49 protein-coding genes, 1 tRNA gene and 1 pseudogene (2 of these 51 only partly in view) are annotated in these 57,671 nt (G+C 70.8%); 35 read left to right on the plus strand and 16 right to left on the minus strand.

Features of this window, described 5'->3' with window-relative positions:
* The 8 genes and pseudogenes from ACSHV8_RS43035 to ACSHV8_RS43070 all read left to right on the plus strand — a co-directional run.
* Positions 1-89, plus strand: the 3' end of a protein-coding gene (locus ACSHV8_RS43035) for an L-aspartate oxidase (RefSeq protein WP_436525741.1). 1,558 nt of this gene lie to the left of the window's left edge; the window shows 89 of its 1,647 coding nt (coding positions 1,559-1,647); its start codon lies beyond the left edge, outside the window; it ends in the stop codon at positions 87-89.
* A complete protein-coding gene (nadC, locus tag ACSHV8_RS43040; RefSeq protein WP_436525743.1) occupies positions 86-943 on the plus strand; it encodes a carboxylating nicotinate-nucleotide diphosphorylase in 858 nt (285 codons plus the stop codon). Before ACSHV8_RS43035 ends, nadC begins: the two co-directional genes overlap by 4 nt.
* A 54-nt stretch (positions 944-997) precedes the next feature.
* Complete coding sequence (locus tag ACSHV8_RS43045; RefSeq protein WP_436525745.1) at positions 998-1,756, plus strand: type III pantothenate kinase; 759 nt, start codon at positions 998-1,000, stop codon at positions 1,754-1,756.
* Between the two features lie 61 nt (positions 1,757-1,817).
* Positions 1,818-3,326 (plus strand): lysine--tRNA ligase, encoded by a 1,509-nt coding sequence (lysS, locus tag ACSHV8_RS43050; RefSeq protein ID WP_436525747.1) that lies wholly within the window; start codon positions 1,818-1,820, stop codon positions 3,324-3,326.
* Between the two features lie 104 nt (positions 3,327-3,430).
* The gene (locus ACSHV8_RS43055) at positions 3,431-3,787 is read left to right on the plus strand and encodes a histone-like nucleoid-structuring protein Lsr2 (RefSeq protein WP_436525749.1); all 357 of its coding nucleotides are present in this window, start codon (positions 3,431-3,433) and stop codon (positions 3,785-3,787) included.
* A gap of 313 nt (positions 3,788-4,100) precedes the next feature.
* Positions 4,101-6,623, plus strand: a complete 2,523-nt coding sequence (locus ACSHV8_RS43060) for an ATP-dependent Clp protease ATP-binding subunit (protein ID WP_436525751.1) — start codon at positions 4,101-4,103, stop codon at positions 6,621-6,623.
* 136 nt (positions 6,624-6,759) lie between these two features.
* On the plus strand, positions 6,760-7,287 hold the full coding sequence (locus ACSHV8_RS43065) for a hypothetical protein (protein ID WP_436525753.1): 528 nt from the start codon (positions 6,760-6,762) through the stop codon (positions 7,285-7,287).
* A 52-nt stretch (positions 7,288-7,339) separates the two neighbouring features.
* A pseudogene (locus ACSHV8_RS43070) lies at positions 7,340-7,922 on the plus strand (DUF4291 domain-containing protein).
* Positions 7,923-8,023: 101 nt separating this feature from the next.
* On the opposite strand, the gene ACSHV8_RS43075 reads toward ACSHV8_RS43070, so the two are convergent.
* Positions 8,024-8,920 (minus strand): A/G-specific adenine glycosylase, encoded by an 897-nt coding sequence (locus tag ACSHV8_RS43075; protein ID WP_436525755.1) that lies wholly within the window; start codon positions 8,918-8,920, stop codon positions 8,024-8,026.
* A gap of 212 nt (positions 8,921-9,132) precedes the next feature.
* On the opposite strand from ACSHV8_RS43075, the gene ACSHV8_RS43080 reads away from it, so the two are divergent.
* Both ACSHV8_RS43080 and ACSHV8_RS43085 read left to right on the plus strand, forming a co-directional pair.
* Positions 9,133-9,903, plus strand: a complete 771-nt coding sequence (locus ACSHV8_RS43080) for an adhesin (protein ID WP_436525757.1) — start codon at positions 9,133-9,135, stop codon at positions 9,901-9,903.
* A 2-nt stretch (positions 9,904-9,905) separates the two neighbouring features.
* A complete protein-coding gene (locus tag ACSHV8_RS43085; protein WP_436525759.1) occupies positions 9,906-10,415 on the plus strand; it encodes a 2'-5' RNA ligase family protein in 510 nt (169 codons plus the stop codon).
* A gap of 204 nt (positions 10,416-10,619) precedes the next feature.
* Here ACSHV8_RS43085 and disA read toward each other — a convergent pair whose 3' ends face one another.
* The 4 genes from disA to ACSHV8_RS43105 form a co-directional block, all read right to left on the minus strand.
* Complete coding sequence (gene disA / locus ACSHV8_RS43090; RefSeq protein ID WP_436537203.1) at positions 10,620-11,720, minus strand: DNA integrity scanning diadenylate cyclase DisA; 1,101 nt, start codon at positions 11,718-11,720, stop codon at positions 10,620-10,622.
* 164 nt (positions 11,721-11,884) lie between these two features.
* On the minus strand, positions 11,885-13,306 hold the full coding sequence (radA, locus tag ACSHV8_RS43095) for a DNA repair protein RadA (RefSeq protein WP_436525761.1): 1,422 nt from the start codon (positions 13,304-13,306) through the stop codon (positions 11,885-11,887).
* Positions 13,307-13,337: 31 nt separating this feature from the next.
* Positions 13,338-14,027, minus strand: a complete 690-nt coding sequence (locus ACSHV8_RS43100; RefSeq protein WP_436525763.1) for a hypothetical protein — start codon at positions 14,025-14,027, stop codon at positions 13,338-13,340.
* A gap of 94 nt (positions 14,028-14,121) precedes the next feature.
* Positions 14,122-14,949 carry a UbiA family prenyltransferase gene (locus ACSHV8_RS43105; protein WP_436525765.1) on the minus strand — a complete coding sequence of 276 codons (828 nt, stop codon included), beginning with the start codon at positions 14,947-14,949 and terminating at the stop codon, positions 14,122-14,124.
* Positions 14,950-15,085: 136 nt separating this feature from the next.
* On the opposite strand from ACSHV8_RS43105, the gene ACSHV8_RS43110 reads away from it, so the two are divergent.
* The 3 genes from ACSHV8_RS43110 (at position 15,086) to ACSHV8_RS43120 (ending at position 17,789) form a co-directional block, all read left to right on the plus strand.
* Positions 15,086-15,850 (plus strand): methyltransferase domain-containing protein, encoded by a 765-nt coding sequence (locus ACSHV8_RS43110; RefSeq protein ID WP_436525767.1) that lies wholly within the window; start codon positions 15,086-15,088, stop codon positions 15,848-15,850.
* A 20-nt stretch (positions 15,851-15,870) separates the two neighbouring features.
* Complete coding sequence (locus tag ACSHV8_RS43115) at positions 15,871-16,929, plus strand: type III polyketide synthase (protein WP_436525769.1); 1,059 nt, start codon at positions 15,871-15,873, stop codon at positions 16,927-16,929.
* Positions 16,930-17,336: 407 nt separating this feature from the next.
* Positions 17,337-17,789: a DUF6023 family protein gene (locus tag ACSHV8_RS43120; RefSeq protein ID WP_436525771.1), complete on the plus strand. Its 453-nt coding sequence runs from the start codon at positions 17,337-17,339 to the stop codon at positions 17,787-17,789.
* Positions 17,790-17,991: 202 nt separating this feature from the next.
* Here the strand turns inward: ACSHV8_RS43120 and ACSHV8_RS43125 are convergent, their stop codons facing one another.
* Complete coding sequence (locus tag ACSHV8_RS43125) at positions 17,992-18,762, minus strand: hypothetical protein (protein WP_436525773.1); 771 nt, start codon at positions 18,760-18,762, stop codon at positions 17,992-17,994.
* A gap of 334 nt (positions 18,763-19,096) precedes the next feature.
* Between ACSHV8_RS43125 and ACSHV8_RS43130 the strand changes: the two genes are divergently transcribed.
* The 8 genes from ACSHV8_RS43130 (at position 19,097) to ACSHV8_RS43165 (ending at position 26,025) form a co-directional block, all read left to right on the plus strand.
* A complete protein-coding gene (locus ACSHV8_RS43130; protein WP_014447856.1) occupies positions 19,097-19,582 on the plus strand; it encodes a CarD family transcriptional regulator in 486 nt (161 codons plus the stop codon).
* Positions 19,583-19,627: 45 nt separating this feature from the next.
* The gene (ispD, locus tag ACSHV8_RS43135) at positions 19,628-20,341 is read left to right on the plus strand and encodes a 2-C-methyl-D-erythritol 4-phosphate cytidylyltransferase (RefSeq protein WP_436537205.1); all 714 of its coding nucleotides are present in this window, start codon (positions 19,628-19,630) and stop codon (positions 20,339-20,341) included.
* 381 nt (positions 20,342-20,722) lie between these two features.
* Complete coding sequence (ispF, locus tag ACSHV8_RS43140) at positions 20,723-21,202, plus strand: 2-C-methyl-D-erythritol 2,4-cyclodiphosphate synthase (protein WP_436525776.1); 480 nt, start codon at positions 20,723-20,725, stop codon at positions 21,200-21,202.
* 372 nt (positions 21,203-21,574) lie between these two features.
* Complete coding sequence (locus ACSHV8_RS43145; RefSeq protein ID WP_436525778.1) at positions 21,575-21,961, plus strand: PPOX class F420-dependent oxidoreductase; 387 nt, start codon at positions 21,575-21,577, stop codon at positions 21,959-21,961.
* A gap of 18 nt (positions 21,962-21,979) precedes the next feature.
* Positions 21,980-23,101, plus strand: a complete 1,122-nt coding sequence (locus tag ACSHV8_RS43150; RefSeq protein ID WP_436525780.1) for a tetratricopeptide repeat protein — start codon at positions 21,980-21,982, stop codon at positions 23,099-23,101.
* Between the two features lie 188 nt (positions 23,102-23,289).
* Positions 23,290-23,943, plus strand: coding sequence for a hypothetical protein (locus ACSHV8_RS43155; protein ID WP_436525782.1), 654 nt, complete (start codon positions 23,290-23,292; stop codon positions 23,941-23,943).
* 45 nt (positions 23,944-23,988) lie between these two features.
* Complete coding sequence (locus ACSHV8_RS43160; protein ID WP_436525784.1) at positions 23,989-24,840, plus strand: hypothetical protein; 852 nt, start codon at positions 23,989-23,991, stop codon at positions 24,838-24,840.
* A 66-nt stretch (positions 24,841-24,906) separates the two neighbouring features.
* On the plus strand, positions 24,907-26,025 hold the full coding sequence (locus ACSHV8_RS43165) for an outer membrane protein assembly factor BamB family protein (RefSeq protein ID WP_436525786.1): 1,119 nt from the start codon (positions 24,907-24,909) through the stop codon (positions 26,023-26,025).
* 6 nt (positions 26,026-26,031) lie between these two features.
* On the opposite strand, the gene ACSHV8_RS43170 is transcribed toward ACSHV8_RS43165, so the two are convergent.
* Positions 26,032-27,303 carry an ROK family protein gene (locus ACSHV8_RS43170; RefSeq protein WP_436525788.1) on the minus strand — a complete coding sequence of 424 codons (1,272 nt, stop codon included), beginning with the start codon at positions 27,301-27,303 and terminating at the stop codon, positions 26,032-26,034.
* Positions 27,304-27,349: 46 nt separating this feature from the next.
* On the opposite strand from ACSHV8_RS43170, the gene ACSHV8_RS43175 reads away from it, so the two are divergent.
* Positions 27,350-28,567, plus strand: coding sequence for an MFS transporter (locus ACSHV8_RS43175; RefSeq protein ID WP_436525790.1), 1,218 nt, complete (start codon positions 27,350-27,352; stop codon positions 28,565-28,567).
* A gap of 117 nt (positions 28,568-28,684) precedes the next feature.
* Here ACSHV8_RS43175 and hisC read toward each other — a convergent pair whose 3' ends face one another.
* The 3 genes from hisC to hppD are packed head-to-tail and all read right to left on the minus strand — an operon-like array spanning position 28,685 to position 32,027.
* Positions 28,685-29,761, minus strand: a complete 1,077-nt coding sequence (gene hisC / locus ACSHV8_RS43180; protein WP_436525792.1) for a histidinol-phosphate transaminase — start codon at positions 29,759-29,761, stop codon at positions 28,685-28,687.
* The gene (locus ACSHV8_RS43185; protein ID WP_436525793.1) at positions 29,758-30,852 is read right to left on the minus strand and encodes an RDD family protein; all 1,095 of its coding nucleotides are present in this window, start codon (positions 30,850-30,852) and stop codon (positions 29,758-29,760) included. The genes hisC and ACSHV8_RS43185 overlap by 4 nt, the downstream gene beginning before the upstream one ends.
* Before the next feature lie 53 nt (positions 30,853-30,905).
* Complete coding sequence (gene hppD, locus ACSHV8_RS43190; protein ID WP_436525795.1) at positions 30,906-32,027, minus strand: 4-hydroxyphenylpyruvate dioxygenase; 1,122 nt, start codon at positions 32,025-32,027, stop codon at positions 30,906-30,908.
* A gap of 89 nt (positions 32,028-32,116) precedes the next feature.
* Between hppD and ACSHV8_RS43195 the strand changes: the two genes are divergently transcribed.
* The 3 genes from ACSHV8_RS43195 (at position 32,117) to ACSHV8_RS43205 (ending at position 35,668) form a co-directional block, all read left to right on the plus strand.
* On the plus strand, positions 32,117-32,602 hold the full coding sequence (locus ACSHV8_RS43195; protein ID WP_436525797.1) for an Lrp/AsnC family transcriptional regulator: 486 nt from the start codon (positions 32,117-32,119) through the stop codon (positions 32,600-32,602).
* Between the two features lie 62 nt (positions 32,603-32,664).
* Positions 32,665-33,939, plus strand: coding sequence for an outer membrane protein assembly factor BamB family protein (locus ACSHV8_RS43200; protein ID WP_436525799.1), 1,275 nt, complete (start codon positions 32,665-32,667; stop codon positions 33,937-33,939).
* Between the two features lie 70 nt (positions 33,940-34,009).
* A complete protein-coding gene (locus ACSHV8_RS43205) occupies positions 34,010-35,668 on the plus strand; it encodes a fumarate hydratase (RefSeq protein ID WP_436525801.1) in 1,659 nt (552 codons plus the stop codon).
* Between the two features lie 303 nt (positions 35,669-35,971).
* On the opposite strand, the gene ACSHV8_RS43210 is transcribed toward ACSHV8_RS43205, so the two are convergent.
* The gene (locus ACSHV8_RS43210) at positions 35,972-36,475 is read right to left on the minus strand and encodes a hypothetical protein (protein ID WP_436525803.1); all 504 of its coding nucleotides are present in this window, start codon (positions 36,473-36,475) and stop codon (positions 35,972-35,974) included.
* A 285-nt stretch (positions 36,476-36,760) separates the two neighbouring features.
* Here ACSHV8_RS43210 and ACSHV8_RS43215 point away from each other — a divergent pair, with 285 nt between their 5' ends.
* The 6 genes from ACSHV8_RS43215 (at position 36,761) to rlmB (ending at position 48,245) form a co-directional block, all read left to right on the plus strand.
* On the plus strand, positions 36,761-39,652 hold the full coding sequence (locus ACSHV8_RS43215; RefSeq protein WP_436525805.1) for a BTAD domain-containing putative transcriptional regulator: 2,892 nt from the start codon (positions 36,761-36,763) through the stop codon (positions 39,650-39,652).
* Positions 39,642-42,497 carry a BTAD domain-containing putative transcriptional regulator gene (locus tag ACSHV8_RS43220; RefSeq protein ID WP_436525807.1) on the plus strand — a complete coding sequence of 952 codons (2,856 nt, stop codon included), beginning with the start codon at positions 39,642-39,644 and terminating at the stop codon, positions 42,495-42,497. Before ACSHV8_RS43215 ends, ACSHV8_RS43220 begins: the two co-directional genes overlap by 11 nt.
* Before the next feature lie 61 nt (positions 42,498-42,558).
* The gene (locus ACSHV8_RS43225) at positions 42,559-43,914 is read left to right on the plus strand and encodes a class II fumarate hydratase (RefSeq protein WP_436537207.1); all 1,356 of its coding nucleotides are present in this window, start codon (positions 42,559-42,561) and stop codon (positions 43,912-43,914) included.
* An 81-nt stretch (positions 43,915-43,995) separates the two neighbouring features.
* Positions 43,996-45,648: a S8 family serine peptidase gene (locus tag ACSHV8_RS43230; protein ID WP_436525809.1), complete on the plus strand. Its 1,653-nt coding sequence runs from the start codon at positions 43,996-43,998 to the stop codon at positions 45,646-45,648.
* Positions 45,649-45,705: 57 nt separating this feature from the next.
* Positions 45,706-47,115, plus strand: coding sequence for a cysteine--tRNA ligase (gene cysS / locus ACSHV8_RS43235; RefSeq protein WP_436525811.1), 1,410 nt, complete (start codon positions 45,706-45,708; stop codon positions 47,113-47,115).
* Complete coding sequence (gene rlmB, locus ACSHV8_RS43240; RefSeq protein WP_436525813.1) at positions 47,115-48,245, plus strand: 23S rRNA (guanosine(2251)-2'-O)-methyltransferase RlmB; 1,131 nt, start codon at positions 47,115-47,117, stop codon at positions 48,243-48,245. Before cysS ends, rlmB begins: the two co-directional genes overlap by 1 nt.
* Before the next feature lie 46 nt (positions 48,246-48,291).
* Here rlmB and ACSHV8_RS43245 read toward each other — a convergent pair whose 3' ends face one another.
* Positions 48,292-49,218 (minus strand): thaumatin family protein, encoded by a 927-nt coding sequence (locus tag ACSHV8_RS43245; protein WP_436525815.1) that lies wholly within the window; start codon positions 49,216-49,218, stop codon positions 48,292-48,294.
* A 259-nt stretch (positions 49,219-49,477) separates the two neighbouring features.
* Here ACSHV8_RS43245 and ACSHV8_RS43250 point away from each other — a divergent pair, with 259 nt between their 5' ends.
* A complete protein-coding gene (locus ACSHV8_RS43250; protein WP_436525817.1) occupies positions 49,478-50,374 on the plus strand; it encodes a hypothetical protein in 897 nt (298 codons plus the stop codon).
* Between the two features lie 174 nt (positions 50,375-50,548).
* On the opposite strand, the gene ACSHV8_RS43255 is transcribed toward ACSHV8_RS43250, so the two are convergent.
* Positions 50,549-50,622 (minus strand) — tRNA-Thr (locus ACSHV8_RS43255).
* A gap of 136 nt (positions 50,623-50,758) precedes the next feature.
* Here ACSHV8_RS43255 and ACSHV8_RS43260 point away from each other — a divergent pair.
* Entirely contained in the window at positions 50,759-51,844 is a 1,086-nt protein-coding gene (locus ACSHV8_RS43260; protein ID WP_436525819.1) for an ABC transporter ATP-binding protein, read from the plus strand.
* Positions 51,845-51,962: 118 nt separating this feature from the next.
* On the opposite strand, the gene ACSHV8_RS43265 is transcribed toward ACSHV8_RS43260, so the two are convergent.
* Complete coding sequence (locus tag ACSHV8_RS43265; RefSeq protein ID WP_436525821.1) at positions 51,963-53,642, minus strand: outer membrane protein assembly factor BamB family protein; 1,680 nt, start codon at positions 53,640-53,642, stop codon at positions 51,963-51,965.
* Positions 53,643-53,766: 124 nt separating this feature from the next.
* On the opposite strand from ACSHV8_RS43265, the gene ACSHV8_RS43270 reads away from it, so the two are divergent.
* Positions 53,767-54,183: a GNAT family N-acetyltransferase gene (locus ACSHV8_RS43270; protein WP_436525823.1), complete on the plus strand. Its 417-nt coding sequence runs from the start codon at positions 53,767-53,769 to the stop codon at positions 54,181-54,183.
* 58 nt (positions 54,184-54,241) lie between these two features.
* Here the strand turns inward: ACSHV8_RS43270 and ACSHV8_RS43275 are convergent, their stop codons facing one another.
* Positions 54,242-55,084: a hypothetical protein gene (locus ACSHV8_RS43275; RefSeq protein WP_436525825.1), complete on the minus strand. Its 843-nt coding sequence runs from the start codon at positions 55,082-55,084 to the stop codon at positions 54,242-54,244.
* A gap of 124 nt (positions 55,085-55,208) precedes the next feature.
* Between ACSHV8_RS43275 and ACSHV8_RS43280 the strand changes: the two genes are divergently transcribed.
* Entirely contained in the window at positions 55,209-56,918 is a 1,710-nt protein-coding gene (locus ACSHV8_RS43280) for an NAD-binding protein (RefSeq protein WP_436525827.1), read from the plus strand.
* Here ACSHV8_RS43280 and ACSHV8_RS43285 read toward each other — a convergent pair.
* On the minus strand, positions 56,915-57,671 hold the 3' portion of the coding sequence (locus ACSHV8_RS43285) for a DUF4032 domain-containing protein (RefSeq protein ID WP_436525829.1). The gene runs 452 nt beyond the window's last position; 757 of the gene's 1,209 nt are visible here — the last part of the coding sequence; its start codon lies beyond the right edge, outside the window; the stop codon is at positions 56,915-56,917. The two genes, ACSHV8_RS43280 and ACSHV8_RS43285, sit on opposite strands and share 4 nt — an antisense overlap.

Below are 57,671 nucleotides of genomic sequence, written 5' to 3' on the forward strand. Positions count from 1 at the left end.
CGACCGCGGCCGACGAGTGGCGCGGCCACCTGCTGGACAGCATTGCCCGTGACGGCGGCATGACCCAGGACTTCCAGGAGATGCGATGATCGACTTCGGGCTGGACTTCGCGGAGGTTCAGCGGATCGTGCTGACCGCGCTCGCCGAGGACCTGGGCGACCCGCCGCGGGACGTGACCAGCGAGGCCACCATCCCGGCGGCCCAGTTCGACACCGCCGAGCTGGTGGCTCGGGCCGACGGCGTGGTCGCCGGCCTCCCGGTGGCGGCCGAGGTCTTCGCGATCACCTCGCAGGGGCACGCCGAGTTTCGCCAGGTCGCGGCCGAGGGCGACCGGGTCGTCCGCGGTGACGTGCTGGCCGTGGTGACCGGGCCGACCCGCTCGCTGCTGACCGCCGAGCGCACCGCGCTGAACCTGATCAGCCGGATGTCCGGTGTCGCCACCCACACCCGTAGGTGGGCCGACCAGCTCGACGGCAGCAAGGCGACCGTCCTGGACACCCGCAAGACCACGCCGGGGCTGCGGTCGCTGGAGAAGTACGCGGTCCGCGTCGGCGGCGGCACGAACAAGCGCATGGGCCTGTACGACGTCGCCATGATCAAGGACAACCACAAGCTGGCCGCCGGCAGCATCACCGCGGCCTACCGGCTGGTTCGGGACACGTTCCCGGACGTGACCGTGCAGGTCGAGGTGACCACGCTGGCCGAGGCCCAGGAGGCGGTGGCGGCCGGCGCGACGTTCCTGCTCTGCGACAACATGACGCCCGCGCTGCTGACCGAGGTGGTCGAGGCGATCGGCGGGCGGGCCGAGCTGGAGGCGACCGGGAACCTGACGCTCGCCACGGCCGCGGCGTACGCGGCGACCGGTGTGGACTACCTGTCGGTGGGTGGGCTGACGCACTCGTCGCCGATCCTGGACATCGCCATGGACCTGCGCCCACGGTGACGGTGCTCGCCCCGTACAAAATAGGGGTCTTGATTTTGATTCTTAGGGGCATCCGTGCTGCTTTGCATTGACATCGGTAACACGAACACCGTGCTGGCCACCTTCGACGGTGACAAGCTGGTGCACAACTGGCGGATCAAGACCGACGCCGCCTCGACCGCCGACGAGCTCGGCCTGATGTTCCGCGGGCTGCTGGCCGGCGACGCGGTGGAGATCACCGGCGTCGCGGCCTGCTCGACCGTGCCCGCGGCGCTGCGCAACCTGCGCACCATGCTGAAGCGCTACTACGGCGACGTGCCCAGCGTGATCGTCGAGCCGGGCGTGAAGACCGGTGTGCAGCTGGCCATCGACAATCCCAAGGAGGTGGGCGCCGACCGGGTGGTGAACACCCTGGCCGCGCACGCCCTCTACGGCGGACCGTCGATCGTGGTCGACTTCGGCACGACCACCAACTTCGACCTGATCAGCGCGAAGGGCGAGTTCCTGGGCGGCGCGTTCGCCCCGGGCATCGAGATCTCCTTCGACGCGCTGGCCGCCCGCGCCGCCCAGCTGCGCAAGGTCGAGCCGACCAAGCCGCGCTCGGTGATCGGGAAGAACACCGTGGAGTGCCTGCAGTCCGGGCTCTACTACGGTTTCGGCGGTCAGGTCGACCGGATCGTCGAGCGGATGGTCGAGGAGATCGGGCCGGTCAAGGCCGTGATCGCCACCGGCGGCCTGGCCTGGCTGGTGAAGGACGAGTGCCGCACGCTCACCGCGCACGAGCCGATGATCACGCTGATCGGGCTGCGGATGGTATATGAGCGGAACGTCTGAGCCGGGCTGAGTAGGCTTTCCAGGTCTTTGCCAAGCCTCCCACTACACAGGAAGACGTGCCGTGACCGAGCAGAACGTGCCAGTGACTGACCCCGCCGAGGATCTTCCCGAGCAGATGAAGGTCCGCCGGGCGAAGCGGGACCAGATGCTGGCCAAGGGCGAAGCGCCCTACCCGGTCACCGTCGCCCGGACCATCACCCTGGCCCAGATCCGCCAGCAGTACGCGGAGCTGCCGACCGACACCGCCTCCGGCGACCAGGTCAGCATCACGGGCCGGGTGATCTTCATCCGGAACGGTGGCAAGCTCTGCTTCGCGACCCTGCGCGAGGGGGACGGCACCGAGCTGCAGGCCATGCTCTCGCTGGACAAGGTCGGTGCCGAGCGGCTGGAGGACTGGAAGCGTCTGGTCGACCTGGGTGACCTGGTCGCGGTCACCGGTGAGGTGATCACCAGCCGGCGCGGGGAGCTCTCCGTTCTCGCCGATTCCTGGTCGATGAACGCGAAGGCGCTGCGCCCGCTTCCGGTCGCGCACAAGCCGCTTTCCGAGGAAACCCGGGTGCGGCAGCGTTATGTGGATCTCATCGTTCGTCCGCAGGCCAGGGACACTGTGCGTACTCGCGCAACCGTGATCCGTAGTCTTCGTGAGTCACTGTTCCGCCGCAATTTCCTCGAGGTGGAAACGCCGATGTTGCAGTTGCTGCACGGCGGCGCCACAGCGCGTCCGTTTGTGACTCACAGCAACGCACTGGATACCGATCTTTATCTGCGGATCGCGCCGGAACTATTTTTGAAGCGGGCCGTGGTCGGTGGCATCGACCGGGTCTTCGAGATCAACAGGAACTTCCGTAATGAGGGCATGGACTCCAGTCACTCCCCGGAGTTCGCCATGCTCGAGGCCTATCAGGCGTATGCCGACTACAACGTGATGCAGGCCCAGGTCCAGGAGTGGATTCAGGAGGCCGCACAGGCCGTCTCCGGCTCGTACGTGGTCACCCACTACGACGGCACCGAGGTCGACTTCGGCGGCGAGTGGAAGCAGATCACCCTGTTCGGCTCGATCTCCGAGGCGCTGGGCGAGGAGGTCACGATCGAGACCGATCTGGCCCAGCTCCAGGCGTACGCGGAGAAGGTCCAGCTCGGTGTCGACCCCAAGTGGAGCGCGGGCAAGCTGGCCGAGGAGCTGTTCGAGCACCTCGTTCAGCACACGCTGCAGGCGCCGACCTTCGTCCGGGACTACCCGGAGGAGACGGCCCCGCTGACCGCGGCCCACCGGGAGACGCCCGGCCTGACCGAGAAGTGGGACCTGTACGTCGGCGGTTTCGAGCTCGGCACCGCGTATTCGGAGTTGGTCGACCCGGTCGTCCAGCGCGAACGTCTGCACGCACAGTCGCTGCTGGCGGCCGGCGGCGACGCCGAGGCGATGCAGCTGGACGAGGATTTCCTGCGTGCGATGGAGTACGGAATGCCGCCCACCGGTGGCATGGGAATGGGAATCGACCGGCTGTTGATGGCGCTCACCGGCCTGGGCATTCGGGAAACGATCCTGTTCCCGTTGGTCCGCCCGGAGTAGCCGTCCGTCAATTATCGCCCCCGCCATTGACGGGCGATGTCCCCCTGGCGTTATTGTTCTCCCATTGCGTGGGAGAGAACCTGTGTTCGGGAGGATAACGGCGCGTGGCCAAGCAGATCATTCACAAGCTGGTCGATGACATCGACGGCGGCGACGCCGACGAGACGGTGAAGTTCGCTCTCGACGGTATTCAGTACGAGATCGACCTCTCCGAGAAGAACGCCGCGGAATTGCGGGAGGTCTTCGCTCAGTTCGTCGGAGCCGGCACCAAGGTGGCCCGGGGCGGTGTGGTCGTCGGTGGCCGCGCGGCTCGTGGCCGTGGCGGTGCGGCGGCCGACCGGGAGCAGAACAAGGCTATTCGGGAGTGGGCCAAGAAGTCCGGTCGCGACATCTCCGACCGCGGGCGCATCCCGCAGGAGATCGTCGACGAGTACCACGCGAAGGGCCCCGGCCGGGCCTGAGCTGACGCAGAGAGGGCGTACCGATCATCGGTACGCCCTCTTCGTGCTTCCAGTACGGTTATCCACAGGGCAGCCATGGTTGTCCACAGGCTGTGGATCAGAGGGATTTCGCTGTCCGCGTACACGTTCGGGTAGGGGAACAGCCGCTGAGCGTGCGAAGTTGGCTAAATCAACGTTGCGGATCGTTTCGAGGGGCTGCGAGGGCCCAGCGGATCCTCCCGGCGGCGATAGAGTTACTGCACGGGTATCACCGATGCCCGTGCGCTGGCCCCGCCAGTTCAATTGGCGCACGGCACGTGAGGAGCACGAGGGCATGTTCGAGCGGTTCACCGACCGAGCGCGACGGGTTGTCGTCCTGGCCCAAGAAGAGGCCCGGATGCTCAACCACAACTACATCGGCACCGAACACATCCTGCTCGGTCTGATCCACGAAGGAGAGGGTGTCGCCGCGAAGGCTCTGGAGAGCCTCGGCATCTCCCTCGAGGGCGTGCGACAGCAGGTCGAGGAGATCATCGGTCAGGGTCAGCAGGCGCCGAGCGGGCACATCCCGTTCACGCCGCGGGCGAAGAAGGTGCTGGAGCTATCCCTGCGGGAGGCGCTGCAACTCGGCCACAACTACATCGGTACCGAGCACATCCTGCTCGGCCTGATCCGTGAGGGCGAGGGCGTCGCCGCCCAGGTCCTGGTCAAGCTGGGCGCCGACCTGAACCGGGTCCGCCAGCAGGTCATCCAGCTGCTCTCCGGTTACCAGGGCAAGGAGCCGGCCGCCGCGGGCACCGCCACCGGCGAGGCCGCGCCGTCCACGTCGCTGGTCCTCGACCAGTTCGGGCGCAACCTGACCCAGGCCGCCCGCGAGGGCAAGCTCGACCCGGTCATCGGCCGGGAAAAGGAAATCGAGCGGGTCATGCAGGTGCTGTCCCGCCGCACCAAGAACAACCCCGTGCTGATCGGCGAGCCCGGCGTCGGTAAGACCGCCGTGGTCGAGGGCCTGTCCCAGTCCATCGTCAAGGGTGAGGTCCCCGAGACGCTGAAGGACAAGCAGCTCTACACGCTCGACCTGGGCGCACTGGTCGCCGGCTCGCGCTACCGCGGTGACTTCGAGGAGCGCCTGAAGAAGGTGCTCAAGGAGATCCGCACGCGCGGCGACATCATCCTGTTCATCGACGAGATCCACACCCTGGTCGGCGCCGGCGCCGCCGAGGGCGCGATCGACGCGGCCTCGATCCTCAAGCCCATGCTGGCGCGAGGCGAGCTGCAGACGATCGGCGCGACCACGCTGGACGAGTACCGCAAGCACCTGGAGAAGGACGCCGCGCTTGAGCGCCGCTTCCAGCCGATCCAGGTCGGCGAGCCGTCCCTGGCGCACACCATCGAGATCCTCAAGGGCCTCCGCGACCGGTACGAGGCGCACCACCGGATCAGCATCACCGACGCCGCCCTGGTGGCCGCCGCGACGCTGGCCGACCGGTACATCTCGGACCGCTTCCTGCCGGACAAGGCGATCGACCTGATCGACGAGGCCGGCGCCCGGATGCGCATCCGCCGGATGACCGCGCCGCCGGACCTCCGTGACTTCGACGAGCGCATCGCCCAGGTGCGTCGCGACAAGGAGTCCGCGATCGACGCGCAGGACTTCGAGCGCGCGGCCCAGTTGCGCGACAAGGAGAAGACCCTGCTCGGCCAGAAGGCGCAGCGGGAGAAGGAGTGGAAGGCCGGCGACCTGGACGTGGTGTCCGAGGTCGACGACGAGCAGATCGCCGAGGTCCTGGGCAACTGGACCGGCATCCCGGTCTACAAGCTGACCGAGGAGGAGACCTCCCGGCTGCTGCGCATGGAGGACGAGCTGCACAAGCGCGTCATCGGCCAGGAGGATGCGGTCAAGGCCGTCTCCAAGGCGATCCGGCGTACGCGGGCCGGTCTGAAGGACCCGAAGCGCCCGTCCGGCTCGTTCATCTTCGCCGGCCCGTCCGGTGTCGGTAAGACCGAGCTGTCCAAGGCCCTGGCCGAGTTCCTCTTCGGCTCCGAGGACGCGCTGATCCAGCTCGACATGTCGGAGTTCCACGACCGGTACACGGTGTCCCGGCTCGTCGGTGCCCCTCCCGGCTACGTCGGTTACGACGAGGGCGGGCAGCTGACCGAGAAGGTGCGGCGCAAGCCGTTCAGCGTGGTGCTGTTCGACGAGATCGAGAAGGCCCACCCGGACGTGTTCAACACGCTCCTGCAGATCCTGGAGGACGGTCGGCTGACCGACGGTCAGGGCCGGATCGTGGACTTCAAGAACACGGTCATCATCCTGACCACCAACCTGGGTACCCGGGACGTGGCCAAGGCGGTGTCGCTGGGCTTCCAGGCCTCGGAGGACACCGAGTCGAACTACGACCGGATGAAGGTCAAGGTCAACGACGAGCTCAAGCAGCACTTCCGGCCCGAGTTCCTGAACCGTATCGACGACACGATCGTCTTCCACCAGCTCCGTGAGCAGGAGATCCTGCAGATCGTGGACATCTTCACGGCCCGCATCGAGGGCCAGCTGAAGAACAAGGACATGGGTCTGGAGCTGACCGACAACGCCAAGAAGTACCTGGCGAAGAAGGGCTTCGACCCGGTCCTGGGTGCCCGGCCGCTGCGCCGCACCATCCAGCGTGAGCTGGAGGACACCCTGTCCGAGCAGATCCTCTTCAACGAGCTGCGCCCCGGCCAGATCGTCGTCGTGGACTGCGAGGGCGACCCGGCCAACGTGGAGAAGTCCAAGCTGGTCTTCCGCGGCGCCGAGAAGGCGGGTGCGGTGCCCGACGCAGTGCCGGCCGACCTCGGCGCGGCCACCGGCGAGGAATGATCCGCTAGTCAGCACTGTGGAACGGCCCGGTCGCGTTCGCGCGGCCGGGCCGTTCCGTGTCATACCCGGGTACTACCTGGGGATTAATACCCCGGGGTGATGTCGGCGACCGGACCCCGTCCATAGATTCCGGTCCATGACGACGATGGCCCGCATCACCCAGTCCGTCCTCTACAGCTCCGGCCTCGCGCTGGTGAGCGCGGCAAGCCTCGGCCTCGCCCTGATCGGGCGGCCCGCCGCCGCGGTCCAGCTCGCCAACGGATGGCAGAGCCGGCTCGGCGAACCGGCCGGACTGCCCGGCCGGTTCGGCCCGGCGACGGGGAACGCCGCGGTCGGGCTGGTCCTCGGGATCCTGGCGCTGATCCCGCTGGGATTCCAGGTCCTCTTCGTGGCCCGGGGCATCCTCTACGGCTGGGTCGACCCGGGGCCGTACGACACCTCCTGGGGCGGGCCCGGCCGGGGCGGCGCCTGGGCGGTCCACTTCCTGGTCGGCGTGCCGATCGCCGCGGCCGGGATCGCCGCATTGGTGGGGATCGCGGCACTGCACCGGCGCTGGACGGCGCGGATGGCCGGCGAGCGCGGGGGCGCTTGGGTGCTGCCGGTGATCCTGACCGGGACGGCGGCCGAGGTGGTCTTCTTCATCGGCTGGCTGCACCAGATCTGAGCGCGCGCTTTAATGCGTGGCCGCCCCGGCCCCGAGCGCTGATCATGTCTGGATGCGCGAGATCCGGGCCGTCTACGACGAGGACACGATCACCGTCTATCAGGCGTACTCGCCGGCCATCGCCGAGCCGGCGGTGCGGGCCGGGCGGTTCGTGCCGCCGTTCAAGCGTGAGCGGATGACGTGGATCAAGCCGTCGTTCCTGTGGATGATGTACCGCTGCGGCTGGGCGACCAAAGAGGGTCAGGAGCACGTGCTGGCCGTCTCGATCACGCGAGCGGGCTTCGAGTGGGCGCTGGCCAACGCCATGCTCAGCCACTACGAGCGCGGGATGCACGCGGACCGGGCCGAGTGGCAGCGCGCGCTCAAGCGGGCCCCGATCCGGGTGCAGTGGGACCCGGAGCGGGACCTGCGGCTGCGAGAGCTGCCCTATCGGTCGCTGCAGGTGGGGATCGGCGGGGCCGCGGTGGGCCGCTACGTCGACGAGTGGATCACCGGGATCACCGACGTGACCGGCCTGGCCCGGGAGATCCGGGCCAGGCTCGACGACGGGGACGACATCGGGGCGGCCGCGCTGCTGCCGGACGAGCGGGGGTTATCCCTTGCCGGCGACGATCGGGGCGCCGCTCGGGGCGTGAACCTCGACGGCGGGTGTGCCTTCGGCTTGCCTCCCCGCCGGGGCGGTGACCGGGACGGGACTCTTCCGGGGACGGCGGGGGCGGGCTGCCGTCGTACCCCATCAAAGGGGTTGAACTTCGCCTTTCGGGGCATCGCCGGCGAGCATGAACTCCTCTGAACCGAAGGCCTCGACCAGGCCGTCGTCGACGAGACCGCTCAGGGCGCGGGCCCGCTGGACCTCATCGCTCCAGACCAGGTCGAGACGCTGGCGGGGGACCGGACCGGTGGCGTGGCGCAGCACCTCCAGGAGCAGGCCGCGCACCTGACGATCGGTCCCGGCGTAGCGCTGCGGCTTGCGGCTGGGCCCCTCGGGCAGCGGCTCGCCGGTCAGGCGCCAGGCGCAGACCAGGTGGAACGGGCAGTCCACGCATTTCGGCGAACGGGCCGTGCAGACGATCGCCCCGAGTTCCATGAAAGCGATGCTGGCGCGAGCGGCCCTGGCCCGGTCCTCGGGCAGCAGCTCCTCCATCGCGACCAGGTCGGCCGCGGTGGTGGCCGGACCGGCGTCGGGCTTGCCCTCGACGACCCGGGACACGACCCGGCGGACGTTGGTGTCCACGACCGGGTGCCGCTGGCCGTACGCGAACGTCGCCACCGCCCGCCCGGTGTACGTCCCCACCCCGGGCAGGGCCAGCAGCTGATCCAGATCGTCGGGCACCCGGCCGCCGTGCCGTTCCACGATGGCGAGCGCGCAGGCGTGCAGCCGCATCGCCCGTCTGGGGTACCCCAGACGCCCCCACATCCGGACCGCCTCGGACTGCGGGTCGGCGGCCAGCGCGGCCGGCGTGGGCCAGCGGGTCATCCACGAGCGCCAGGCCGGTTCGACCCGGACGACGGGTGTCTGCTGCAGCATCACCTCGCTGACCAGGACACCCCAGGGTGTGGTTTCCGGCTGCCGCCACGGCAGGTCCCGGGCATTGGCGTCGTACCAGGCGATTGCTTCGTCGGCGAGAGTCATAGCAGGACTTACTGTAGGCGGGTGCCGGAGACCGCTGACACCGACGCTTTCGGACAGCATGAGATCGATCACTGCGCGGGCGAGGTGGCCCTTGCGCACGGGATTTTTCAGCGCGAGGTCAATCTCTAACGAGCTTTCCGTGAGTTGGTGTCGCGTGTCCGGCGCGTCGCGCGCAATGGCAGTGGGTGTCCGGGTTTACGGTGGGGCCCATCATGCGTGCGACGGTTGGTCCCCTCCCTTCCGCGGTCTACTGGCGGCGGCGTGCGGTCGTGCTCGGCGCTCTGCTGCTGGGCATCATCGCGCTGTTCGTGGCGTGCACCCACGACGACAAGAGCCCGAACACCAAGAACGCCGCGTCGTCGGGATTGCCGACACCGGCGCCGGCCTCCGCGTCGGCCAAGCCGAGCGGCTCCGCGACACCCGCCGACGACGATCTGCTCGCCTCGGCGCCGCCCGGTGGTGGCCAGGCCAACCCCGACCCGGTGCAGTCGGCCGACCCGGACGGTGACAGTGGCCTGCTGCCGCCGGTCAACTCGGGCACCAGCGGGACCAACAACGGGACCAACACCAACACCAACGTCCAGCAGGGCAACTCCTGCTCGGACGCGGAGATCTCGGTGACGCCGGTGCCGGCCAGCACCTCGATCAAGCGCGGCGCGAGCCTGGCGATCACCTTGCAGATCAAGAACATCGGTTCCCGTACGTGTACTCGTGACGTCGGCGCCGACCCGCAGGAGCTCTACCTGGAGCAGGGCGCGCAGAAGTACTGGTCGTCCGACAAGTGCAGCACCGTCAAGGGCAACGACGTGCAGACGTTCAAGCCCGGTGACCAGCGGGTCTACAACATCACCTGGAACGGTCGCCAGTCCACGGCGTGCAGCGGCTCGGCCGCCTCCGGCCCGGCCCCCAGCGCCGGACAGTACGAACTGCGCGGCCGGCTCGACGCGATCCTCAGCAACCCGGTCGTCCTGACCATCTCCTGAGTTTGGTCGCGGCCCTCGAGCTCTACCTGGACGTCGACGCCACCCGGCGCGTCCGGACACTGTGGCGTGCCCTCGAAGAGGAGGGCATCCCCACCCTCGGCTCCCTGCACCAGAAGCACCGCCCGCACATCTCGCTCGCGGCGGCCCGGACGATCGACCCCGACGCCGCCGCGAAAGCACTGGACGGCCTCACCGTCGGGCGCGGGCTGTCACTGCGGATGGACTTCGCCGGCCAATTCGTCGGACGGGTCCTGTGGCTCGGTGTGACCATGACGACCGAGTTGATGGAGCACCACCGGATCGTCCACGAACGGCTGTCAGCGGGCGGCGTGGAGGTCTGGGAGCACTATCGGCCCGGGCTCTGGGTGCCGCACTGCACGGTGTCGATGCGGGTGCCCAACCCGATGATGGCGCCGGCGATCCGGCGGTGCCTGGAAATCCTGCCGCTGACCGCCACGGTCACCGGCGCGGCGATCGCCGACCACGCGAACGACATCGCCCACCCGCTATAAGAAGATCAACTTCAAGATCTTCATTGCCTCGGTCCGCCGTGGTCCAGATCGTCGCTCCCGCGGGGACCCTTCCGACCCTCGCAGGGCCGTGGCCGGCCCAGAACGCGAGGCCCGAAAGGGCGGCCTGGGCGGGTGGGCGCGGTCAACCCAAAACCCCCGCACTCAGGCGCGATGCTCCGGGATCGACGCCTCGGTGGGCCGGAATCAGACGTAGCGTTCCAGGATCGAAGCCTCGGCCAGCCGGGACAGGCCCTCACGCACCCCGCGCGCACGAGCGTCCCCGACCCCCTCGACCGCCTGCAGATCCTCCACCGTCGCCCCCAGCAGCCGCTGCAGGCTGCCGAAGTGATCCACCAGCCGGTCCACGATCTGGCCGGGCAGCCGCGGCACCTTGGCCAGCAGCCGGAACCCGCGCGGCGACACCGCGGCGTCCAGCGCGTCCGAGGCGCCCTGATAGCCGATCGCCTTGGCCACCGCGACCAGGTCGATCATCTCGGTGGCGGTGAGCAGATCCAGCTCGACAAGCGCCTCGTCGAGCGTGCGGGCCTTGCGCCCGGACGGCAGATAGTCCCGGATCACCAGGGTGCGGTCCGAGTCGACACCGGCCATCAGCTCGTCGAGCTGCAGGGCGAGCAGGCGCCCGTCGGTGCCGAGCTCCACCACATATCCCGAGATCTCGTCGGCGATGCGGCGGACCATCTCCAGCCGCTGGACGACCGAGACGGCGTCGCGGACGGTGACCAGGTCCTCGATCTCCAGCGCGGAGAGTGTCCCCGACACCTCGTCCAGCCGGAGCTTGTAGCGCTCCAGGGTGGCCAGTGCCTGGTTGGCCCGGGACAGGATGGCGGCCGAGTCGTCCAAAACGTGGCGCTGCCCGTTCACATACAGCCCGATGATGTGCATGGACTGGCTCACCGAGATCACCGGGAAGCCGGACTGCTTGGCGACACGCTCGGCGGTGCGGTGCCGGGTGCCGGACTCCTCGGACGGGATCGACGGGTCGGGCATCAGGTGCACGGCGGCCCGGACGATGCGGGTGCCGTCACTCGAGAGCACCACGGCGCCGTCCATCTTGCACAGCTCACGCAGCCGGGTCGCGGAGAACTCGACGTCCAGCGGGAAGCCGCCGGTGCAGATCGTCTCCACCACCGAGTCGTAGCCGAGAACGATCAGCGCGCCGGTGCGGCCGCGAAGAATGCGTTCCAGACCGTCGCGCAGGGCGGTGCCCGGAGCCATCAGGGCAAGGTTGGCCCGGATCGGATCGCTGGCGCCCCCGGTGAGGCCGACGCCGGTCAACGGGGGCACCGCGCGGTGGCCCGCACCGTTGACGCCGGGGCGCGGCGTTGAACTGGCGGCGGACTTGGAACCATCGCGGTCGAGCGGCACCGGTACAGTCTACGAACTGCGAAACAGAGCAACGAGGCATGGTTCGATGAATGCTCCGTAGCGTGATGATTCGTCACTCTGGGTCACCCTTTGTTGTGCTCGGCCGAAGCGCGCGCGGCGCTCTGCAGCGCTGATCGCAGGTCGCCGACCTCGATCACCTCCATGCCCTTGGGCGCCACACCCTCGCCGCTGGTCGTGCTGCCCGGCGGGACCAGGGCCACCCGGAAGCCGAGCCGGGCCGCCTCGGCCAACCGCCGGCCGACCGCGCTGACCCGGCGGATCTCCCCGGTCAGGCCGACCTCACCGATCGCCACCAGGGTCGGCGCCATCGCCAGATCCAGCCCGCCGGACGCGACCGCGAGCGCCATGGCCAGGTCGGCCGACGGCTCGATCAGGCGGATCCCGCCGACCGTGGCCGCGAACACCTCACGGTTGTAGAGCTTCAACTGTTTGGTGCGGCGCTCCAGCACCGCCAGCACCATGGCGAGCCGAGCGCTGTCGAGGCCGGACACCGTCCGCCGCGGCGAACCCTGCACCTCGGCCCCGATCAGCGCCTGCACTTCGGTGACCAGCGCCCGCCGGCCCTCCATGGCGACCGTCACACAGGTGCCCGGCACCGGCTCCTGATAGCGGGTCAGGAACAGCCCGGACGGGTCGGGCAGGCTGGTGATGCCGCCCTCGTGCATCTCGAAACAGCCCACCTCGTCGGCCGCACCGAACCGATTCTTCACCCCGCGCACCAGACGCAACGACGAGTGCTTGTCGCCCTCGAAGTGCAGCACGACGTCGACCAGGTGCTCCAGGACCCGGGGGCCGGCGACCTGACCGTCCTTGGTGACGTGACCGACCAGGACGGTGGCGATGCCGCGCTCCTTGGCGATCGAGACCAGCGCCGCGGTGACCGCGCGGACCTGGGTGACGCCACCGGGCACGCCCTCGGTGCCGGGGGCCGAGACGGTCTGCACCGAGTCGAGGACCAGGAGACCGGGCTTGACCGCGTCCAGATGGCCGATGACCGTACCCAAATCGTTCTCGGCGGCCAGGAAAAGACGCTCGTGCAGGGCGCCGAGCCGCTCGGCCCGCAGACGGACCTGGCTCACCGACTCCTCACCGCTGACCACCAGCGACGGCGTGCCGGCATTGCTGGCCCACTGCTGGGCCACGTCGAGCAGCAGGGTGGACTTGCCCACACCGGGCTCGCCGGCCAGCAGCACCACCGCGCCGGGCACCAGGCCACCGCCGAGCACCCGGTCGAGCTCGCCGACCCCGGTCGCCACGGCCCGCGCGGGCGCGGCACTGATCTGCGAGATCGGGCGGGCCGGCTCGGCCGGCATGCGCGAACTGACCACCTTGCCGGAGACCCCGACGGTGACCGTCGACTCGATGACCGAGCCCCACTCACCGCACTCCGGGCACCGGCCCAGCCATTTCGGCGGCTGGTGGCCACACGCGTCACACACGTAGGCCGGCCGGGCCGCCTTGGAACTCGTCCGAGAGGTCGTCACCCGGCCAAGTTAGCCGCCGGGTACGACAACGTCATTCTTCGGTGTTCTCGTGGTCCAGACCGGGGGCCCGGGAAGCCGGGGTCAGCGGGATCGCGACCGGCGCCTGAATGGTCAGGTCGTCGCCACCGGTGCTGAAGTGGAACACCAGGTTCACCCGCTCGCCCGGCTGCAGGGCCTCACTGAGGCCGACGAGCTGAAGCTTCTTCGCGTCGGTCGGCTTGAAGACGGCCGAGCCGAGCGCCTTGATGGTGATCTCCGCCGTGGTGACCGTCGGGGTCGGCGCGGTGGTGGGCTCCGCCGAGGCCGGGGTCGAGGGGCTGCTGGAGCCCGACGGGTCGGCCGAGGCGGGAGTGCTCGGCGAGGTCTCGGTGACCGGCGCCGGCGCCGAGACGAAGCCGACCTTGGTCGCGGAGATGACCTGCGGCTGCTTCACCGGCGTGCTGGAGATCGTGACCGTGACGTCCTTCTCCGACTGGTTGAACAGGCTCAGCTCGAGCGGAGCGTTCTCGCCCTGCTTGTAGCCCTCGATCCCGTCGTAGGCCACCTGGGCGTTACGCACGAACACGCTGCCGTCCGGCGCGTTGGCGTTGACACCGGCGATCGGCGTGTCCAGCATCGCGGTCTCGGCAACCTGACCGGCCGAACAACCGGCCAGCGCGATGACACCGACGGTGGCGACACCCGCGACCAGGGCGGCGCGACGGGTTCCCAGCGAGCGCATCACGATCCTCCAAATAGCGACACCAAGGTGTGAGATCAGCCTAGTGGGCGGCAAACGGCCGCGTGCGCCGACCCATCCATCCGGCCGGAGTGGATCACACCACCGGCCCACTGAAGATCAGCAAGAGGACGTCGATCAGGGCGACGACGATCACCGCCCGGAACAGCGCGACCGGGCGGCCACGGGCGCGGCTCGCTCCGTACATCCCCATCGGAAGGACCACGACGGCGGCCGCGCCGGCCAGCCAGCCGGACCACGACGGCGCTCCCGGAGGTCCGAGGACCAGCGTGACCGTCGCGCCCAGCAGGAGCACGGCCGCGGCCAGCCGGGAGCCCGCGGCGCCGATCCGATGCGGCAGCCCGCGCACCCCGGTCGCCGCGTCGTCGTCGAGATCGGGCAGCACATTCGCGAAATGCGCGCCCGCGCCGAGCAACGCCGCGGCCGTGACCAGCCACAACGGCGGCACCGGATGATCCGGAAGGGCCGTCACGACGAACGCCGGCAGCAGCCCGAACGCCACCAGATAGGGCACCACGGAGAACGCCGTCGACTTCAGCGGCCAGTCGTAGAGCAACCCGAAAGCCGTGGCCACGCCGATGGTCGCGCTCGCCGGCGCGCCCAGCGGAACTGCCACGACAGGCGCGGCCAGGGCCGCGATCAACCCCGAGACCCCCACGGTACGGCGGGAGACCGCGCCACTGGCGATCGGTTTGTCCGGCCGGCCGGTCTGCCGGTCCCGGTCGGCGTCGAGCCAGTCGTTGACCCAGCCGACGGCGAGCTGACTCGCCCCGACCGCGAGGAAGACGCCGAACAGCCGCCACCCGCGATGACCGGCGCCGAACGCGAGCAGGGTCATCACCACGGTGACGGCCGCGCCCGGCTCCGGATGGGACGAACGCAGCAGCGCCACCGCACGGGACATGCCAAGCAGTCTGCGGTGCACGAGGCCACGCTGCCAGATGAGGACGGTGGGACGAGGGTTGTCCACAGGGGCGGGTTTTCCACAGGCTGATCCGCTCCGGTGGTGGCCGGGGCGCAACCGTGCCAGGCTCGATCACATGCTGTCGATCCGGCGTAACGATCCGTGCCAGTACGACGACCTGGCCGGCGAGTGGTGGCGGCCCGGCGGCGGGTTCGAGCTGCTGCACTGGCTGGCCGCCGCCCGCGCCGAGCTGATCCCGCGACCCGCCGGCCCGGGCCGGGTGCTGCTCGACGCCGGGTGCGGTGGCGGCCTGCTCGCGCCCCACGTGATCGGGATGGGCTATCGGCACCTCGGCGTCGACCTGCGCGCCTCCGGGCTGACCCAGGCCGCCGAGCGGGGTGTCGCCCCGGTCGCCGGGGACGTCGCCGCGCTGCCGCTGGCCGGCGAGTCGGTCGACGTGGTGGTCGCCGGCGAGATCCTGGAGCACGTCACCGACCTGAGCGGCACCGTCGCCGAGCTGTGCCGGGTGCTGCGGCCGGGCGGGACGGTGGTGCTGGACACGGTGAACGACACCGCGTTGAGCCGGCTCATCACGGTGACCCTGGGCGAGCGGTTCGGGGTGGCGCCGGTCGGCCTGCACGACCCGGCGCTGTTCGTGCCACCGGCTCGGCTTCGGGCCGAGTTCGCCCGGCACGGCGTCCGGCTGGCCGTCCGCGGGGTCCGGCCCAGCCTGCCCGGGCTGGTGCGGTGGCTGGCGCTGCGACGGGTGCCGGACGGGCGACCGCTCGGTCACGTGGTCCCGACGTTCTCCACCGCCGTCCTCTATCAGGGCGCCGGGCGCAAGACCGAGATCCCGTCCGCGGTGCTCGCCGCCACGCCGGCCGCGGACGCGCGGCGGTAGGGGTGAGCGGGGCGGGGGCAGTGATCAGCGGACTGGGCGTGGCCCTGCCGCCCTCCGCGGTGCAGGACGAACTCTGGGACGGCTTCTTCGCCCAGCACTACGCGGGCGGCCGGCGCGGTCTGGCCCGGCGGATCTTCGCCAACTCCGGGGTGGTGACCCGGCAGGCCGCGGTGAGCCCGCTGAAGGAGGACGTGTCGGGCTGGTCCACCGAGCGCCGCATGCGGCGCTACCAGGAGGAGGCGGTCCCGCTGGGCGGCGCCGCAGTCGCCCGGGCGCTCGCCGACGCCGGGCTGGCCGCGTCCGAGCTGGGGCTCTTCGCGGTCTGCTCCTGCACCGGGTACGCCACGCCCGGGCTCGACATCCTCCTCGCCCGCGATCTGGACATGTCACCGAACGTGCAACGCCTCTTCGTCGGGCACATGGGCTGTTACGCGGCGTTGCCGGGGCTCGGCACGGCAAGTGACTTCGTGGTGGCCCGCGGACGGCCCGCGCTGCTGCTCTGCGCCGAACTGACCAGCCTGCACATGCAGCCGGCGGACACCGGCCCGCCCGACGTCCAGCAGATCGTGTCGCACGCGCTCTTCTCCGACGCGGCAGCCGCCGTGGTGCTCACGCCGGAAACGTCAGGCCGGCCGGGATATGTCGTGCGCGAGGTCGCCGCGGTCACCGACAGCACCACGGCCGGGCACATGACCTGGGAAGTCACCGACCTCGGGTTCCGGATGGGGCTGTCCCCGGAGGTGCCGTCGGTGCTGTCCGTACACGTCCGGGCCCTGGTCGAAGACCTGCTCGGGCGCAACGGGCTGACGATCGGGGAGGTCGACGGGTGGGCCGTGCACCCGGGCGGGCCGAAAATCCTGGACGTGGTGCAGGAACGGCTGGGGCTCGACGATCAGGCGCTGGCGCCGTCGCGGGGGGTGCTTTCGGCGTACGGAAATTGTTCCTCACCGACCGTGCTCCTCGCCCTCGACGCTCTGCGTCGGGAGGCGCGACCGCCGCGGCGGGTGGTGATGCTCGCGTTCGGGCCGGGGCTGACCCTCTACGGCACGCTCCTCGAGTCCTCCCCGGCCGCAGCGTGATCGCTCCCCGCTCCCGGCGTGCCCCTGACCAGTCGCGCCGCGACTCGCCCGGCGTGCGCAGCGGTCCCCGCCATCCCGCGCGTGGCTCGCGTCCGTGCGTGGCTCGCGTCCGTGCGTGGCTCGCGTCCGTGCGTGGCTCGCGTCCGTGCGTGGCTCGCGTCCGTGCGTGGCTCGCGTCCGTGCGTGGCTCGCGTCCGTGCGTGGCTCGCATCGTGCGCGGCGAGGGCTGCCCCGCGTGCGGTGTGATCCCCGCCAGCCAGGGCGCGGCTCGCCTCCCTGCGCGGCTCTCCTCCCTGCGCGGCGTGATCCCGGCCGGGCGTGGCGGGATTCTGTGCGCTCGGGGCGTGATTTCTGTGCGGTCGTAGCGTGATTCTCTACAGTCGCAGCGTGAGCGGAACGGCTGCGGCGTGAGTGATCGAGGACGTGGGGCGATCCTGCATGGTCTGGCCCTGCTGGTTCTGGTGGCGGGCGTGACCTGGTGGTGGCGGGCGGCACCACGGGACGACTCGGACCCGCGCCTGCTGGCGTGGCGACTCACCGCCGAGCAGCTTCTGCCGGAGACCGGTGAGCAGGAGATGACCGACACCGTGGTGGTGCCCGCCTCGGGCGACTACGAGAAGGGCGCCGACCTGGACGGGGGCGCGTTCCAGGTGGCGGTGGTGTGCGCCGGGCCGGACGGGAGCCGCATCCGGGTCAGCTTCGGCGACGACGAGTCGGGTCGTGGGCTGCCGTGCTCGGGCACTCGTACGCCGGAGGTGTTCAGCGTGGGAATCGGCAGCCAGTTACGTCTGCGGGTCGCCGCCGACGAGCACGGCCCGGTCGTCTTCCGCTACACCCTGCAGCGCACCGTCTCCAACTGACCACCCGGCGCCTGAGCCGTCAGCGGTCCTCCCGTTCCTCGCCCCGGGGTGAGGAGCGCCTTCGGCTTCCAGCGCCACCCACGTCGTGGCTTGTCCGGCCGGTCTCGGCTGGGCTTCGCCGTTTGTCGGCCGGTCCCGGCCCGGCTTTGCTGCTTGTCCGGCGGGTTCGACTTGGCCGCGGCTCGGAGCTGGGCTTGGCTGGTCAGAGGCGTTCGAGGTCGGGCTGGAGGGTCTTGACCGAGACGACGTGCGGGATCTTGCGGAGGATGTCGCCGGTGTTGGTCACCAGGATCGCCGCCGCCGTGCCGTCCTGGGTGGTCAGGCCCAGTTGCTCGCGCAGGCTACCGGTCGGATCACGCAGGTAGCGCACATTCTTACCATCCGCCCGCGGGGTCTGCGCCGTGGAGAGCCGGCTGTGCGAGGCGACGGTCGACGGCGTGGTCCGCGACACGGCGAGGACCGCGATGTCCGGTTTCACCGCGGCGATCGTCTCCGTGATCAGCGCGTCGCAGTCGCAACCGTCGGTGAGCAGGATGACGACCGGCAACTGTCCGTTGACCGGCACGGCCCGTCCGTCGTCGCCGATCAGCTCGAGCGCCGGCAGTGTCGTGACCGGCGCCGGGGTGCCGGAGGTGCGCTGCGTCGCCGGCTGCCGGGCGGGTCCGGGCCACGCCGAGGCGAACAGGCTGGCCACTGTGACGAGCACGGCCATCGAAATGATCAGGACCGGCGCACGCAGCATCAACGTGCCCACCTTGCGCAGCCGGCGCATCGCCGGGCGGCGCAGGAAACGCTGCCAGCCGTTCGGCGGCGGGGCCAGGTGCAGCTCCGCCCGCACGGCCTCGACCTCGTCGGACAGCTCGGACAGATCGTCCGGGATGACGATGACGCCCCACTCCTCAGGGAGGTCGGGCAGTTCATCAGAGGAACCGCCGTCAGGCGGCCAGCCGCCGTTGTCGCTCGCGCCTGCCATGATCCACCTCCCCCCTGGCCGACCAGATCTTGCTTCGGTCGGGGAACTTCCGTCCAGCGTCTCGCACGCTACGCCGCATCGCCAGTGCTGGGGCGGCGCGGACCTCAGCGATACGCTTGATCTGGCAAAGCCATCAGGTCCGGAATTTCCGACTCATCGCCAAGAGCGGTGACGTCTCAGTCACTTTGAGTTACTTAGGCAGCTTCCCGCCTTGCTGTCAAGCGGTAGAAAGCCCCGTCACAGGCCCCCTGAGCTGCACTAACAGTGACCGCCTGGGCAAGACAGCGTCGCCTGAGCGTGTTACCCTAGACACAGCGAAAGGGGTTTCGAACCTATGGTTTTCAGTGTCGGCGAGACCGTTGTTTACCCCCACCACGGGGCCGCACTCATCGAGGCAATCGAGACTAGGGTCATCAAGGGCGTTGAAAGGCAGTATCTCGTTCTGCGTGTCGCCCAGGGCGATCTGACTGTTCGGGTGCCCGCTGAGAACGCCGAGGAAGTCGGCGTGCGCGAAGTGGTTGGCGAGGAAGGCCTGGGTAAGGTCTTCGACGTCCTCCGCGCTCCGCACACCGAGGAGCCGACCAACTGGTCGCGGCGCTACAAGGCCAACCTGGAGAAGCTCGCCTCCGGTAACCCGCTCAAGGTTGCCGAGGTTGTTCGTGACCTGTGGCGTCGCGAGCGGGAGCGTGGTCTCTCGGCGGGCGAGAAGCGCATGCTCGCGAAGGCCCGCGACATCCTGGTCGGCGAGGTGGCCCTCGCTGAGAAGAGCACCAAGGACGAGGCTGAGGTTCTGCTCGACAAGGTCCTCACCGAGGCCTGATCCAACCGACGCATCCCTCACAGCACCGTGAACGCCGACCGCGACGTGACCGCGCAGCTCAATGCTCGCGGTGACGTCGCGGTCGTCGTTCCCGCTGCCGGTGCGGGCCTGCGGCTCGGCCCGGGCGCGCCCAAGGCGCTGCGCCTGCTCGAGGGCGAGCCGCTATTGGTGCATGCGGTGCGCCGGCTCGCGGCGGCGCCCTCGGTCCGGATGATCGTCGTCGCCGCGCCCCGCGCCGACGTCGAAGCGGTCGAGGCATTGCTCGCTCCGGTGGCCCCGGTCACCGTCGTGGCCGGCGGCGCCGAGCGGCAGGAATCGGTGGCCGCGGCGCTCGCGGTCGTTCCTGACGAGGTTCCGATCGTGCTGGTGCACGACGCGGCCCGCTGTCTTACCCCACCCTCGGTGACTGAGCGTGTGGCCGCCGCGGTCCGATCCGGCGCCGACGCGGTTATCCCGGTTCTTCCGGTGGTGGACACGATCAAGGAAGTCTCGGCCGACGAGACAGTGCTCGGCACGGTCGACCGTTCGGTGCTGCGGGCGGTCCAGACCCCTCAAGGTTTCCGCGCCACCGTGCTGCGGGCCGCTCACGAGGCCGCGGCGGACTCCCACACCGACGACGCCGGTGCGGTCGAGAAGCTCGGGATCGCGGTTCGGTGCGTTCCGGGCTCGGACCTGGCCCTGAAGATCACGCGACCGATTGATCTCGCGCTGGCCACCCATCTGCTGGCCATGCCCGACCCCGAGGCACCCGCAACCTGACGCTGCTCCTGGTCAGAGGCTGCCTGGGCTCGGCGCGGGGAGATCTGCGGCGCTCGGCGACGGGGTCCGGGTTTTCCACACCGAGGCGTTGTCCACAGGGCTTCCGCGTGATCTTCGGGTTTTCGGCATCATGGCTGGCGACGGAGCTCAGCGGGAGCTCCGGGCTCGGCCGGGTGACAACGGGGCTCAGCAGGAGCTTCGGCTCGGTCGGGTGGCGACGGAGCTCAGCGCTCGGGCCCGGGGTGGCGACGATGCTCACGGGAGCTCGGGCTCGGCCGGGTGGCGGTGGGGCTCGGCGGGAGCTGCGGGCTTGGGTCGGGCGGCGGCGGGAGCTTCGGGCTCGGGCCGGGTGGCGAGGGGGTGGATGGTTAGGGTGATCGGGTGATCATTCCGCGGGTGGGCATCGGCACGGACGTGCACGCATTCGACGCTGATCGGGCCTGCTGGGTGGCCGGGCTGGAGTGGCCCGACGAGCCGGGGCTGGCCGGGCACTCGGACGCGGACGTCGCGGCGCACGCAGCCTGCGACGCGCTCCTCTCGGCGGCCGGGCTCGGTGATCTGGGCAGCAACTTCGGTACGAGCCGCCCGGAGTGGGCCGGCGCGGCCGGCGTCACACTTCTGTCGGAGTCAGCGCGGCTGGTGCGAGCCGCCGGGTACGCGATCGGCAACGTCTCGGTGCAGGTGATCGGAAACCGCCCGAAGATCGGGAAGCGCCGCGCCGAGGCGGAAAAGATTCTCTCCGCGGCGATCGGGGCGCCGGTCACCGTCTCCGGGACGACCACTGACGGGCTCGGGCTCACCGGCCGGGGCGAGGGCTTGGCCGGGGTCGCGGTCGCCATGGTCTACAGCGAGATGTCCTAGCCTCGCGCCTGCACTCACCTCGGTCCTTAGCAGCGTCGGCCCTGCCTTTGCGGCTTGTGCGCCCCGCTCCTCGTGCGCCTGTGTCGTTGCTTCCACGCCTGGCGTCGGAGGCCCACTCCCTCGCCTTGCCTTTCACTATTGGGCGAGGCGGGCCAGCCTGGCGTGCTGGGCGAGGCGGGTCGACCCCGGCGTGGCGGCGTGCTGGCTGGGTGAGCGTGGCGGAGTGGCGCTGAGTGGCGGGCGGCTGAGTGGCGGGCGCCTGAGTGGCGGTGGGGTGTGGCGGGGTGCTGGGTGGGGTGGGAGGGGGCGGGCGGGCTGCGGGTGGGGACTGTCACGGGAGGGGCGTGCCTGATCTCGGGCATGATGACGATCATGACTGTCGTGCTGCCTGCTGCTGCTCGTCGACTGATCGACAATCCCACCTATGCGGTGCTCAGCACGCTCAACGCGGACGGCACGCCGCAGTCGACGGTCATCTGGGTGAAGCGGGACGGGGACGACGTTTTGTTCTCGACGGTTCGGGGGCGGCAGAAGGCGCGGAACATGGAGCGGGACCCGCGGGTGTCGATCTGCGCCTACGACCCGGCGCAGCCGTCTTCGTACTGCACCGTCGAGGGAACGGTTACGCTCAGCGACGATCGGGATGATCTGATCGGCATGCTCAGCTACAAGTATGCGAACGAGCCCTGGGGCGGGGACGACCCCGAGACGGTACGGGTGGTGTGCCGGCTCACCCCGACCCATGTCATCTACAGGTAGACCGCCTACGCTCCGACTGTGCCCGCGCCCATGGAGCCCGACACCACGCCGGAGGAACACCGGCAGCGTGCGCTGCTGCTCGCCGACCTCGGCCGTTATGACGAGGCGGCGGAGGAGATCGCCGCGGGGCTGAGTGGTGCCCCGGACGAGTCCGCGCTGCTGTCGACGCTGGCCCGGATTCACCTGGTGGCCGATCAGCCGACCGAGGCGCTGGCCGCGGCCGAGCGGGCTGCCGCGACCGGGCCGGGGACGCTGCCGGCGCTGGTGGTGCGGGCGATGGCGTTGACCGACAGCCGGCGGTTCGGGGAGGCCGCGCAGGTCGCCGGGGACATTTTGCGGGCGTGGCCCGAGGATGCGTACGCGCAGCGCACCGGTGCCGCCCTGCTGAGCGAGTCGCGGAACGGCCAGGAGGCGCTGAACGCCGCGTGGAACGGTGTGCGGGTCGCGCCGGCCGAGGCCGAGGCGCATCTCGTGCTGGCCGTGGTCGCGGCACGGCTGCGACTTTTCGATCTGGCCCAGCGGGCGTACGCCGAAGCTCTGGATCTTGATTCGGCGATCGGTGACGCCGGGCAGGATGTCGGGATTGTGCGGTTGGAGCGGCGGCGCTGGGCTCGCGCGCTGGAGGAGTTGGCCGAGGAGGCGTCGCTCGGGGCTCCGGTGACCGATCCGGACGGGTTCCCGGTCGAGCAGCCGAAGCCGACGCCCGCGCAGCCGAACTGGTCCGAGCCGCCGGCGGTCAGCCGGCCGCGTAAACCGGTGCTGGACGTCTCGTCGGATTCCGCGGACGCGGTGCACGAGACGGTTCGCTACGGGGCCAACGGGACCCTGGTGGCGGCCGTGGTCACCGCGGCGATGACGCTTGTCAGCTCGGGGATCTCGCGGGTCTGGGCCGGTCTGATCGGTGTTCTCGTCTTTGCCGCGGTGGTGCTCTGGTTCCGCAGCCGCCTCAACGAGCCGGCCGGGGCGGTGCTGGGCCGCCTGCGGTCCGGGGATCGGGTGCTGGCCGCCGCGCTCTACCTGACTTTCGCCGCGCCGCTCTTCCTGGTGGCGTATGCGGTGGTCGGCGGGCTGCCGACGCTCATCGCCGGGATGGTCCTGGCCGCTGTGGCCGAACTCACGGTCCTGATCCGGCGCCGCTGACCGACCGCGAGCCGGCGCCGGATGCGAGACCCAACTGCCGACCCCGAGGCACGGGAAAAGGGCAGGTTCGAAAGACAATTTGGGTACGGAGGGCCGGCCGCTCACGCCGTACGCGAAAATTGATCGTGAATTGAGATCAGCGTGACCCGAGCCGCCATATCGACCCGGATCCCCGTATTTTGGCCGTCATGGCGGATCTTCTGATTGCCGCGCTCGCGCTCGTGGCCCTGGCCGTCGTGCTCGTCGTGCTGTTCCGGGCGGAGACGCTGGGCCGCGCCTACTTCGTCGCCGGACTGGTGATCATGACGCTGGCCGCGGCGGCGACCGGTGTGCTGCTCTACCGGTCGCACGAGCCGGAGGAGGGGGCCGCCGCCGCGAAGCCGCCGCAGGCCGCGCTGGGTGCCGCCGTACAGAAGCTGGATCTGTCGCTGCCCAAGGGCGACAAGTATCCGCAGACGGCGATCCTGCTGCTCGACCCGCCACGCCCGGGTCCGGATGCCTGGACCGGTGACATGTCGTTGATCTGCTCGTCCCCGGGCCGGGGCGACGACGTGCAGAACTGCGCGGGCGACGACGAGCGGGTGTGGAGCGCCGATCCGTTGGAGAAGCGGTCGGTGGTGGCCCGGGCGGCCGGTGATCCTTTTGCCGGTCCGGAGGCGTGTGCCGAGGCCAGCGGCGTCACGTATCAATCGCAGTACATGGAGTTGGAGGCCGGACGGGCGTACTGCATGCGTCGCACAGCCGACCCGCGGCATGTCGTCGCCTTCCGGATCCCGGTCTTTCCGGCGGAGAAACCGCTGCCCACGAGCCTGACCATCGAGACGGCGGTGTGGGCGGTGTGAGCCGGACTGTTGTCCGGCTCACGCGTGGTCCGTTAGGTTCGGTTGGTGTCGACGATGGTGCCTCCGCTGTATGCCGGGCTCGTCGATGACGCGTCCCTGTTGCCGCCCAGCCCGACCGGCCTGGTCGAGGCCGAGGCAAAGTTCCACGAGCACGCCTCGGCGTGGTACGCGGATCTGATCGGCGCCCTGCTGGTCCCGGCGTCGGTGGTGGGCTCCGAGCCGGTGCCGCGGCTGGAGGGGGCGCTGATCGGCGACATCCCGGCCGGTGCGCTGCCCGCGACCGTGGACAAGCTGCGCGCCGCCGGCATGGTGATCGGGCACGTCGAGGCCGCGGTGGCCCGGCGCGGGGAGGACCCGCAGCCTGGCCTGGCCCTGCTGCGGACGTTCGCGGCCCGTGAGAAAGATCACGTCGGAACTCAAGTGTGGGCCGAGGTCCCGCTGAGCTGGGGATTGATCGGCGCTCTGGACACATTGGCCGAGGCCAGGCGGGAGGGCCTGCCGATCGCGCCCAAGTTCCGGGTCGGTGGTCTGGCCGCCGAGCTTTTCCCGACCCCGGTCGAGCTGGCCGCGGTGATCTGCGCCTGCCGGGACCGGGAGCTGCCGTTCAAGCTGGCCGCGGGCCTGCGGCACGCCACCCGGCACACCGACCCGGAGACCGGTTTCACCCATCACGGCTTCCTCAATGTGCTTGTCGCCACGCTGTCCGCGGTGGATGGCGGCGAGGTTGCCGAGGTGGCAGAAGCGCTGGCCGCGACCCATCCGGTGCCGCTCGTCGAGCCCGCTCGGGCGCATCGGGACACGGCTCGACCGCTCTTCACCGGGTTCGGTGCGGCGAATGTGGTCGAGCCGCTGACCGAATTGGTCCGGCTCGGATTGATCAACGGTGGGTACGAGTGATCGTCCTGGACAGGACCTGAAATACTCTCCGCCGTGACACGAGTGCTGCTGCGAGCCTCAGTGGCGGTGCTTCTTCTGCTTGCGACCGTCCTGGTCGGCTGGCGGATTCTCAAGCCCGCTGAAGTGTTGGCGACCGCGAAGACGCCCTACCCGCCGTTGGTGGTTTCCAACCGCGGTGTGGTTGCGCGTCTCAACGTGGCGCCCTTGATCATCCAGGACCGCATGCGGGTTTACGCCGCGAAACATCAGGTGCGGGCCGACGAGCCGGTCTACAGCCGGGGGGTCAACACCACCCGGTGGTCGCTGCGGCGCTGGCCGGCGCAGCTCAGCGGCGTCGTCGCGCAGGAGACGACGGTGGTCACCCGGTGGACCGACGGCGCCGTCGTGGCGCTCGACGGGCGCACCGGGAACATCGCCTGGCGGGCTCAGGGCCCGGACGGGATCGACTACAACGGCCACCGCACCGGAGCCACGACCGTCTGGCGCCCCACCGGCTTGTTCACCGCTGCCGGCACGGTCGTCGTCTCCGACGACAAACAGGCGATTGCGTACGACGTGAGCACCGGCGCTCAGCGCTGGCAGGCCACCCTCCCGGCCGGGTGTGTGGACGGCTTCACCACGTCGGGCGGGGCGTACGTGTGCGCCACCGGCGCGTTCGCCGTCGACACCGGTAAGCCCGTGCCGGGCTGGCCGACCGGCCCGTTCGTCCCGCTCGGCTGCGACGTGGGTCGCTCCGGGTGCGGCGGGCTCCGGGACGCCAAGAACCAGGGGTGGATGACCACCAAGGCCGCGGCGAGCCGGGCGGTTGCGCTCGACCGGGCCGGGTCGACCGTGGCCAACGGTGTCGTGGTGTCGCCCGGTGGTGGGCTCGTGACGGCGTACCGGCCGGACGGCAAGACGCTGTGGACCTGGACCGGTTCGGCCAAGGTGCTCGGCACCGTGACCGGGCGGGTGCTGCTGGTCACGCCGCGGCGCAAGCTGGTCGTGCTGAACAGCGCGACCGGTGAGCTGGTCTACCAGTTCGGGCTGATGTTCCGGCGCGAGGACAACGACTGGGACATCGGCCGCGTGCAGGTCTCCGAGCACTACCTGGCCATAGAGCGTCTGCGCAAGGGCGGGGAGAAGGACGCGGACTCGCCGCTGTACTACTACTCGACCGACACCGTGCTGCTCACGGCGCTTTAGGCCGTTTCACGCGAGTCGAGGCAGGAGCGCCGACCAGGCCTCCTCGGCGGCGCCGGCGATCGGGCCGGCGTCGCCCAGCGCGGCCGGGACGATCGGCGGCGGGGACTCGCGGTGGATCGACATCAGGCCGTCGCGGTAGGCGGCGTGGATCTCGTCCGGCACCGTGGCCAGTAGGTCGGTGCCGAGGCCGCCGAGCGTGACCAGGTCCGCGTCGAGGCCGTTGACCAGGCCGGCGATGCCCCGGCCGAGGTTCGCGGCGACGGCCCGGACCGCCGCGATCACCGGCTGCGCCGAGGCCGACAGGCTTGACCCACCGGGTGCCAGGGTCGGCGCGCTCGACTCGCCCGGCGGCGGGGTCGACGCGCTTGACCCGCCGGGCGGCGGGGTCGTCGGAGTGCCCGGCGGCGGGGCCGAGGGGCCGGCCGAGGGCATGCCGGCCAGGAGGCTCGCGGCGGTGGTGATGACGCGGCGGGCGTAGGTCAGGGTGTCGAGCGGGGTCGGATCGCCGAGGAGACGGGCCAGTTCGTGGCCGTCGACGGCGATGCCCCAGCAGCCGCGGGCGCCGCACGGGCAGCGGATCGACGGGTCGCCGAACGGCATGTGCCCGAACTCGCCGGCCGCACCGCGGGCGCCGATGACCGGGCGGCCGTCCTCGACCACGGCACCGCCCAGGCCGGCCTCGATGCGCAGGTGCAGGGCGACCGCGGCGTCGACGGCGGCGCCGCGACGGGACTCGGCGGTGGCCGCCAGGGTGGCGTCGTTGCCGGCCACGAAGACTTCGGCGTCCGGGGCCAGGGCGGTCAGGTCGACGTCGTGCCAGCCGGGGCCGACGGCGTCCAGGCGCAGGTCACGGGCGACCGTGCCGGGGACGGAGACGCCGACGGCGCGCACGCGATCTCCGTACCTCAAGCGAATGTCCTTGATGGCGGCCCGGACCGCCGCGTGGACCTCGACCCAGGCGGCGCCCGCGTGCCGGCCCTCCAGGAATGCCGGGCTGGTGCCGCCCAGCTCGACGACCTCGACCCGCCAGGTCTCGTGGGTGATCGCGACGGCCAGCGCGAGCGGGCCGGCCGGATGCGGCAGCAGCACGGTGGTCGGCCGGCCGCGGGTGCCGCTCGGCGCGGCCGGGCCCTGGATCAGCAGCGCCGCGCGGCTCAGCTTGGTGACCAGCTCGGTGGCGGCGCCGGTGCCGATGCCGAGCAGCCGGGCGGCGTCGGCGCGGGTCACGCCGGGGCTGCGGTGGACCACCCGGAGAAGTTCGGTGGAGCGCGTCGTCACATCCGTTCCCCTTTTTATGCTCTTGCTCGGAGCTTATTCTGCGGGAGTGAGTTTCCACCGCCCCGCGCTGGTCGTTCTCGGAGCATCCGCCTTCTTCTACGTCACCGCCGAGACCCTGCCGGTCGGTCTGCTGCCGCAGATCTCGGCCGGCCTGCACGTCACCGAGGCCCAGGTGGGCCTGCTGCTGACCAGTTACGCCGTGGTCGCCGCGCTGAGCACGATCCCGCTCACCGCCCTCACCATGCGAATCCCCCGGCACACCCTGATCGCCGCAACGGTAGCGATTTTCGCCGTCTCCCAGGCGGCCGCCACCTTCGCGCCCACGTTCCTCGTGCTCGCGCTGTCCCGGCTCATCTGCGCGCTCGCGCACGGCGTGTTCTGGTCGGTGATCGGGCCGATCATCGCCCGGCTGGCCCCGCCGGACCAGGTCGGCAAGGCGACCGCCATGACCTTCCTGGGCAACTCGATGGCGATCGTGCTCGGCGTGCCGCTGGGCACCGCGCTCGGGCAGTGGCTGGGCTGGCGGTTCGCGGTCGGGCTGATGGCGGTCGGCGGGGTGATCTGCGTGGCGCTGCTGCTCACCGTGCTGCCGAAACTGCCGCCGCTGCCGCGGGACATGGCGACCCGGTCCGGGCAGCAGCTGCGCAACGCGGTCCGGATCCTGCGGGACCCGAAGGTGGCGCGGCTCTGCGCGGTCACGGCGGTGCTGGTGATCGGGCACTTCGCGGCCTACACGTACATCGCGCCGCTGGTGCGCCGGGACGCCGGGCTGGACGGGACCGGGCTCAGCGTGCTGCTGCTCGGGTACGGCGCGGTCGGGCTGCTCACCAACTTCGTGGCCGGTCGGTACGTCGACCGGCACCCCGGGCCGGCCCTGCTGATCCTGCTCGGCGCGCAGACCGTGTCGGTGGTGCTGCTCGCGCCGGTGCTCGGGACCGTTCCGACGATCGTGGCGACGCTGCTGTGGGGTGGGGCGTTCACCGCCATCCCGGCCATCCTCGGGGCGGCGCCGATGCGGGTGGCACCGACCGCTCAGGACGCGGCCTCGGCGGTGTATGTGGTGGCGTTCCAGATCGGCATCGGGGGCGGCGCGTTCGTCGGGGAACGGTTCGTGACGGCCGGTGCGCTGGGGGTTCTGCCGCTGCTCGCGGCCGTGTTCGCGGTGCTCGCCGGGATTCTGGTGGCGGCGTCGCGGTCGGTGTTCCCGGCCCGGCTCAGCGCTGACGACCATCATCGGACGGCGGCCGCGGCGGCCACCCATTAGTGGTCAATGCCCCTGGTAGGGGACGAATTGTGAGGCCGGGTCGGCTAACGTCGACCTCGGCCGCAAGGAAAGACCTGGCCGGCCCGCGGCGGATTCGCGGACCGGCCAGGTTTTGCATTACAGCGCGGCCTCGGCGGCGGCCAGGAAGGCGTCGTTCTCCTCCGGGGTGCCGATGGTGACGCGGACGCCGTCCGGCTGGAACGGGCGGACGATGACGCCGCGGCTCTCGCAGGCCGTGCCGAACGCCGCCGACCGGTCGCCCAGCGGCAGCCACACGAAGTTGGCCTGGCTGTCCGGCACGTCGACCGAGAGCTTGCGCAGGGCCTCGGTGACCCGCTCGCGCTCGGCCGTGACCAGGGCGCAGCGCCGCACGACCTCCTCCTCCTGGGCCAGGGCGGCCAGCGCCGCGGCCTGCGCGACCAGGCTGGTGGAGAACGGGGTGAGCACCTTGCGCAGGGCGGCGGCGACCTCGGGCTGGGCGACCAGGTAGCCCATCCGCATGCCGGCCAGGCCCCAGGCCTTGCTCATGGTGCGCAGGACGACGATGTTGGGGCGGTCGCCGTAGGTCTCCAGGCCGTCCGGCACCGTGGGATCGGTGACCAGCTCCCGGTACGCCTCGTCGAGCACCACCAGCACGTCCGACGGCACCGAGGCGAGGAACCGGTCGAGTTCCGGCTTGCGCAGCGCGGTGCCGGTCGGGTTGTTCGGGTTGCACACGAAGATCAGGCGGGTCCGGTCGGTGATCGCCGCGGCCATCGCCGTGAGGTCGTGGCCGTGGTCGCCGGTGTTCGGCACCCGGACGCTCGTGGCGCCGGCGCCGGCCGCGATGATCGGGTACGCCTCGAAGGAGCGCCAGGCGTAGAGCACCTCGTCGCCCGGCATGCAGGTGGCCTTGACCAGGATCTCGGCCAGCGCGACGGAGCCGCAGCCGGTGACCACCCGGTCGGCGGCCACGCCGAAACGCTCGGCCAGCGCGTCCCGCAGCTTGAGCACGCCCATGTCCGGGTAGCGGTGCATCTCCCGGGCGGCCTCGGTGACCGCCTCGACCACGCCGGGCAGCGGCCCGTACGGCACCTCGTTGCTGGCCAGCTTGATCGCCTCGGCGATGCCGAGCTCGCGGGCCAGGTCGGCGACGTTGCGCCCGGGCACGTACGCGGGCAGCGCGTCCAGGTCGGCACGGGTGAGCCGGGTCATTCGGGTCCTCCTGGGTTCTCGCCGCGCGGCGCGGCCTCGACTGTCGGTTGGGTCGCGCCGGGCGGGACCGCGACGACGACGGTGGCCGCCGACTTGTCGTGCCAGGCCTGCCGCAGGCGCGAGTCGAACGTGGGGGAGAGCGCGTCCAGGAGCTGGATCACGAACCCGATCAGGCACCACCACAACAGTGTCCACACGCCGAGCTGGGCCCAGCGGCCGAACGCGCGCCGGAACCCGATCGGGGCGGTGCTGTCCAGCCCCACCACCTTGATCCCGACGACCATCTTGCCCAGGGTCTGCCCGCGGCCGGCGATGGCCGGCGCCTCGTAGACCAGCCAGAGCAGGGTGGCGATCAGGAAGATCGCCATCTCGAGCACTTCCATCCGGGCGGTGGGCTGGAACATGTCCGGCTGGGTGCCGGCCCGCACCTGGTCCAGGTAGTGCGTCAGCATCGGGTGGAAGTCCTGCCACCACTGGTAGGCGAACCAGCCGTTGACCACGACGTTGAGCACCAGGACGACGGCGATGTCGATCAGCCGGGCGAGCAGGCGCTGACCCAGGCCGGCCAGGGGCAGGCCGTGCGGGCGGGCCTGGGGCATCGGATAGAGGTACGCATGCGGGGGCTGGGCGCCGGGCGGCGGCTGCCAGCCGGGCGGGGGCTGGTGCCAGGCCTGCGGCTGCGGCGGCTGCTGCCAGCCCGGGTGGGGCGGCGGAAAACCGGCCGGCGGGGGTTGGAACCCGGCCGGCGGGGGCTGGATCCCGGCCGGCGGGGGCTGGATCCCGGCCGGAGGCTGCTGCCAGCCGGCCGGTGGCTGCTGCGGGTAGCCGGGCGGGGGCTGCTGCCAGCCGGGCGGCTGGTGCCAGCCCGCCGGCGGCTGGACCGGCGGCGGGCCCCAGCCCGGCGGCGGACCCGGAACGGACTCGGGCGCCGTCACCGGCGGCGCGGCCGGGGGCTCCGCCTCCATCAACGGCCCGTCCGGCGGGACCGCGTCAGCCGGGATGGCTTTGCCCAGCCAGCCCTCACCGTCCCAGTAGCGCTGGGTGCTGGTGTCGGCCGGGTCGTTGTACCAACCCGCGGGAAGGGAACTCATGCGCAAACCTTTACCACGAGTGTCTGACGGTTCCCTGCGCGCAGGTCATCGCGTCACAGGTTGCCGCGCCGCTCCTGCTCCCGCTCGATGGCTTCGAAGAGCGCCTTGAAGTTGCCCTTGCCGAAACCGAGGGAGCCGTGCCGCTCGATCAGCTCGAAGAATACGGTGGGCCGGTCCTGCACGGGGGCCGTGAAGATCTGCAGCAGGTATCCGTCCTCGTCCCGGTCGACCAGGATCCGGCGCTTCTTGAGCTCCTCGATCGGCACCCGCACCTGCCCGATCCGGGATCGCAGCTCCGGGTCGTCGTAGTACGAGTCCGGCGTGTTGAGGAACTCCACGCCCGCCCCGCGCATCGCGTCGACCGTGGTCAGGATGTCGTTGGTGGCCAGCGCGACGTGCTGGGCGCCGGGGCCGCCGTAGAAGTCCAGGTACTCGTCGATCTGCGACTTGCGCTGCGAGATGGCCGGCTCGTTGAGCGGGAACTTGACCTTGCGGGTGCCGTCGGCGACGACCTTGGACATCAGCGCCGAGTAGTCGGTGGCGATGTCGTCACCGATGAACTCGGCCATGTTGGTGAAGCCCATGACCCGCCGGTAGAACTCGACCCACTCGTCCATCTTCCCGAGCTCGACGTTGCCGACGACATGGTCGACGGCTTGGAAGAACCGCTTCGGACGTACGGCCACGATCGGCTCCCGCGCCACGAATCCGGGCAGGAACGGGCCGTCGTACCCGGAGCGGTCGATCAGGGAGTGGACGGTGTCGCCGTAGGTGGCGATCGACGCCATCCGGACCGTGCCGTTCTCGTCCTTGAGGTCGTGGGGCTCGGTCACGCCCCGGGCGCCGGTCGAGGTCGCGTGGCGGTAGGCGGCGTCGACGTCCGGGACCTCGATGGCGATGTCCGAGATGCCGTCGCCGTGCCTGGTCACGTGCTCGGCGCCGGGGGCGCCGGCGTGGACCATGCCGGTCAGCACGAACTTGGCGCCGCCGCTGACCATCACGTACTCGGCGTGGTCGCGGAAGCCCTGCTCGGGGCCGCGGTAGGCGACGCATCGCATGCCGAAAGCGGTGGAGTAGAAGTGGGCGGCCTGCCGGGCGTTGCCGACCAGGAAGCGGAGGTGGTCGACGCCCTTCACGGGGAAGACGTCGTTGTTTTCCGAGTTTGGCGAGGTCATGAGGCGAGGATTGACCCAGGTCACACCGGTGGGCAATAGTTCGAGTTTCAGCTGGTCAATGTGTGCAATCGGTAGAGGAGTCGCCCGGGATGACCGAGCAGAGTGTCCAGCTCGACGAGCTCGACGCCCGCATGATCGAAATGCTCGCGGCCGAGCCGCGCATCGGTGTGCTGGAGCTCTCCCGCCGGCTCGCGGTGGCCCGGGGGACGGTCCAGGCGCGGCTCGACAAGCTGATCGCCCGCGGCGCGATCAAGGGCTTCGGGCCGGAGGTCGCGCCGTCGGCGATCGGCTTCGGGGTGATGAGCTTCGTGACCCTGGAGATCAGCCAGCGGTACGGGCATGACGCCGTGGCCGGGCACCTGGCCGAGATTCCCGAGGTCCTCGAAGCGCACACGATCACCGGCGGCGGGGACATCCTGTGCCGGATCGTGGCCCGCTCGAACGCCGACCTGCAGCGCGTGATCGACAAGATCGTCGGCTACGAGGGCATCCGGCGGGCGCACACGATCATCGCGCTGGCCGAGCTGATTCCGTACCGGACCGTGCCGCTGGCCAAGGCGGCAACTCGGATATAAGCCATCGACACGGACTTTTTACGCTGACCGGGCTTGTGGATCGAGGTCATTAGTGTGCCCGCATGGCCTCGGGCACGTGGAAGGGCGTCACCCTGGTCGCTGCCGTCACGGTCACCGTGCTGGCCTCGACCGGGGTGTGGAACCCGTTCCCGCAGCTGTGGGAGTGGGTGAACACGAGCGGGCCGGTCGCGCCCGGCACCCGCTGGCAGCAGCGGCTCACCGGCACGCCGCAGAGCGTCTCGGTGGTCGGCGAGTCGGTGGTCGTCGAGTACCGGACGTCCGTCGAGGCCTACAACCTGAGCACGGCCGTCAAGACGTGGCGCTCGGACGCGGACTGGGCCCGGATCGCCGGGTCGGGCAGCGACGCCGTGGTGGTCACCGGACGGCTGCTCACCAAGGGCTACCAGGTGCTGGACGCGCGGACCGGGACCGTGAAGCGGGCCGACACCGAGGCCAGTGCGGTCTGGACGTACCAGAACGGGATCATCGACCTGCACTGCGCGAGCAGCTCCGACTGCCGGCTCACGGCCTGGGATCCGCGGGCCGGCTCGCAGCTCTGGTCGGTCGCCACCGGCGGCATCGGTTTCGTGCTGCACGCGGCCAACCCGGACCTGCCCGACTCCCGCCGGCTCGGCAGCGGCGACGTGGACGACGACGCGGCCGGCCCGGCCATGATGCCCGGCCTGTTCGGGCTGCCCGACAACGGCAAGGTCCGGGTGATCGACACCGCCAACGGCCACCTGGTCCAGACCGTCGAGAGCGGCGCCGACCAGCGGATCGCGGTGGTCGGCGGCCGGGTCCTCACCGTCACCGGCACGGCCAAGGACGGGACCTGCTACTACGGTGTGGTGGCGACCAGCCCGCCGAACAACCGGACGGTGTGGAAGCGGGACGGGCTCAACCTGCGGACCGCGGAGAGCGACTGCAAGCAGGACCGGGACCCGGCCGGTGGGTACGACGTGGTGCTCGGCGTGGATCCGTACGGGCGGCAGGAGCTGATCAACGCGGCGGACGGGCGCATCCTCTGGTACGGCGACAAGACCGCCGAGGTGCTGGCCGTCGACGACCGGTACGCGGTGATCCGCACCGGCGACACGTTGCGCGGGTGGTCGTTCAGCCGCGGCAAGGCGGTGTGGGGGCAGGCGCGGGCCAAGGCGGGCGCGGCGATCACGCCGTACGCGGTGATCGTCGTCTCGTCCGGACGGGTGACGGCACTGAATCCGACGAATGGGGCGGTACGTGCCGATGTGCGCACTGATGCGAAGGTCTTCACCGCCGCTCCCGGTGGTTTGATCTTGGTTTCCGGGCGCGACATGGCCTATTTGCCCTACAGCTGACACGCCGACAGGCGCGTATGCCGGGTGCGGGTTCGCATACCCCGCCCCCGCTGGCCTAGGCTTGCCGCTCATGAGCAGAGGCGCCGCTTTCACCTACTCGCCGCTCTTGCCGACCGGCGATGATTCGACCGAGTATCGCCTGGTCACGGACGAGGGCGTGGACGTCGTGGAGGGGCCGGGCGGCCGCCGATTCCTGACCGTCGAGCCGTCCGCGCTGACTCAGCTCACCGCCGAGGCGATGCACGACATCGCTCACTACCTGCGGCCGGCCCACCTGACGCAGCTGCGCGCGATCATCGATGACCCCAAGGCGTCGCCGAATGACCGGTTCGTCGCCCTGGACCTGCTGCGTAACGCGAACATCGCGGCCGGCGGGGTGCTCCCGATGTGTCAGGACACCGGCACGGCGATCGTGATGGGCAAGCGTGGGCGGCACGTGCTCACCGACGGCGCCGACGAGGCGGCCATCGCGCTCGGCGTCTACCAGGCCTACACCCGGCTCAACCTGCGGTATTCGCAGCTCGCGCCGCTCACCATGTGGGACGAGAAGAACACCGGGACGAACCTGCCGGCCCAGATCGAGCTCTACGCCGAGGACCCGAACGGGCACCCGGACGCGTACAAGTTCCTGTTCATGGCCAAGGGTGGCGGTTCGGCCAACAAGTCGTTCCTCTACCAGGAGACGAAAGCGCTGCTCAACCCTAAGCGGATGATGCAGTTCCTGGACGAGAAGCTGCGGCTGATCGGCACGTCGGCCTGCCCGCCCTACCATCTGGCGATCGTCATCGGCGGCACCAGCGCCGAGCACGCGCTGAAGACGGCCAAGCTGGCCAGTGCGAAGTACCTCGACAATCTGCCCACCGGCGGCTCGATGCTGGCCCACGGCTTCCGCGATCTCGAACTTGAGGCGGCGGTGCTGGAACTGACCCGGGACTTCGGGATCGGTGCGCAGTTCGGCGGTCGGTACTTCTGCCATGACGTCCGGGTCGTCCGGCTGCCCCGGCACGGCGCGTCCTGCCCGGTCGCGATCGCGGTGTCCTGCTCGGCCGACCGGCAGGCGGTCGCCAAGATCACGCCGTCCGGTGTGTGGCTGGAGCGGCTGGAGACCGACCCGGCGCGCTTCCTGCCCGACGTCGAGCTCAACGAGGAACCGGTCGTCCAGATCGACCTCAACCGGCCGATGGCCGAGATCCGGGCCGAGCTCAGCAAGTACCCGGTGAAGACCCGGCTGTCGCTCACCGGCTCGCTCGTCGTCGCCCGGGACATCGCGCACGCCAAGATCGCCGAGCGTCTCGACGCCGGTGAGCCGATGCCGGACTACCTGCGCGATCACGCCGTCTACTACGCCGGGCCGGCCAAGACGCCCGAGGGCTACGCGTCCGGCTCGTTCGGGCCGACCACGGCCGGGCGGATGGACTCCTACGTGGAGAAGTTCCAGGCCGCCGGCGGCTCGATGGTCATGCTGGCCAAGGGCAACCGGTCGCAGCAGGTCACCAACGCCTGCAAGGCCTACGGCGGCTTCTACCTCGGCTCGATCGGCGGCCCCGCGGCCCGCCTCGCGCAGGACTGCATCCGCCACGTCGAGGTGCTCGAGTTCCCCGAGCTCGGCATGGAGGCGGTCTGGAAGATCGAGGTCGAGGACTTCCCTGCGTTCATCGTCGTCGACGACAAGGGCAACGACTTCTTCGAAGCGGTCACCAAACCGGTCCTGACCATCGGCACACGTTAAAACCAACCCCCCGATTTGGTACGGCCATGAGCGGTCCCGCCGTCACGGCGGGCACCGCTCGCACCCGTCCGTGCTCTCCGGGGTGTTTCGAGGGGTGTGAGGGGCTCGTGAGAGCCGCCAGAACCTGTTGACGGGGTTTTGTGGTTTGACCGCGACCAACCGACCACGTCGCCCTTGCGGGCCTCGCGTTCTGGGCGCGCCAGCGCCCTGCGAGGACCGGAAGGGTCCCCGCGGGAGCGACGATCTGGACCACGGCGGACCGAGGCAATGAAGAATGTGATCTTCGGGGTGAAGCGGGACCGCTCAGCCGCAGTAGCCCGCGACCGGGCTCAGCCACTCGGCCAGCTGGGGCTTGAGGTTCTTGTCCAGGTCAGCGGTGGTCTTGATCTTCTTGATGAACTTGCGGTCCTTGGCGCTCGTCTCGAACTTGACCGCTGACGTCTCGCCGGCCTGCTGCAGCTCCGGGTTCTGCGCGGCGCTGGTCTCCTTGCGGATCTGCGCGCCGGCCGACTGGAGCTCGGCCGCGGCCGACTTCTCGGCCTTGTCAGCGTTCTCGGCCTGCTTCGCCTCCTTGTAGGCGATCATCTTGCCGATCGCGGCGCCGAAGTCGTTCAGCTCGCCGGTGAACACCTTGTCCAGCTTGCCGCAGACCAGGGCGGTGTCGGCGGTGTAGTCGGTCGGCGTGGCCGAGGGCGTGACGGACGGCGCCGGGGCCGCTCCGGCGTTGTAGACCTGAGCGTCGCTCTCGCAGGCGGCGCCGGTCAGCAGAATGCCGCCGGCAAGCACGGCCAGGATGGCGGGTCGCATTCGTCGATCCTCTTCGTCGGGGGCAGAAGCGGTGGGGGTGAAGCCCCGCCCGACGGTACGTTCCGTTTCGGCTCGCGTCCAACCGAGAGTGATCGGCAAGATACGAACAGCCCGCCCACGGTAACCGTGGACGGGCTGAACGCCCCCGTGATCGAAAGATCAGGCCGTCCCACCGCGTTCTGGGGGCGATGTGGAAGCATCGGCGGTGGAACGGCGCAGACATGACTCTGGATCATCGCGCTCTCGTTCCGCTGTCGTTCCGCTCTCGGGTGTCGGCTAATCTCGATGCCCGGCACGGGGAACGGGGTGACTACTGTGCGCTACCGCATTCTGGGGCCACTGTCTGTCACCGTGGCCGGACAGCCTGTGGCCGTGACGGCCGGTCGTGACCGGACCGTGCTCGCGATGCTGCTCGTCAATCCGAATCGGATCATCGGTGCGGGCGAACTGATCGACGCGCTGTGGGGCAGTGCCCCGCCGGTGACCGCACGCGGGCAATTGCAGTCATGTATATCGCGTTTGCGGCGAATGCTACCACCCGGGGTGATACTCACCGATCGGGCAGGCTATGGCATCCGGGTCGGACCGGACGATCTGGACGCGGAGATTTTCGCCCGTTCGGTGGAGCGGGCGCGAACCTCCGGGGATCGGGCCGGGCTGCGCGCGGCGCTGGATCTGTGGCGGGGCCCGGCCTGCGCCGAGCTGGACGCCCCGGCGATCCGGCAGGCGGCGGCGGTCCTCGACGAGCGTTACGCGCTGGCCGTGGAGGACTGGGCCGATCTGGAACTGGCGGCCGGGAACGAGCGGGAGCTGACCGGGGAGCTGGGCGGGTTCGTCGAGCGGTTCCCGCTGCGCGAACGCATGCGCGGGCAGCTGATGCTGGCGCTGGCCCGGTCCGGGCGGCAGGCCGACGCGCTGGCCGAGTTCCGCCGGGCGCGGGAACTGCTGGCCGACGAGCTGGGCATCGAACCCGGCGAGGAGCTGCAGAAACGGCACCGTGAAGTGCTCGGCGGCGAGGTTCGCGTCAGCGATCAGGTGCGGTGCCTCCCGCGTACGGTGGGCGACTTCGTCGGTCGGGGCGAGCAGATCGACCGGCTGCTGTCCGGGCCGGCCGTCGCGGTGATCGACGGGATGGCCGGCAGCGGCAAGACCACCCTCGCGCTGCACGTGGCCGGTCTGATCGGCGACCGCTACCCGGACGCGCACCTCTACGTCGACCTGCACGGGCACAGCGAGCGGGACCCGGTCGAGCCGGGCGCCGCGCTCCTGGCCCTGCTGCGACAGCTGGGCCTGTCCGCGGCCGAGATCCCGCTGGAGCCGGGGCAGCGGGTCGCCCTGTGGCGCACCGAGGCGGCCCGCCGCCGCCTGCTGGTCGTGCTCGACAACGCCGCGTCCAGCGCGCAGATCGCCGACCTGCTGCCGGCCGCGCCCGGCAGCCTCGCGCTGGTGACCAGCCGGCGGCGGTTGTCCGGTCTGGACGGCGTCCGGGTCGAATCGTTGTCCGTGCTCTCCCCGGACGAGGCGGTGGCGCTGCTGGAGCGGATCGCCGGGGATCGCGTCCGGGCCGAGCCGGAGGCCGCCGCCGAGGTGGTGCGGCGCTGCGGCCTGCTGCCGCTGGCGATCCGGCTGGCCGGCTCCCGGCTGGCCCACCGGCCGGGCTGGCGGGTCTCCGACCTGCTGCGGCGGCTCGGCGAGGCGGCGCTGCCCGAGCTCGCGGCCGAGGACCGGACCGTGGCCGGGGCGTTCACGCTCACCTACAACCAGCTGCCCGCCCTCAACCAGCGGGTCTTCCGGCTGCTCGGGGTCAACCCGGGACGTGACTTCGACGCGCTCGCCGTGGCCGCCCTGACCGACCTGGCCCGGGACTCGGCCGAGGACGTCCTCGAAGACCTGGTCGACGTGAACCTGGTCGACGAGCCGGCGCCCGGGGTGTACCGGATGCACGACCTGGTCCGGGAGTACGCCGGGATGCTCGCGGCCGAACTGCCCGAGGGGGATCGCGCGGCGGCGCTCACCGCGGTCCTCGACTTCCAGCTGTCCGCCGTCGTGGCCTCCAACAGTCCCCGCTACCGAATGATCCTGACGCGGGACCTCGGCGACCTGACGCCGTCCCGTCCCGACCTGATGGTCCCCGACCCGGTGGCCCGCCTGGAACGGGAACGCCCACAGCTGATCGCCTACGTGACCGCGGCCGGTCGCAGCCCGTACGCCTGGAAGATCCCCCGCGCCGGCTGGGCCCATCTGTTCCGGGCGGGCTACATGGACGACGTCCGTGAGCTGAACACGCTGGCCCTGGCCGCGGCCGAGGCGGTCGGTGACCGGTCGGCGATCGCCACCGCCGCCAACTACCTGGCCGCGGCGTACGCCCGGGCCGGCCGGATGGAGAAGGCCGAGGATTACCTGCGCCTCTCGCTCCGGTTGCGCACCGAGCTCGGCGAGCTGGGCGCGGTCAGCAGCGGACTGGTCAACCTGGCCAACATCCACGTCGCCCAGGGCCGGCTGACCGAGGCGGTGGATTCGGTGCGGCAGTCCCGCCGGGCGCTGGTCCGGCTCCGGCACCGGCCGGCCGCGGGCATGGAGTTGGGCATGTTCGCCGACACCCTCGAACTGCTCGGACGGTACGACGAGGTCGTGTACTACAGCCGTCTGCGGATGTTCATCGCGATCGAGGACCGGGACGACTCGGCGCTGGCCGCGGCGCTGGTGAGCCTGCAGCGGGCCCGGTACCGCGGCGGCACGCTGCCCGTCGGGGCCGCCCATCGGTATCTGGACGTGGCGCTGCGGCTGGCCGAACGGGACGGCTACCGGTCGATCGTGGCCGACATCCACAACGACCGGGCCCGGCTGCTGCGGGACGAGGGCCGGTACGCCGAGGCGATCGTCGAGCACCGGCTGGCGGTGGAGATGGTCGCGCGGATGAGCGACGTGCGGTTCGAGACCGGGTTCCGGAACGACTGGGCCACCACGCTGCTCCGGATGGGCGACCCGGCCGGGGCCCGGGAGATGTACGGGCAATCCCTGCGGATGGCCCAGGCCGCCCGGCTCGTCCACCCGATCGCCCGCGCGCAGGCCGGCCTGGCCGCCTGCCTGGATCCGGACGATCCCGAGGCCCAGCGGCTGCGAGCGCAGGCGCACGAGCTGTTCGAGCGGATGGGCGTGGCGCCGGATGCCCGTTGAGTACCGCATTCTCGGCCCGCTGGCGGTCGCCGTCGACGGGCGCCCGGTCGCGGTGACCGCCGGGCGTGACCGGGTCGTGCTGGCCATGCTGCTGCTCTACCCGAACCGGGTCCTCGGCGCCGGTGAACTGGTCGAGGCCGTGTGGGGCACCGATCCGCCGGTCACCGCCCGCGGCCAGCTGCAGAGCTGTGTCTCCCGGCTGCGGCGGCTGCTGCCGGACGGGGTGATCGGCACCGACCCGGCCGGCTACCGGATCAACGTCGCGCCCGGCGAACTCGACGCCGAGGTCTTCACCCGGGCGTCCGGCGACCGGGACGCGCGTCGCGCCGCCCTGGACCTGTGGCGGGGCCCGGCCTGCGCCGAGCTGGACGCCCCGGCGATCCGGCAGGCCGCGGCGGTCCTCGACGAGCGCTACGCGCTGGCCGTCGAGGACTGGGCCGATCTGGAACTGGCGGCCGGGAACGAGCGGGAACTCACCGGGGAGCTGGGCGGGTTCGTCGAGCGGTTCCCGCTGCGGGAGCGGCTGCGCGGGCAGCTCATGGTCGCGCTGGCCCGGTCCGGGCGGCAGGCCGACGCGCTGGCCGAGTTCCGCCGGGCCCGGGAGCTGCTGGCCGACGAGCTGGGCATCGAACCCGGCGAGGAACTGCAGAAACGGCACCGCGAGGTGCTCAACGGCGAGGTTCGCGCCAGCGATCAGGTGCGCTGCCTTCCCCGTACGGTGGGTGACTTCATCGGCCGGCGTGAACAGATCGACCGGCTGCTCGCCGGACCGGCCGTCGCGGTGATCGACGGCATGGCCGGCAGCGGTAAGACGACCCTCGCGCTGCACGTGGCGGCCCGGCTCGGCGATCACTACCCGGACGCACACCTCTACGTCGACCTGCAGGGACACAGCGAGGGCGACCCGGTCGAGCCGGCCGCCGCGCTGCTGGCCCTGCTGCGGCAACTGGGCCTGGCGGCCGGGGAGATCCCGCTGCCGCGCAGCGAACGGGTCGCGCTCTGGCGCACCGAGGCGGCCCGGCGGCGGCTGCTCGTCGTGCTGGACAACGCCGCGTCCAGCGCGCAGATCGCCGACCTGCTGCCGGCCGCGCCCGGCAGCTTCGCCCTGGTGACCAGCCGGCGGCGGTTGTCCGGTCTGGACGGCGTCCGGGTCGAGTCGCTGCCCGTGCTGGCCCCGGACGAGGCGGTCGCCCTGCTGGAGCGGATTGCCGGGGATCGCGTCCGGGCCGAGCCGGAGGCCGCCGCCGAGGTGGCCCGGCGCTGCGGGTTCCTGCCCCTGGCGGTCCGGCTGGCCGGGGCCCGGCTCGCCCACCGGCCGCGCTGGCGGGTCTCCGACCTGCTGCGCCGGCTCGGCGAGGCGGCGCTGCCCGAACTGGCGGCCGAGGACCGGACCGTGGCCGGGGCGTTCATCCTGACCTACCGCCAGCTGCCGCCGCTCACCCAGCGGGTGTTCCGGCTGCTCGGGGTGTATCCCGGGGCCGAGTTCGACGCGTACGCGGTGGCCGCCCTGACCGCCCTGGCCCACGACGACGCCGAGAACCAGCTCGACGATCTGCTCGACGTGAACCTGGTCGAGGAGACCGCCCCCGACGTGTTCCGGATGCACGACCTGGTCCGGGAGTACGCGCGGACGCTCGCCGCCGAACTGCCCGGGAACGATCGGGCGGCGGCGCTCACCGGGGTCCTCGACTTCCAGCTGCACGCCACCGCGGCGGCCACCATCTCCACGCTGAGCGAGAGCATGTGGCGCGACCTGGAGGCGCCGGTGCCGGCCCGCCCCGATCTGGTCGTGCCCGACCCGATCGCCCGGCTCGAACGGGAACGCCGGCAGCTGGCGGGGTTCGTGGCGGCGGCCGGGCGGACCGCGTACGCCTGGAAGATCCCCCGCGCGGCCTGGCAGTTCCTGTACTTCCGGGGCTACATGGACGACGTCTACGAGCTGCAGACGCTGGCGCTGGCCGCGGCCGAGGCGATCGGCGATCGGTCGGCCATCGCCACCGTCGCCAACTACCTGGCCTCGTCCTACGCCCGGGCCGGGCGGATGGAGAAGGCCGAGGAGTACCTGCGCCTCTCGATCCGGTTGCGCACCGAGCTGGGCGAGCTCGGCGCGGTCGGGTCCGGGCTGATGAACCTGGTGAACATCCACGTCGCCCAGGGGCGATTCGGCGAGGCGGCCGAGACGCTGCGGGAGGTGAACCGGTCCCAGATGCGGGTGCGCCTGCGCGACCGGACCGCCGCGAGTCTTCAGCTGGCCATGTCGGTCGACGTCCTCTCGCTCCTCGGCCGGCACGCCGAGGCGGCCTACTACAGCCGCCGGCGGCTGTTCGTCGGCATCGAGCACCGGGAGGAGACCGAGCTCGCCGCCTCGCTGACATCCCTGCAACGGGCCCGCTACCTGAGTGGTTCGCTCCCGGCGGCGGCCGCGCACCGGTATCTCGACGTCGTCCTGCGGCTGGCCGAACGCACCGGATTCCGCTCGATCCAGGCCGACGCGCACAACGATCGCGCCCGGCTGCTGCGGGACGCCGGCCGCCACTCCGAGGCGCTGGCCGAGCATCGCCAGGCCACCGAGATCGCGACCCGGCTGAACGACGTGCGGCACGAGGCCGAGTTCCGCCACGCCTGGGCCATCACGCTGCGCCTCCTCGGCGACCGGGACGCGGCCCGCGCGATGTTCGAGCGCTCGCTCGGTGCGGCCCGGACCGCCCGGTTCGCCTACTCGATCGCCCGCGCCCAGGCCGGCCTGGCCACCTGCCTGGACGCCGGCGACCCGGAGGCCGAGCGGCTGCGGCGGCAGGCGGCCGAGCTCTTCGATCGGATGGGGATCACATACGACGAGCGTTGATCGGAGGGAGGATGGTCCGGTGACGAACGATGTGAGTGGTTACCGGATCGAACGCGACACGATGGGCGAGGTGCGTGTCCCCGCCGACGCCCTGTGGCGGGCGCAGACCCAGCGCGCGGTGGAGAACTTCCCGATCTCCGGGCGCGGCCTGGAGCCGTCCCACATCCACGCCCTGGCCCGGATCAAGGGTGCCGCGGCGCAGGTCAACGCCGAGCTCGGGGTCCTCGAGAAGGATCTGGCCGACGCGATCGTGACCGCGGCCGCGCAGGTCGCCGACGGCGGCTACGACGACCAGTTCCCGATCGACGTGTTCCAGACCGGCTCGGGCACGTCGTCCAACATGAACGCCAACGAGGTGATCGCCACCCTGGCGTCGCGCGCGCTGGACCGGGCCGTGCACCCGAACGACCACGTCAACGCGTCCCAGTCCAGCAACGACGTGTTCCCGTCGTCGATCCACCTGGCCGCCACCGAAGCGGTCCGGGCCGACCTGATCCCGGCCCTGGAGCACCTGGCCGGCGCCCTGCGGGCCAAGGCCGAGGGCTGGTCCGGTGTGGTCAAGAGCGGCCGCACCCACCTGATGGACGCCACCCCGGTCACCCTCGGGCAGGAGTTCTCGGGTTATGCGCGTCAGGTCGCCAACGGCGTCGAGCGGCTGACCGCGACCCTGCCCCGGCTCGGCGAGCTGCCGCTGGGCGGCACCGCGGTCGGCACCGGGGTGAACACCCCGCCCGGCTTCGCGCCGAAGGTGATCGCGCTGCTCAAGGAGCAGACCGGCCTGCCACTGAGCGAGGCCCGCGACCACTTCGAGGCCCAGGGCGCGCGGGACGCGCTGGTCGAGGCGTCCGGCCAGCTCCGGGTCGTGGCCGTCGGCCTCTACAAGATCGCCAACGACATCCGCTGGATGGGCTCGGGCCCGCGCGCCGGGCTGCGCGAGCTGCGCCTGCCCGACCTGCAGCCGGGCTCGTCGATCATGCCGGGCAAGGTGAACCCGGTGGTGCCCGAGGCCGTCCGGCAGGTCGCCGCCCAGGTGATCGGCAACGACGCCACGGTCGCCTTCGCCGGCTCCCAGGGCGACTTCGAGTTGAACGTGATGCTCCCGGTGATGGCCCGCAACCTGCTGGAGTCGATCCGTCTGCTCGCCGCCGCCGCCCGCCTGCTGGCCGACCGCTGCGTGGCCGGGCTGGAGGCGAACGAGGAGATCGCCCGGGGTTACGCCGAGGGCTCGCCGTCGATCGTCACACCCCTCAACCGCGTTCTCGGGTACGACGAGGCGGCCGCGATCGCCAAGCAGGCACTTGCCACGAACCGGACGATTCGCGAGGTCGTGATCGAACGCGGCCACGTCAGCGCGGGCACCCTAACCGAAGAGCAGCTGGACACGGCGCTCGATGTTCTGAAGATGACACGCCCGTAAAATAGGCAGCCCTCGACCTTGTGCCGAGCGACCTTTCTCGATGGGATGCGGAGATCTGATCCAGTAGGAGGAGCGCATTCCATGAGAAGACGCCTCACCGTCGGAGCCGTCGTCACCGTGACGGGTCTGGCGTTCCTTACCACGGTCCCAGGCTCCGCCCAGGCGGAGCCGACGGCCGTGACCGATTACACGGTCGTCGCCGCCGACGGAGTCTCCGCCGCGGACGCCACCGCGGCGATCAAGGCCGCCGGCGGCTCGATCGTCAGCGCCAACGATGCCGTCGGGGTGTACCGGGTCACCTCGACCGACGCCACGTTCGAGACCAAGGCGATCGCCTCGCCCGAACTGATCGGCGCGAGCGAGCGCAAAGCCATCGGATACGCGCCGAACGGCGTGGAGAAGGTCGAAGCGGGCCTGACCGGCAAGGGCGGGAAGGGCCACGGCCCGGCCAAGGCCGACCCGCTGGACGACAAGCTCTGGGGCCTGGCCATGGTCAAGGCCGACAAGGCTCGCAAGATCGAGAAGGGCGACAAGGGCGTCACGGTCGGCGTGCTCGACACCGGCCTCGACTCGTCGAACCCCGACCTGGCGGCCAACTACAACAGCAAGCTGTCCAAGAACTTCGCCCCGGACCTGGTCGACATCGACGGCCCGTGCGAGGTGGCGAGCTGCCTCGACCCGGCCGGCACCGACGACGGGGGCCACGGCACGCACGTGGCCGGCACGATCGGCGCCGCGCTCAACGGCTCCGGCGTCTCCGGCGTCGCGCCCGGCGTCAGCCTGGTCGAGCTCAAGGGCGGCCAGGACTCCGGCTACTTCTTCCTCGACCCGGTGGTCAACGCCCTGACCTACGCCGGCGACAAGGGCATCGACGTGGTCAACATGTCGTTCTACGTCGACCCGTGGCTCTACAACTGCACGGCCAACGCCGCCGACAGCCCGGCCCAGCAGGCCGAGCAGCAGGCGATCATCACCGGTATGAAGCGGGCGCTCAACTACGCGCACGCGCGGGGCGTCACGCTGTTCGGCGCGCTCGGCAACAACCACGAGGACCTGGGCAAGCCGCGCACCGACATCTCCAGCCCGGACTACGGCGGAACGCCGTACGCCCGGCCGATCGACAACTCGACCTGCCTTGACCTGCCGGTCGAGGGCCCGCACGTGATCGGCGTGTCCTCGCTCGGCCCGTCCGGCAAGAAGTCGGACTTCTCCAACTACGGCGTGGAGCAGATCTCGGTCGCGGCGCCGGGCGGCTGGTACCGCGACGGGTTCGGGACCGACACGTTCCAGACCGTCGACAACGAGATCCTGTCCACCTACCCGCTCAAGGTTCTTCAGGAGAAGGGCCTGGTCGACGCGGCCGGGGAGATCACCGCGGCCGGCACCGGCTCGGTCTTCAAGGACTGCACCAAGGCCGGCAAGTGCGGCTACTACACGTACCTGCAGGGCACCTCGATGGCCTCGCCGCACGCGGCCGGGGTCGGCGCCCTGATCGTCAGCCGTTACGGCGTCCCGGACTTCCGCCGGGGCGGCAAGACCCTGCCGCCGGACCTGGTCGAGCAGATTCTCTACCGGACGGCCGACGAGCACGCCTGCCCGACGCCGCGCCTGCAGAGCTATGTGCAGGAGGGCCGGTCCACCGAGTTCGACGCGCTCTGCGAGGGCGGGACGAACTTCAACGGCTTCTACGGGTACGGCATCGTCGACGCGTACGCGGCGGTCGGCGGACGCTGACGGGTGTCGGACGACCGGGGCGGTTAATCCCATCGCCCCGGTCGGTACCCTTGTACGGTGACTCTGCGCTTGTACGACACCGCGACCCGATCGGTCCGGGACTTCGTCCCGATGACGCCCGGTCAGGTGGGGATCTACCTGTGTGGCGTCACCGTGCAGTCCTCCCCACACATCGGCCATCTCCGCTCCGGCATCAACTACGACGTGCTGCGTCGCTGGCTGCTGCACACCGACCACGACGTGACCCTGATCCGCAACGTCACCGACGTGGACGACAAGATCCTGCAGAAGGCCGTCGAGCAGGCCCGGCCGTACTGGGCCATCGCGTATGCGAACCGCCTGCTCCTGGAGCGGGACTACCGCACGCTCAACGTGCTCCCGCCGACCTACGAGCCGCTGGCCACCGGGCACATCATCGAGATGCACGAGCTGATCGCGGCGCTGATCGAGCGCGGTCACGCCTATCCGGCGGCCAACGGTGACGTCTACTTCGACGTGCCGTCCTACGCGGGCTACGGCGCGCTCTCCGGTCAGGACCCGGCCGACATGCGGGTGCCCACCGACGGCGGTGAGCCCGACAAGCACCACTACCAGGACTTCGCGCTCTGGAAGGGTGTCAAGGAGACCGAGCCGAGCGACGCCTACTGGCCCTCGCCCTGGGGCAAGGGCCGTCCCGGCTGGCACATCGAGTGCTCCGCGATGGCCCGTCGCTACCTCGGCGACGAGTTCGACATCCACGGCGGCGGCCTCGACCTGACCTTCCCGCACCACGAGAACGAGCTGGCCCAGTCCAAGGCCGCCGGTCTCGGCTTCGCCCGCTACTGGATGCACAACGCGCTGCTCAACCTGGGTGACTCCAAGATGAGCAAGTCGCTCGGCAACGTCATCGACCTGGACGCGGTGGTCGCCGCCGGGATCCGCCCGGTCGAGCTGCGGTACTACATGGGCAGCGCCCACTACCGGTCCCGCATCGACTACACCGACGAGGCGCTGCACGAGGCCGCGGTGGCGTACAAGCGGATCGAGGGCTTCGTCCAGCGTGCCGCCGAGATCGTCGGGCCGGGCCGGCCCAAGGCGGTGCCGCCGGCGTTCGCCGAGGCGATGAACGACGACCTGAACACCTCGGCCGCGCTCGCGGTCGTGCACGACACGATCCGCGAGGGCAACACCGCCCTGGCCGCCGGCGACGAGCCGGCCATCCGGGGCGCGCTCACCGCGGTCCGGGCCATGCTGGGGGTTCTCGGCCTCGACCCGCTCGACCCCGCGTGGGCCGGCGGCGAGGGCGGCAACGACCTGAAGCCGGTGGTCGACGGTCTCGTCGCGCTGGCTCTGGAACAACGGGCGCAGGCCCGTGCACGGAAGGACTGGGCGGCCGCCGATCAGGTGCGCGACCAGCTCAAGAACGCGGGTATTCAGGTGGAGGACACTCCGGCCGGGCCGCGCTGGACGGTAGGAGAGCAGCACTGATGCCGGGCAATTCACAGAACGCGAGCAAGCGGTCCACCTCCAAGAAGGGCGCCGCGGCCGGGTCGGGCGGCAAGAACCGCTCCGGCCTCAAGGGCCGGGGCAAGACCCTGCCGGCCGACGAGCGGCCGTGGCACAAGGGTTACTCGGGCACCGAGAAGCTGCCCGACAAGACCGCCCGTAAGCAGGACAAGGAGCGTCGGGCGGCCGCCGCCGAGGGCCGTGCGCCCAAGGTCGGCCAGCCCGGCACCAAGGACACCACCTGGGGTCGTGGCGGCGGTCGCGCCCCCGGCATCACCCGCACACAGACCTCCCGCGGCAGCGGCGGCCGGGCCGCCGGACCGCGCGGTCCCCGGGTCGCCCCCGGGCGCCGGTCCAACCCGACCAAGGAAGGGCCCGAGCTGCTGCTCGGGCGCAACCCGGTGGTCGAGGCGCTGCGCGCGCTGGTGCCGGCGACGGCGCTCTACGTGGCGCAGGGCCTCGACATCGACGAGCGGGTGGCCGAGGCGGTCCGGACCTCCGGCGACCGGGGCATCCCGATCCTGGAGATCAGCCGCAACGAGCTGGACCGGATGACCGGTGGCGTGCTGCACCAGGGCATCGGCCTGCAGGTGCCGCCGTTCGCCTACCAGGAGTTCGACGACCTGGTCGCGGCCGCTCTGGAGCAGACCGCGCCGCTGCTCGTCGCGCTGGACGGGATCACCGACCCGCGCAACGTGGGTGCGGTGATCCGGTCGGTGGCCGCGTTCGGCGGGCACGGGGTCTTCATGACCGAGCGGCGGGCCGCCGGCATCACCGCGACCGCGTGGCGCACCAGCGCCGGCGCGGCCGCCCGGGTGCCGGTCTCCCAGGTGGTCAACCTGACCCGGGCGATCAAGTCGGCGCAGAAGCAGGGCTTCACCGCGATCGGCCTGGACGCCGACGGCGAGACCGACCTCTACCAGTTGGAGGCCGCGATCGGCCCGCTGCTGGTGGTCGTCGGCTCCGAGGGCCGCGGTCTCTCCCGCCTGGTCGGGGAGACCTGTGACCTGCGGGTCAGCATCCCGATGGCCTCGGACGTGGAGTCGCTGAACGCCAGCGTCGCGGCCGCGGTCACGCTGGCCGAGGTGTCCCGCCGCCGGGCGCTGGGCTAGTTGTTGCGTCGATCCGGCCGGTGGCTTCCACCGGCCGGATCGTGCGTCATTTCGATGGGCTCAGACCGAAGGTGACCCGGTAGTCGCAGGCGCCCTTGCAGCTCATCGTGGCCGAGTCGTCGAAGGCGTACGAGTAGGCGAACGGCTCCGCCTTCTTGAAGACCTGCGTGTAGTCGACCTTCCACTTGGACGGCACGCATTTCTCCCGCCCGGCCCAGGCGCCCCGGCAGCAGGTCTCGTCGGTGTTGAACGCCGTGCACGGGTTTTTGCAGGCCACGGTCGAACCCTCGGTGGTCACCCGCATCGTCGACGGGCAGTCGACCGGCTTGGTGCAGCCGAACGCCGAGCAGCCCTGCGCGCTCACCGGGTCCTTGGTGACGGTGTGGAAGACATTGATCCACATGGGCAGGTTGGAGCCGTCGACCATGCTCACGTCGTAGAAATCCATGCCACCCCAGGCGTCCAGGGCGAACTCGGCCAGCGTGGTCGGGGCCGGGTCGGGCTGCACGCACTTCTCGCTGTCGGCGCAGTAGCCGGACTGGCACACGTTCCGCCCGCTGCCGTCGGTCTTGCAGCCGGCCCGCGCCCAGATCCGGCCGCCCCACCCCTTGGGCAGCTTCACGCTGGTGCTGGCCCCCGGCGCGAGCGTCCACCGGGTCTTGGCGATCGGGTGTTCCTTCTGCTGGGTGGCGGCCACCCACAGGGTCTGCTGCGTGCTGTTCACGATCGTCACCGTGTGGGCGCCCGAGGCGTGCGCCGGAACGGTGCTCTTGACCGGGGCCTTCGACGTCTTCGACGGCGACGGCTGGGCGCTGCTGGGCGCGACCGCGCTGGGGGACGCCGGGGCCGGTTGATCCGCTGACGGGGTCGGCTCGGCCGTCGCCTCGGCCGTCGCCTCGGCCGTCGGCGCGGCCACCGGCACGGTCGCCCCTTCGCCGCCGGTCGAACATCCGACCAGAGACGCGAGCAGCACCGCCGTCACCAGCGCGGCAACGCTCCGGGGCCACCTGGTCCGGCCTGGTCCTGACTCTCCGCCCACGATCACCCAGCTCCTCTCGACTGCCTGCCTACAGGAGAGCAGCCGGCGACCCACGGAATAACACAAATCCGGGCGGCCTCCCGAATTCGTGCCAGGCCGCTCCGGGAGCCGGGCTGACCGGCGTGAATCTCTTAGGTTTCTCCCCAGTGGAGGGACCTCCACGACACGGGGGATACGGGACATGGAGAGAACCATGAGCACGAAACTTCGCCGGGGTCTGCTGGCCGGTGCGATCGCCATCGGTTTCACGCTGAGCGGCGCCTCGGCCGCGTCGGCCGCCACCACGGCCGCGTCGACCGGCCTGACCGGCACCGCCACCGAGCTCGTCTACGGCCAGCCGGACCTGGACGGCTTCCGGTGGGGGAACAACACCATCACGCTGACCAACCACACGAGCAAGACGATCGAGTTCCCGCAGGTCAGCTTCCCCGGGACCGGGCCCGACCAGCTGATCCACACCATGTTCGACGGCTGCAAGTACATGCAGGGCGGCCTGGAGAGGATCACCTGCATCACCGATCCGCTGGCCGCCGGCGCGAGCCTGACCCTGACGGTTCCGTGGGCCACCCCGCAGAGCGGCCCGGCCCGGACCGTCACGGTGAAGGTGAACCAGGCCGCGAACAGCGACGGCACGCCGATCGCGGGCACCGGCAGCAAGGTGAGCTGGAAGGCGAAGTTCGAGAAGCTGACCGGCACGTTCTCGATCAAGGCGAGCCAGCTGACCTTCGGTGACCGGGACGCGGCCGGGCTCCGGCACGGCTCGACCAAGGTCACCATCAAGAACCTGACCACCGGGACCATCCAGTACCCGGCGCTCACCATCGGCGCCGGCGCTGGTGACGTCAACCTCGCGGACTGGACCGGCTGCCTGTCGGCGACCTACCAGGACTACAAGTACGTGTGCACCGTGGCGCCGCTCGCGGCGGGCGCCAAGAACACCGTCGAGCTCCCGTTCAGCACGCCGCAGGGCGCGCCCTGGGACTACTCGATCGGGGTCCGCGTGGACGCCCTCGACGCCTCCGGCGCGGTCATCGACGGCACCGCCGCGGGCACCCAGTTCGTGGTCAGCTCCCCCGGCGACGCCGAGTGACCTGACCCAAGCAGAAACGGCCGCCCACGGGGACGGCCGTTTCTCCATTTCCACCCCACGCCAGAAGCGAACTCGTCGCCGGCCGTAACGCGGGGGTTCGGGGGGCTCGGCCCCCCGGCTGGCATGTGAAAGGGCCTGGTCCACGCTTTTCGTGGACACAGGCCCCCACCCTTGAGCCCCCACTCGGGCTCGAACCGAGGACCTCCCGTTTACAAGACGGGTGCTCTAGCCAACTGAGCTATGGAGGCGACCGGGTCAGCATAACGTCCGGAAATCGCGTCGCCATCTTGGCAGGACTGTTAAAACGAAATACGGTGGCGGGGCTGTTCCTTCTACTCGGATCGTCCGGCACGTTCCTGCCGGTGGAAAGGAAGTCGTTTCACCATGGCTACCGTCACGTACGAGAAGGCCTCCCGGATCTACCCGGGCTCTGAGCGCCCCGCGGTCAACGAACTGAACCTCGAGATCGGCGACGGCGAGTTCCTCGTCCTGGTCGGCCCCTCCGGTTGTGGTAAGTCCACCAGCCTGCGCATGCTCGCCGGCCTGGAGGATGTCGACCGGGGTCGTATCCTGATCAACGACAAGGACGTCACGCACCTCCCGCCGAAGTCCCGCGACATCGCGATGGTGTTCCAGAACTACGCGCTCTACCCGCACATGACGGTGTACGAGAACATGGCGTTCGCCCTGAAGCTGCGCAAGACCCCGAAGGCGGAGATCGACCGCGCCGTCAAGGAGGCCGCGGGCCTGCTCCAGCTGGAGGAGTACCTCACGCGTAAGCCGAAGGCGCTCTCCGGTGGTCAGCGTCAGCGTGTCGCCATGGGCCGCGCGATCGTCCGTCAGCCGCAGGTCTTCCTCATGGACGAGCCGCTGTCGAACCTCGACGCCAAGCTCCGTGTCCAGACCCGTTCGCAGATCGCCACGCTGCAGGCCAAGCTCGGCGTCACCACCGTCTACGTCACCCACGACCAGGTCGAGGCCATGACCATGGGTCACCGGGTCGCGGTCATGCTGGACGGCGTGCTGCAGCAGGTGGACACCCCGCGGGCGCTCTACGACACCCCCGGCAACGTCTTCGTCGCCGGCTTCATGGGCTCCCCGGCCATGAACATCAAGACGGTCAAGCTGAGCGAGGCCGGTGCGCACTTCGGTGACCTGGCCATCCCGCTGACCCGCGAGCAGGTCGCGGCCGCGCAGGGCGGCGACGGCAAGGTCACCGTCGGCTTCCGCCCGGAGGCGGCCACGGTCGTCACCGAGTCGGCCGGCGCGCTGCCGATCGTCGTGGACCTGGTCGAGGACCTCGGCTCGGACGCGAACGTCTACGGTCACGCCGACATCGAGGGCGCGCAGGAGCGCTTCGTCGTGCGGACCGAGCGTCGCTACATGCCGTCGATGGGTGAGACCGTCTACGTCAAGCCGAACACCGAGGCGATCCACGTGTTCAACGCCGGCACCGGCATCCGCATCTGATCCACTGCTTGAACGAGAAGGCCGCCCGGGCTCCGGGCGGCCTTTTCCGTTGCGGCCCGGCTGGTGCTGAGGGCTGCTTTCCGGCCGGAAAGCAGCCCTCAGCACCAGCCGGCTAGCTCTAGCCGGCGAATCTGGTGACGACGTAGTCCTTTTCGGCGACGCAGGCCAGGACCGACGTGTTCCAGGCGCAGGTGCTGCTGCGGACGTCGCGCAGCAGCCCGAGCTGGACCGGCTCGTCACCGGGGTGGATGCCGACCAGGGTGCGCCCGCTGACCGAGGTGGACAGGGTGTCGGAGAACTGCAGCACGTTCCCGGCGTTCAGGCGGACCGCGGCGCCCGGCGTGCCGGCCCACCGGGTCTTGCCGGTCGCGTCGAACAGGGTGGTCGTGTCGTCGGCGACGGCCAGCACCTCGTCGCCGACCGGGATCAGGGCTTCCGCCCCGGCCGCGGGTTTCCGCCACGCTTCCTGGTGCTTCTTGACGTCGTACGCGATGATCTGCGCCTTGTCCCGTGCGTAGCCGACCGTCTCGACGAAGCAGATCCGGTCGTCGCCGCACGGGGTCAGCGCGTCGACCTGGGCGTCCTTCGGCGCGGTGTAGAGGATGGCCGGCTCGGCGGTGTCCAGTTTCGCCAGGTCGTAGGCGAGCAGCCGATCGCTGCTGGACTCCTCGACGAAGAGCCGGCCGTTGTGGGCGACCATCTTGTCGCTGGTGTACGCCACGTCGGCGCGCGGTGTGCCGGCCTTTCCGGTGCTGACGTCGATCACCCGCGCCGAGCGGTCGCTCGCGATCTGCACGACCTGATCGTCATCGGCCAGATCGGGGGCGAACGGGCGGCCCCGGGAGCCGGCCGGGCCGGTCAGGTCGTCGGGCGTGGTCACGTCCAGGACGGTGCTGCTCGCCGAGCCGTCCGGGTTGGCGGTCTTCCAGCGTTCCTTCCCGGTGGCCAGGTCCAGGCCGCGCAACTGGCCCTGTTCCCGGTCCACCACCAGCACCACCCCGGCACCGAAGTGCACGGTGTCCGAGCTGCCCAGCGTGTACTCCCAGCGGAGTTTGCCGGTTTTGCCGTCGAGCACGACCAGGCGGGCCTGGGAGGTGGTGTAGTCCGGGTCGGAGATCAGCGCGACCGCCCCCGGCAGGGCGATCATCTGGGCCCAGCTGCGGGCCGGCCCGGCCGCCGTGCTCTTCCAGGCCTCCTTGGCCGAGTCCGTGTCGAAAGCGGTCACGCCGACCTGCCCCTGGGCGTCCACGCCGGCGAAGTAGGCGCGGTCGCCGATCACCTCGGCGTCGGACCAGCCGGAGGTGATCGGCGCGATCGGCTGCAGCCGGGCGACCTCCTCCAGCGAGTGGTAATCCAGGGCCGGGAAGGCCGGGCGGAGCAGCAGGGCGGCGGTCACCCCGAGGGCGACGGCCGCGGCCAGGGCCGCACCACCCAGGATCCAAAAGCCTTTCCGGTACGGCGGTGAGCCCGCCCCGGGCCCGCTCCGGAGGTATTCAGGAACGGTCGCGGCGGTGGTGTCAGCCGGAAACGCCGAGGGGCCGGGCGAAGCCGGGGAGGTCGGCGGGTCCATCGAGTAGGGCAGCGGGGCGCCCGAGGCCCGAGCCTGCGCCTCACCCTCGGCCCACGGGTCGACCGGCGTCGCATACTGCCGGGACGGCTCGTCGACGTTGGTGTCCGTGTGCACCGGGGGCTCGTGCGACACGGTCTGCGGCGTGGGCGTGGGGGTCGCGGCGGCGGCGGTGCCCGTGGCGTACGCCAAATTGTCGTGATCTTGATCGTGGGGTTCGGAGCCGGGCATTCGTCGCCTCCACCGTCGTGGTTCCGGCCCGTCATGCTACCCAGGGCCCGCGCGCCGTTCCTGCCCCCTCGGCCGGGGAAAGATGGGTGCTGAAGCGAGACGTACCCACAGCTAGGGTGGCGCCATGCGTATCGAACGCGTGACCGCCGCGGAGGAGATCCACCGAGGGGCCGACCTCTTCGACGCGCCACCGCTCCCGGAGGCGACCCGCCGGTTTCTCGACGACCCGACGCATCATCTGCTGTTCGCCTACGACGACGCGAACCGGCCGGTCGGGATGATCTCCGGGGTCGAGACCACCCATCCGGACAAGGGCACCGAAATGCTCGTGTACGAGTTGGGCGTCGCCCCGCTGGCCCGGCTGCAGGGGATCGGTTCGGCGCTGGTGACCGCGCTGGCCGAGCTGGCCCGGAAGAACGGGTGTTACGGCATGTGGGTGGCCACCGAGAACGACAACGCCGCCGCCCAGGCCACCTATCGGTCGGCCGGCGCATCCGAGGAGACCACGTTCACGCTGCTCAGCTGGGATCTGCTGGCCTGAACGGCGAGGAGCGCGCACCCCCCGAACGGGGCACGCGCTCCTCATACCGGGGGGAGTCTCAGCGGGAGGTCAGGCCCTCGATCGGCTCCTCCAGCATGCGCGGGTCGTCCACCTTGGAGTACGGGGCCTCGGACGGCGCGACCGACGCGGACGGCACTTCGGCCGACGGGCTCACGGCCGACGGGCTCACCGCGGACGGCGCGACCGAGACCGGCACCTCCGACGACGGGATGACGACCGGGGACGGCGAGACGATCCCGGGGCGGGCCGGCGTCGACGAGTACGGCGAGGCACCGACGGTCGGACGGGACGCCGCGGCCCCCTCGGGGAGCAGGTCGGCCGGGGAGACCGGCGATCCGCCGAGCGGCAGGCCGGCCAGGCTGAGCCGGTTCGTGTCGGCGAGCCGCTTGGGCAGGCCGCGCACGTCCCCGAGGTACGGGTTGTCGGTCGACGAGCTCTCCAGCGTGTGGCTGCCGTCGGGCAGGATGCCGCCGACCACCGGGAGACTGCCGACCAGGGGTAGGCGCACCGCGCCGGTGTTCGCGTCGGTGAACGGGACGCGGGGGGTCCGGGGCAGTTCGGTGCCGACCACGTCGGCGGCCGGGAGCGAGCGCCGGCTGTCCTCGCCGCCCGACTCGGGGCGGTCCGGGCGCTGGCCCGGCTTGATCGGGTACAGCTGCTGGCCGTTCTGGCTCACGGTGAGCAGCGGTTCCCGGCCCAGCGGGTCGGTGCCGATCGGGCTGGAGATGTGCAGGCCGTTGGTACGGGCCAGCACATCGCCGACCGGATCGGTGTACGTGCTCGGATCCGGGTACGTGACGTCCGCCTGGGCGGGCGCCGCCCCGAGGAACAGGAGTCCACCGGCGATAACTCCGGCTCCGGCATACCACAACTTACGCACTGATCTTCTCCAGACCACTTCGGACGATGGTTTGCTGGAAATACCCACCAACTCGGACGAATGGTGTCGGATGGGGCAACGGGTGGCCCCACGGGCCGGTAACGGCTGACTACGATTCGTGAACGTGAGTGCGTTGATCCCTTCAGGTGCTGATACCCGTCCCCACCTGGTCGTCTGTGGTGCCGATGCCCTGGTCTGGACTCTTGCCGAAGAGTTGGCGAATTCCCGCCATCGGATCAGGCTCACCGTGATCACTCCGCACAAGATCCGCACCGATGTCCCCGATCTGCGGGCGCTCGAAGAGCACGGCGTCGAGCTGCGTCACGCCGACCGGCTCGACGAGCAGACGTTCCGGGAGGCCGGGCTGGCCGGCGCCAGCGGGCTCGCCCTGGTGATGCCCGACGACATGGTCAACCTGCACGCCGCCCTCTGCGCCCGCGAGGTCGAGGAGAAGCTGCGCGTGGTGGTCCGGATGTTCAACACCGGACTGGCCGGCAGCGTGAGCCGGATCTTCACCGACAACGTGGTGCTCTCGGACGCGCAGATGGCCGGGCCGGCGTTCGTCGCGGCGGCCCTCGGCGAGGTCGCACCGACGCACTTCCGCCACGGCGACCGGACGCTCTACGTCGCCCACCGCTCCGACGTGCTGCCCCGCCGTGTGATGGTCACCCTGGCCACCCACGTCGGCGCCGACGGCGACGAGGCGGTGCTGCCGGCCGAGCCGGCCCCGGGCGCCGACCGGCCGGACGATCTCGTGCTGGCCGAGGCGGTCGGCACCTCGGGCGAGGGCGACGTGACCCGCCGCCTGCTGGCCCGCTCCGGCCGCCGGCGGCGCCCGTTCACCGGCCTGGCCCGGGCCCTGCGCGCCGCACTGAACCGCAAGCTCGGCGTCGCCGTGCTGATCACCCTGGTCACGACCGTGCTGGCCGGTGCCGTGCTGAACGCCTGGGACGACACCCACCACAACCTGTGGCAGTCGATCTACGTCACCCTGATGACCGCGGTCGGCGCCTCCGATGTGGAGGACAAGCGCAACGCGGTCGCGCAGGCCGCCCAGCTCGTGCTCACCGTCGCCGGCCTGGCGCTGCTCCCGCTGATCACCGCGGCCGTGGTGGACGGCATGGTCAACGCCCGGCTCGCCCTCAGCCAGGGCCGTCTGGCCGGGCAGCTGCGCGACCACATCGTGCTGGTCGGGCTCGGCAACGTCGGCACCCAGGTGCTGCGGCAACTGCACGACCTCGGCGTACGCGTCGTCGCGATCGACATCCACGCCGACGCCCGCGGCGTGAAGTCGGCCCAGCGCCGCGGCATCCCGGTGATCGTCGGCGACGCGTCCCTGGAGGAAACCCTGCAGGCCGCCCAGATCGCCACTTGCCGCGCGCTGGTCGTCGTCTCCACCAACGACCCGGTGAACCTGCAGGCCGCGCTGCACGCCCGGGCCATCCGCGACGACCTGCGGGTGGTGCTGCGGCTCTTCGACGACGACTTCGCCCAGCGGGTCGGCTCCGCCTTCGACATCAGCACGTCCCGCAGCGTGTCCCGGCTGTGCGCCCCGGTGTTCGCCGCCGCCCTGCTGGAACGCAACGTGCACGCCAGCATCCCGGTCGACCGGCACGTGCTGCTGGTCGGCACGGCCACCGTGCACGCCGGGTCCAGGTTGGACGGTGCCCTGCTGAGCGACGTCGACGAGCCGGGGGAGGCGCGGGTGATCGGCATGTCGGCGGCCGGCCAGGAGTGGATCGACTGGCGGCCGGACCCGCGCCGGGTGCTCGCCGCCGGTGACCGTGTGCTGGTGGTCGCCCGGCGGCGGGCGTTGCGGGCGCTTACCGGTTAGACCAGTTCCTCGGCCTCGACGCCGAGGACCGCCTGCTCGTCCGGCTTGTTGACCAGCACCTCGGTCAGATAGGACTGGACCGCCGGGCCCATACCGACGTCCTTGCCGGCACGCTCGGAGAGCAGCCACTTGTGCTGGATGATCTGCGAGAAGATCTCCTGCGGTTCGAGTTTGCGCCGCAGGTTGACCGGCACCGCCCGGACCACCGGCTCGAACACCTCGGTCAGCCAGCGGTGGGCGGCCTGCTGCTCGTCGGTCAGCGCACTCTCGGCCCGGTACGTGTCCAGGTCGTTCAGCAGCTGGCGGGCCTGGTTCTCCTCGGCGTCCAGGCCGGTCAGGCGCATCAGCCGGCGGGTGTGATACCCGGCGTCGACGACCTTGGGCCGCACCCGATAGCCGTCGTCCACCGTGGACATCGACACCTCGGCGACGTCGAAGCCCATCTCGTTGAGCCGCCGGATCCGCTTCTCGATGTGGTGCCGGGCGTCCCGGGCGACCTCCTGCTCATAGGTCACCTCGTGCCACAACCGCTCATACCGCGCCACGATGTCGTCGACCACGGTCTCCGGGTCGATCGACTCGTGCAGCAGCTCGGCCGCCTGCAGGTCGAGGCACTCGCCGAAGATGTTCAGCCGGAGGATCTCGATGTCCTCGCTGCGCTGCCCCTCGGAGAGCTTCGGGTAGAGGTTGCCGGTCTCGGCGTCCACGAGGTAGGCCGCGAAGGCGCCCGCATCCCGCCGGAAAAGCGTGTTG

Source organism: Actinoplanes sp. HUAS TT8, assembly GCF_051380535.1.
Lineage (GTDB): Bacteria > Actinomycetota > Actinomycetes > Mycobacteriales > Micromonosporaceae > Actinoplanes.

Coding starts and splice junctions, on each gene's coding strand:
- ACSHV8_RS43250 (WP_436525817.1), top strand. CDS start 49,478: ATGAGCACGAAACTTCGCCGGGGTCTGCTGGCCGGTGCGATCGCCATC.
- ACSHV8_RS43265 (WP_436525821.1), bottom strand. CDS start 53,642: ATGCCCGGCTCCGAACCCCACGATCAAGATCACGACAATTTGGCGTAC.
- ACSHV8_RS43145 (WP_436525778.1), top strand. CDS start 21,575: ATGACTGTCGTGCTGCCTGCTGCTGCTCGTCGACTGATCGACAATCCC.
- ACSHV8_RS43075 (WP_436525755.1), bottom strand. CDS start 8,920: ATGACTCTCGCCGACGAAGCAATCGCCTGGTACGACGCCAATGCCCGG.
- nadC (WP_436525743.1), top strand. CDS start 86: ATGATCGACTTCGGGCTGGACTTCGCGGAGGTTCAGCGGATCGTGCTG.
- rlmB (WP_436525813.1), top strand. CDS start 47,115: ATGCCGGGCAATTCACAGAACGCGAGCAAGCGGTCCACCTCCAAGAAG.
- ACSHV8_RS43260 (WP_436525819.1), top strand. CDS start 50,759: ATGGCTACCGTCACGTACGAGAAGGCCTCCCGGATCTACCCGGGCTCT.
- ACSHV8_RS43205 (WP_436525801.1), top strand. CDS start 34,010: ATGAGCAGAGGCGCCGCTTTCACCTACTCGCCGCTCTTGCCGACCGGC.
- ACSHV8_RS43215 (WP_436525805.1), top strand. CDS start 36,761: ATGCCCGGCACGGGGAACGGGGTGACTACTGTGCGCTACCGCATTCTG.
- ACSHV8_RS43195 (WP_436525797.1), top strand. CDS start 32,117: ATGACCGAGCAGAGTGTCCAGCTCGACGAGCTCGACGCCCGCATGATC.
- ACSHV8_RS43130 (WP_014447856.1), top strand. CDS start 19,097: ATGGTTTTCAGTGTCGGCGAGACCGTTGTTTACCCCCACCACGGGGCC.
- ACSHV8_RS43185 (WP_436525793.1), bottom strand. CDS start 30,852: ATGAGTTCCCTTCCCGCGGGTTGGTACAACGACCCGGCCGACACCAGC.
- ACSHV8_RS43060 (WP_436525751.1), top strand. CDS start 4,101: ATGTTCGAGCGGTTCACCGACCGAGCGCGACGGGTTGTCGTCCTGGCC.
- ACSHV8_RS43100 (WP_436525763.1), bottom strand. CDS start 14,027: ATGCGCTCGCTGGGAACCCGTCGCGCCGCCCTGGTCGCGGGTGTCGCC.
- ACSHV8_RS43105 (WP_436525765.1), bottom strand. CDS start 14,949: ATGTCCCGTGCGGTGGCGCTGCTGCGTTCGTCCCATCCGGAGCCGGGC.
- ACSHV8_RS43225 (WP_436537207.1), top strand. CDS start 42,559: ATGGGCGAGGTGCGTGTCCCCGCCGACGCCCTGTGGCGGGCGCAGACC.
- ACSHV8_RS43230 (WP_436525809.1), top strand. CDS start 43,996: ATGAGAAGACGCCTCACCGTCGGAGCCGTCGTCACCGTGACGGGTCTG.
- ACSHV8_RS43270 (WP_436525823.1), top strand. CDS start 53,767: ATGCGTATCGAACGCGTGACCGCCGCGGAGGAGATCCACCGAGGGGCC.
- ACSHV8_RS43155 (WP_436525782.1), top strand. CDS start 23,290: ATGGCGGATCTTCTGATTGCCGCGCTCGCGCTCGTGGCCCTGGCCGTC.
- ACSHV8_RS43210 (WP_436525803.1), bottom strand. CDS start 36,475: ATGCGACCCGCCATCCTGGCCGTGCTTGCCGGCGGCATTCTGCTGACC.
- ACSHV8_RS43200 (WP_436525799.1), top strand. CDS start 32,665: ATGGCCTCGGGCACGTGGAAGGGCGTCACCCTGGTCGCTGCCGTCACG.
- ACSHV8_RS43080 (WP_436525757.1), top strand. CDS start 9,133: ATGCGTGCGACGGTTGGTCCCCTCCCTTCCGCGGTCTACTGGCGGCGG.
- ACSHV8_RS43065 (WP_436525753.1), top strand. CDS start 6,760: ATGACGACGATGGCCCGCATCACCCAGTCCGTCCTCTACAGCTCCGGC.
- ACSHV8_RS43125 (WP_436525773.1), bottom strand. CDS start 18,762: ATGGCAGGCGCGAGCGACAACGGCGGCTGGCCGCCTGACGGCGGTTCC.
- hppD (WP_436525795.1), bottom strand. CDS start 32,027: ATGACCTCGCCAAACTCGGAAAACAACGACGTCTTCCCCGTGAAGGGC.
- ACSHV8_RS43110 (WP_436525767.1), top strand. CDS start 15,086: ATGCTGTCGATCCGGCGTAACGATCCGTGCCAGTACGACGACCTGGCC.
- hisC (WP_436525792.1), bottom strand. CDS start 29,761: ATGACCCGGCTCACCCGTGCCGACCTGGACGCGCTGCCCGCGTACGTG.
- ACSHV8_RS43220 (WP_436525807.1), top strand. CDS start 39,642: ATGCCCGTTGAGTACCGCATTCTCGGCCCGCTGGCGGTCGCCGTCGAC.